General features: G+C 45.3%; 42 protein-coding genes and 3 tRNA genes. 24 read left to right on the forward strand and 21 right to left on the reverse strand.

What is annotated here, in order from left to right:
• Positions 1-138: 138 nt before the first annotated feature.
• The 4 genes from xylE to DXD04_RS12710 form a co-directional block, all read right to left on the reverse strand.
• Positions 139-1620: a D-xylose transporter XylE gene (gene xylE / locus DXD04_RS12695; RefSeq protein WP_117673641.1), complete on the reverse strand. Its 1482-nt coding sequence runs from the start codon at positions 1618-1620 to the stop codon at positions 139-141.
• A gap of 99 nt (positions 1621-1719) precedes the next feature.
• On the reverse strand, positions 1720-3036 hold the full coding sequence (gene xylA, locus DXD04_RS12700) for a xylose isomerase (RefSeq protein ID WP_117673642.1): 1317 nt from the start codon (positions 3034-3036) through the stop codon (positions 1720-1722).
• A gap of 36 nt (positions 3037-3072) precedes the next feature.
• Positions 3073-4560, reverse strand: coding sequence for a xylulokinase (locus tag DXD04_RS12705; protein ID WP_117673643.1), 1488 nt, complete (start codon positions 4558-4560; stop codon positions 3073-3075).
• 20 nt (positions 4561-4580) lie between these two features.
• Positions 4581-5309 carry an NUDIX hydrolase gene (locus tag DXD04_RS12710; protein ID WP_370859895.1) on the reverse strand — a complete coding sequence of 243 codons (729 nt, stop codon included), beginning with the start codon at positions 5307-5309 and terminating at the stop codon, positions 4581-4583.
• A gap of 394 nt (positions 5310-5703) precedes the next feature.
• Here DXD04_RS12710 and DXD04_RS12715 point away from each other — a divergent pair, with 394 nt between their 5' ends.
• Entirely contained in the window at positions 5704-6528 is an 825-nt protein-coding gene (locus DXD04_RS12715; RefSeq protein WP_117673644.1) for an MBL fold metallo-hydrolase, read from the forward strand.
• Positions 6529-6682: 154 nt separating this feature from the next.
• On the opposite strand, the gene DXD04_RS12720 is transcribed toward DXD04_RS12715, so the two are convergent.
• The 8 genes from DXD04_RS12720 to rsmA form a co-directional block, all read right to left on the reverse strand.
• Positions 6683-7732, reverse strand: a complete 1050-nt coding sequence (locus tag DXD04_RS12720) for an endonuclease/exonuclease/phosphatase family protein (protein ID WP_373104118.1) — start codon at positions 7730-7732, stop codon at positions 6683-6685.
• A gap of 15 nt (positions 7733-7747) precedes the next feature.
• Positions 7748-9142, reverse strand: a complete 1395-nt coding sequence (locus tag DXD04_RS16775) for a DUF5689 domain-containing protein (RefSeq protein WP_220444614.1) — start codon at positions 9140-9142, stop codon at positions 7748-7750.
• Positions 9143-9170: 28 nt separating this feature from the next.
• On the reverse strand, positions 9171-11888 hold the full coding sequence (locus tag DXD04_RS12730) for a TonB-dependent receptor (protein ID WP_117673645.1): 2718 nt from the start codon (positions 11886-11888) through the stop codon (positions 9171-9173).
• Between the two features lie 107 nt (positions 11889-11995).
• Positions 11996-13924: a fimbrillin family protein gene (locus DXD04_RS12735; RefSeq protein WP_117673646.1), complete on the reverse strand. Its 1929-nt coding sequence runs from the start codon at positions 13922-13924 to the stop codon at positions 11996-11998.
• A gap of 43 nt (positions 13925-13967) precedes the next feature.
• Positions 13968-15575 (reverse strand): fimbrillin family protein, encoded by a 1608-nt coding sequence (locus DXD04_RS12740; RefSeq protein WP_117673647.1) that lies wholly within the window; start codon positions 15573-15575, stop codon positions 13968-13970.
• Positions 15576-15880: 305 nt separating this feature from the next.
• Positions 15881-17686: a DUF349 domain-containing protein gene (locus tag DXD04_RS12745; protein WP_117673648.1), complete on the reverse strand. Its 1806-nt coding sequence runs from the start codon at positions 17684-17686 to the stop codon at positions 15881-15883.
• Between the two features lie 306 nt (positions 17687-17992).
• Complete coding sequence (gene mgtE, locus DXD04_RS12750) at positions 17993-19333, reverse strand: magnesium transporter (RefSeq protein WP_007563392.1); 1341 nt, start codon at positions 19331-19333, stop codon at positions 17993-17995.
• 55 nt (positions 19334-19388) lie between these two features.
• Positions 19389-20192 carry a 16S rRNA (adenine(1518)-N(6)/adenine(1519)-N(6))-dimethyltransferase RsmA gene (rsmA, locus tag DXD04_RS12755; protein WP_117673649.1) on the reverse strand — a complete coding sequence of 268 codons (804 nt, stop codon included), beginning with the start codon at positions 20190-20192 and terminating at the stop codon, positions 19389-19391.
• Between the two features lie 75 nt (positions 20193-20267).
• Between rsmA and DXD04_RS12760 the strand changes: the two genes are divergently transcribed.
• From DXD04_RS12760 to DXD04_RS12800, 9 genes are all read left to right on the forward strand, one after another.
• On the forward strand, positions 20268-21275 hold the full coding sequence (locus DXD04_RS12760; RefSeq protein WP_117673650.1) for a lysylphosphatidylglycerol synthase transmembrane domain-containing protein: 1008 nt from the start codon (positions 20268-20270) through the stop codon (positions 21273-21275).
• Between the two features lie 35 nt (positions 21276-21310).
• Entirely contained in the window at positions 21311-22768 is a 1458-nt protein-coding gene (locus DXD04_RS12765; RefSeq protein WP_040313324.1) for an aminoacyl-histidine dipeptidase, read from the forward strand.
• Between the two features lie 182 nt (positions 22769-22950).
• On the forward strand, positions 22951-28563 hold the full coding sequence (locus DXD04_RS12770) for an alpha-2-macroglobulin family protein (RefSeq protein ID WP_117673651.1): 5613 nt from the start codon (positions 22951-22953) through the stop codon (positions 28561-28563).
• Between the two features lie 141 nt (positions 28564-28704).
• Positions 28705-29790 (forward strand): DUF1573 domain-containing protein, encoded by a 1086-nt coding sequence (locus tag DXD04_RS12775; protein WP_022054224.1) that lies wholly within the window; start codon positions 28705-28707, stop codon positions 29788-29790.
• Positions 29791-29798: 8 nt separating this feature from the next.
• A complete protein-coding gene (gene meaB / locus DXD04_RS12780; RefSeq protein ID WP_117673652.1) occupies positions 29799-30905 on the forward strand; it encodes a methylmalonyl Co-A mutase-associated GTPase MeaB in 1107 nt (368 codons plus the stop codon).
• Positions 30906-31025: 120 nt separating this feature from the next.
• Entirely contained in the window at positions 31026-32426 is a 1401-nt protein-coding gene (locus DXD04_RS12785; protein WP_117673653.1) for a polyamine ABC transporter ATP-binding protein, read from the forward strand.
• The gene (locus tag DXD04_RS12790; protein ID WP_117673654.1) at positions 32423-33220 is read left to right on the forward strand and encodes an ABC transporter permease; all 798 of its coding nucleotides are present in this window, start codon (positions 32423-32425) and stop codon (positions 33218-33220) included. The genes DXD04_RS12785 and DXD04_RS12790 overlap by 4 nt, the downstream gene beginning before the upstream one ends.
• Complete coding sequence (locus DXD04_RS12795) at positions 33214-34005, forward strand: ABC transporter permease (RefSeq protein WP_117673655.1); 792 nt, start codon at positions 33214-33216, stop codon at positions 34003-34005. Before DXD04_RS12790 ends, DXD04_RS12795 begins: the two co-directional genes overlap by 7 nt.
• Entirely contained in the window at positions 34002-35342 is a 1341-nt protein-coding gene (locus DXD04_RS12800; RefSeq protein WP_409034805.1) for an ABC transporter substrate-binding protein, read from the forward strand. The genes DXD04_RS12795 and DXD04_RS12800 overlap by 4 nt, the downstream gene beginning before the upstream one ends.
• 87 nt (positions 35343-35429) lie before the next feature.
• Here DXD04_RS12800 and pfkA read toward each other — a convergent pair whose 3' ends face one another.
• From pfkA to cmk, 3 genes are all read right to left on the reverse strand, one after another.
• Positions 35430-36410 carry a 6-phosphofructokinase gene (gene pfkA / locus DXD04_RS12805; RefSeq protein ID WP_117673656.1) on the reverse strand — a complete coding sequence of 327 codons (981 nt, stop codon included), beginning with the start codon at positions 36408-36410 and terminating at the stop codon, positions 35430-35432.
• A gap of 78 nt (positions 36411-36488) precedes the next feature.
• Positions 36489-37352, reverse strand: a complete 864-nt coding sequence (locus DXD04_RS12810; RefSeq protein WP_117673657.1) for a 4-hydroxy-3-methylbut-2-enyl diphosphate reductase — start codon at positions 37350-37352, stop codon at positions 36489-36491.
• Positions 37339-38037: a (d)CMP kinase gene (gene cmk / locus DXD04_RS12815; RefSeq protein WP_117673658.1), complete on the reverse strand. Its 699-nt coding sequence runs from the start codon at positions 38035-38037 to the stop codon at positions 37339-37341. The genes DXD04_RS12810 and cmk overlap by 14 nt, the downstream gene beginning before the upstream one ends.
• Positions 38038-38454: 417 nt before the next feature.
• On the opposite strand from cmk, the gene DXD04_RS12820 reads away from it, so the two are divergent.
• The 8 genes from DXD04_RS12820 to DXD04_RS12855 all read left to right on the forward strand — a co-directional run bounded on the left by DXD04_RS12820 (position 38455) and on the right by DXD04_RS12855 (position 43663).
• Positions 38455-39144 carry an energy transducer TonB gene (locus tag DXD04_RS12820; RefSeq protein ID WP_117673659.1) on the forward strand — a complete coding sequence of 230 codons (690 nt, stop codon included), beginning with the start codon at positions 38455-38457 and terminating at the stop codon, positions 39142-39144.
• A gap of 77 nt (positions 39145-39221) precedes the next feature.
• Entirely contained in the window at positions 39222-40205 is a 984-nt protein-coding gene (locus DXD04_RS12825; RefSeq protein ID WP_117673660.1) for a polyprenyl synthetase family protein, read from the forward strand.
• 4 nt (positions 40206-40209) lie between these two features.
• Complete coding sequence (locus tag DXD04_RS12830) at positions 40210-41001, forward strand: TatD family hydrolase (RefSeq protein WP_117673661.1); 792 nt, start codon at positions 40210-40212, stop codon at positions 40999-41001.
• Between the two features lie 136 nt (positions 41002-41137).
• A tRNA-Ser gene (locus DXD04_RS12835) sits at positions 41138-41225 on the forward strand.
• Between the two features lie 66 nt (positions 41226-41291).
• Positions 41292-42092: a MotA/TolQ/ExbB proton channel family protein gene (locus DXD04_RS12840; protein WP_117673662.1), complete on the forward strand. Its 801-nt coding sequence runs from the start codon at positions 41292-41294 to the stop codon at positions 42090-42092.
• Positions 42093-42100: 8 nt separating this feature from the next.
• A complete protein-coding gene (locus tag DXD04_RS12845) occupies positions 42101-42568 on the forward strand; it encodes a hypothetical protein (RefSeq protein ID WP_117673663.1) in 468 nt (155 codons plus the stop codon).
• Positions 42569-42608: 40 nt separating this feature from the next.
• The gene (locus DXD04_RS12850; protein WP_117673664.1) at positions 42609-43196 is read left to right on the forward strand and encodes an ExbD/TolR family protein; all 588 of its coding nucleotides are present in this window, start codon (positions 42609-42611) and stop codon (positions 43194-43196) included.
• A gap of 2 nt (positions 43197-43198) precedes the next feature.
• The gene (locus DXD04_RS12855; protein ID WP_117673665.1) at positions 43199-43663 is read left to right on the forward strand and encodes an ExbD/TolR family protein; all 465 of its coding nucleotides are present in this window, start codon (positions 43199-43201) and stop codon (positions 43661-43663) included.
• A 323-nt stretch (positions 43664-43986) separates the two neighbouring features.
• Here DXD04_RS12855 and rplS read toward each other — a convergent pair whose 3' ends face one another.
• On the reverse strand, positions 43987-44340 hold the full coding sequence (gene rplS / locus DXD04_RS12860; protein ID WP_007557752.1) for a 50S ribosomal protein L19: 354 nt from the start codon (positions 44338-44340) through the stop codon (positions 43987-43989).
• Between the two features lie 227 nt (positions 44341-44567).
• Between rplS and DXD04_RS12865 the strand changes: the two genes are divergently transcribed.
• From DXD04_RS12865 to DXD04_RS12880, 4 genes are all read left to right on the forward strand, one after another.
• Positions 44568-45350, forward strand: coding sequence for a 5'-nucleotidase C-terminal domain-containing protein (locus DXD04_RS12865; RefSeq protein ID WP_117673666.1), 783 nt, complete (start codon positions 44568-44570; stop codon positions 45348-45350).
• 14 nt (positions 45351-45364) lie between these two features.
• Positions 45365-46207 (forward strand): bifunctional metallophosphatase/5'-nucleotidase, encoded by an 843-nt coding sequence (locus DXD04_RS12870; RefSeq protein WP_117673674.1) that lies wholly within the window; start codon positions 45365-45367, stop codon positions 46205-46207.
• A 14-nt stretch (positions 46208-46221) separates the two neighbouring features.
• Positions 46222-49191 carry a serine hydrolase domain-containing protein gene (locus DXD04_RS12875; protein ID WP_117673667.1) on the forward strand — a complete coding sequence of 990 codons (2970 nt, stop codon included), beginning with the start codon at positions 46222-46224 and terminating at the stop codon, positions 49189-49191.
• A gap of 121 nt (positions 49192-49312) precedes the next feature.
• Positions 49313-49480 (forward strand): DUF362 domain-containing protein, encoded by a 168-nt coding sequence (locus tag DXD04_RS12880; protein WP_007557742.1) that lies wholly within the window; start codon positions 49313-49315, stop codon positions 49478-49480.
• Between the two features lie 276 nt (positions 49481-49756).
• On the opposite strand, the gene DXD04_RS12885 is transcribed toward DXD04_RS12880, so the two are convergent.
• The 5 genes from DXD04_RS12885 to DXD04_RS12905 all read right to left on the reverse strand — a co-directional run bounded on the left by DXD04_RS12885 (position 49757) and on the right by DXD04_RS12905 (position 55337).
• Entirely contained in the window at positions 49757-50950 is a 1194-nt protein-coding gene (locus tag DXD04_RS12885) for a pyridoxal phosphate-dependent aminotransferase (protein WP_117673668.1), read from the reverse strand.
• An 84-nt stretch (positions 50951-51034) separates the two neighbouring features.
• Positions 51035-51736, reverse strand: a complete 702-nt coding sequence (locus DXD04_RS12890; RefSeq protein ID WP_117673669.1) for a Bax inhibitor-1/YccA family protein — start codon at positions 51734-51736, stop codon at positions 51035-51037.
• Between the two features lie 16 nt (positions 51737-51752).
• Positions 51753-52967 carry a bifunctional 3,4-dihydroxy-2-butanone-4-phosphate synthase/GTP cyclohydrolase II gene (locus tag DXD04_RS12895; protein WP_117673670.1) on the reverse strand — a complete coding sequence of 405 codons (1215 nt, stop codon included), beginning with the start codon at positions 52965-52967 and terminating at the stop codon, positions 51753-51755.
• Between the two features lie 16 nt (positions 52968-52983).
• Entirely contained in the window at positions 52984-54876 is a 1893-nt protein-coding gene (locus DXD04_RS12900; RefSeq protein WP_117673671.1) for an LptF/LptG family permease, read from the reverse strand.
• Between the two features lie 77 nt (positions 54877-54953).
• The gene (locus DXD04_RS12905) at positions 54954-55337 is read right to left on the reverse strand and encodes an START-like domain-containing protein (RefSeq protein ID WP_022052482.1); all 384 of its coding nucleotides are present in this window, start codon (positions 55335-55337) and stop codon (positions 54954-54956) included.
• 319 nt (positions 55338-55656) lie between these two features.
• On the opposite strand from DXD04_RS12905, the gene DXD04_RS12910 reads away from it, so the two are divergent.
• Positions 55657-55730: transfer RNA gene (locus tag DXD04_RS12910), tRNA-Met, on the forward strand.
• A 58-nt stretch (positions 55731-55788) separates the two neighbouring features.
• Positions 55789-55862, forward strand: a tRNA-Met gene (locus DXD04_RS12915).
• Positions 55863-56010 lie beyond the last annotated feature (148 nt).

Genomic DNA, 56010 nt, shown 5'->3' on the forward strand with positions numbered 1-56010 from the left:
CGGCAAAGATATAAATTTATCGGATTTACCCCTCAGATTATTACGTTGACCCGTGACTGCTTTATGTAGATCATCCTAATGGGAATCAGTATAAAAAAGGCTTGCAGAAATTCTGCAAGCCTTTTTGGGTTATCCTCTTTATTTTTTCCGCTCTTTCCACAAACGTGTCATGTCTTCTAGGGTTTTACCTTTTGTTTCCGGTACTAATTTCCATACAAAGATGGCTGCAATGATGCAGATAGCTCCGTAGAGTCCGTATACAAACATGTGGCCAAACTTGTCGCCCATATCTCCGGCACTCATGTTGTACATGGGCAGGAAGGTAGATGAGACGATGAAATTGAATATCCATTGGAAAGCGACAGCGATGGCTACGGCTGCGCCACGGATGGTATTGGGGAATATTTCGGCGATGAGCACCCAGCAGATGGGACCCCAGCTGAACATGAACGATGCACTGTAGACCATGATGCTGATGACGGGTACCATAGGGCTGATACCGGTTACTGCATTGCTGAGGGCTACTCCGAGTGCGCCGATGGCCATACCAATGGAACCGTAAATGAGCAGAGGCTTGCGTCCCCACTTTTCTACAGTAAAGACAGCTAACAAAGTGAACAGGATGTTGACAATTCCCATGAATACTGTTTGTACCATCGGATTGCCCATGCCCATGCTTTCGAAAATACGCGGTGCAAAATAAAGTACGGCGTTAATACCTACTGCCTGCTGGAATACACTCAGCATGATACCGATAAAAATAACCATCCAGCCGTAAGTGAACAGTTTTTCTGTCTTTTCATGAGCAGTAGCCTTGATTTCCTGTAGAATCTCTTTTCCTTGTGACAGACCGTTGATACGGCTTAATACAAACAGGGCTTTTTCGTCACGACCGGTCATGGCCAGGTAGCGGGGAGTTTCCGGAACGAACAAAACTAAAAGGGTAAACAATCCGGCAGGAACGGCTTCACTGACAAACATCAGTCGCCATCCGGTTTCAGTACTCCAGGCAGCAGCTTCCGGATTCATGATGCGGTTGACGCCATCCACTATCTCTACTACCGGATTCAGATGGTCTCCCAAGATGAGGAAGTTGACAAAATAGACTACCAGCTGACCGAAGATGATGGCAAACTGGTTCCAGGAAACCAATGTACCGCGGATACTGCTCGGGGCGATTTCAGCGATATACATCGGACAGATGGCAGAAGCCAGTCCCACACCTACACCGCCTATGACGCGGTAAAAATTGAACGCTAACAGAAGCGAATAGGAGGGTTCCCCGTACGGAAATATCAAAAATTCCGGATAGTATGAGCCTAATGCAGATAAAAAGAACATGACGCCGGCTATCAGCAAAGAAAGCTTTCTTCCGAAACGGGAAGCAAAAAATCCTGATAAAGCACTACCGATAATACAGCCTAAAAGGGCGCTCGAAGAAGTGATACCGTGCCAGGTATCTGTATAGATGAAATCGTCTGCTCCCATGAAGAAAGCCTGAAGACCCTTTTCCGCTCCTGAAATAACAGCGGTATCGTAGCCGAACAGCAATCCTCCTAAAACGGCTACCAGTACGATGGAAAACAGATAACTTCTGCTTCCTTTTTCTGTGTAATTCATGATAATAGGTTTTTTATGGAAAATAAAAACCGGCATACCCGGTCGGGAAAGAGACTTTCGCCGACGGGCATGCCGGTCGGATACTGATAAATCAGCGTATTAGCAATACATATTTACAATAGCCTCATACAGTTCTTGTTTTCCACTGGTCTGTTTCGGTTCACCTACAGTCTTAGCGTATGCTACTACATCTTCCAGTGTCAGCTTGCCTTCTTCAAATTCTTTACCTTTTCCGTTGTCGAATGAAGCGTAGCGGTCAGCCAGCATTTTCTTGTAAGGAGATTCTTCCAGCAGGCGTGCTGCATTTTCCAAAGCACGTGCCATGGCATCCATACCAGCGATGTGAGCGATGAAGATGTCTTCCAGGTCAGTAGAGTTACGACGAGTCTTCGCATCGAAGTTTGTACCACCGTTGCCCAGACCACCACCACGGATAATCTGCATCATAGCCTGAATCAGTTCATAGTTGTCGATAGGGAACTGGTCAGTATCCCATCCGTTCTGGTAGTCACCACGGTTAGCGTCGATAGAACCCAGCATGTTGTTGTCTACAGCTACTGCCAGTTCGTGTTCAAATGTGTGACCAGCCAAAGTAGCGTGGTTTACTTCGATATTTACTTTGAAGTCTTTGTCCAGACCGTGTGCTTTCAGGAAGCCGATAACAGTTTCAGTATCTACGTCGTACTGATGCTTGCTTGGTTCCATCGGTTTCGGTTCAATCAGGAAAGTACCCTGGAAACCTTTGCTACGTGCATAGTCACGAGCCATTTTCAACATCTGAGCCAAGTGTTCTTTTTCACGTTTCTGGTCAGTGTTCAGCAGTGACATGTAACCTTCACGGCCGCCCCAGAATACGTAGTTTGTACCGCCCAGTTCGATAGTAGCATCGATGGCGTTCTTAATCTGTACGGCAGCACGAGCTACTACATCAAAGTCAGGGTTAGTAGCTGCACCGTTCATATAACGTGCATGACCGAATACGTTGGCAGTACCCCACAACAGTTTGATACCAGTTTCAGCCTGTTTCTGTTTCAGGTAAGCTACTACTTCTTTCAAGTTAGCTTCGTATTCTTCGATAGTAGCAGCTTCGTCGCACAAGTCTACATCGTGGAAGCAGTAGTATTCGATACCGATTTTCTGCATGAATTCAAAACCTGCATCTACTTTATCTTTTGCAGCCTGTACTTTGTCAGGATTTCCTTTCCATGGGAAGCTCTTTGTTCCGCCACCGAACTGGTCGCCACCTTCAGCGCACAATGTGTGCCACCATGCCATAGCGAACTTCAACCATTCTTTCATCGGTTTGCCCAGGATGACTTTTTCTGCGTCATAATAACGGAAAGCCATCGGGTTTTTGCTTTCTACACCTTCAAATTTGATTTTTCCAATACCCGGAAAGTACTCTTTTGTTGCCATAATATCTTTGTTTTATAAGTTAATGAATTGTTATATTTAATTGTTTGTTGATTTTTCGAGACATTCTTTCCAACGTGCGTATGCGTCGTCGTATGCCGCTTCGTCGGCAGCCTTCGGTTCGATGACAGCCAGTTTGTCGAGAGTGGCAAAAGCTTCCACGTTGTCGCGGTAGATGCCTGCACCCATTCCGGCTCCCTTGGCAGCTCCTACCGAACCGTCGGTGTCATAGAGTTCGATGGTAGCACCTGTGACTCCGGCCAGCGTGTCGCGGAACAGCGGACTCAGGAACATGTTGGCATGTCCGGCGTGAATCTTCCGTACATCCATTCCCATGCCCTTCATGATGTCGATACCGTAACGGAAAGAGAATACGATGCCTTCCTGAGCGGCACGAAGCAGGTGACTGCGGTTATGCAAGTTGAAGTTGACACTCTGAACGGAACATCCGGTTTCCTGGTTCTGCAACATACGTTCAGCTCCGTTGCCAAACGGAAGGATACTGATGCCGGCAGCACCGATAGGAGCCTGAGCAGCTACCTCATTCATTTCCGCATAGCTGAGGTCGGAAGCTAATGTGCGTTTCATCCACGAATTGAGGATACCCGTACCGTTGATGCAGAGCAATACGCCCAGACGAGTCTGTGAAGCAGTATGGTTGACGTGTGCAAATGTATTGACGCGTGACTTCGGATCGTAGTTAACACTACCGTTCACTCCGTATACTACTCCGGAAGTTCCAGCTGTAGAAGCAATTTCACCCGGATTGAATACATTCAGCGAAAGAGCGTTGTTCGGTTGGTCACCGGCGCGGTAAGTTACCGGAGTACCGGCTTTCAGTCCTAACTCGGCAGCTACTTTTTCCGTTACTTTACCCTGTTCAGAGAAAGTCGGACGGATGTCAGCCAGCAAGGATGAGTCAATACCGTAATAATCCAGCAAGAAATCAGCTACCTTGTTTTCCTTGAAATCCCAGAACATACCTTCCGATAATCCGGAAACTGTCGTGCAGATTTCTCCTGTCAGTCGCATGGCGATATAGTCACCCGGAAGCATCACCTTATAGATACGTTCATAAACCTCCGGCTCATTTTCCTTTACCCAAGCCAGTTTGGAAGCCGTGAAGTTGCCCGGTGAGTTCAACAAATGTGACAAGCACTGCGCTTCTCCCAATGTCTGAAATGCCTTCTGACCGTATGGTACAGCTCTGGAGTCACACCATATAATAGAAGGACGGAGCACCTGCTGGTTCTTGTCCACGCAGACCAGACCGTGCATCTGATAAGAAATACCGATAGCCTTGATTTCTTCTGCTTTTGCACCAGAAGCAGTGAGAACGGCTTGTGTAGCCAGTTTCAAATTATCCCACCAGCTCTGCGGGTCCTGTTCAGCCCATCCCTGTTTGACAGCGAGGATAGGCGCTTCTGTTTTCGGGAAAAAGGCAGATGCTGCACATTTTCCGCTTTCTACATTGACCAGACTCGCCTTTACTGACGAGCTTCCTATGTCATAACCTAATACATACATCGTTATATAGTCTTTTAAAATTATCTTCTTGTTTTGTTGTAGATTTTCCGGTCAAACCGGTAATACCTTGCGGCCCGGTGAGATACTCCCTGTTCGTATTCTTCCGTCGGCACGATGTATTCCATCATGGAAATCTTCTTATGGAAGTTGCGTACATCCAATGCTTTGCCGTAAATCACCTCATACAGCATTCGCAGTTGCAGAGCGGTAAATTTCCGTGGAAGCAGCTCGAAGATGCACGACGGGTTGAATTCGATGTGCTGCCGGATAAACTTCATGGCTTCTGCAATAATCAGATTGTGGTCGAATGCCAGGTCCTTCACTTCTTCCAGTGCCACCCATTCTGCCTTGTATTCATCCAGGTTCTTGTTGAGAGTCTTGTCTATTTTTACCATGGCAAAGTAGGCGATGGTTACGATTCGTTCCACTTTGGCCTTTTCGGCTCTTTCCAGCCAGTGAACATCTTTGGGATTCTTGGTACGGTCCTTTGAACCGAACGCCTTGAACTGCATCAGGTCTACGTTCTTGAGTCCAGTCAAATCACGAAGCACTCGTTTAGCTGCATCATCCAAGTCCTCATCCATGTAGATAAGGCTTCCGGGGAGTTTCATATCGTGGAAAACTTCTCCACTTTCTTCCCCCATTCTTTTTACGAGCAACACCTTTAGTTTCTCTCCATCGAATCCGATGACCACGCAGTCTACTGAGATGTGATTATTGGCTAATTGTTCAGTGTATTCCATAAGCATTTTTCTGTCTACACCGCAAAGGACGTTTTTTTTATTGATATATGCAATAGGGCTTTTGTGGGTTGTAAAACCTTATTGTTCAATAGGGTAAATATCTTATTTGATACAATATCGTGATGTGATGTTTTTGTAGTTCATACAATATGTATAAAAGGTAATTTCCCGTGCAGGCTTATTGGCAAAAGTACAACAACCCGAAAAATCGAATTTTCAATATCTTACGTGAGGAATAGGAAAAGTCTCCTGCAAGGGGCTTATTGTATTTTATGTTTATGTTGAAATCTCGGTGCCTTATTTTGAGGAAAGAAGGGGATAGTGGTAAGAATCCTTATGTGTTAAAAAAATAAAAGCAGGAAATTTATATCTTTGTCTTGTGTTTTAAAGGATACATTGTATGGAAAATTCGATGAAGCTTATTATGCTGGGTACGGGAAATGCGGCCACCGTAGCCTGCTACAATACCTGTTTTGCCTTGTGCCGGGAGGATAAATACTTTTTAGTGGATGCCGGAGGAGGTAACGGCATTCTGTCGCAGTTGCAGAAGACACATATCCCGTTGTCAGGCATTCATGAGATATTTGTGACGCATGCACATACTGACCATATATTGGGTGTGATATGGATGATTCGTATGGTGGCTCAGGCTATTCAGAAAGGAGAGTACCAGGGCGAACTGCGCATATATGGGCATGACAAGGTGGTACAGGTGCTCGACTGGATTTGCCGGATGACTTTACCCAAGAAGATTGTGGCACGCCTAGGAGAAGAGATACTGTTGTGTGAGGTGAAGAACGGAGAAAAATTTCAGGCCATCGGCCTGGAAGTGGAATGCTTTGACATTGCCTCTACAAAGGAGAAACAGTTTGGTTTCCGTACCTGTCTTCCTGATGGACAATCGCTGGTTTGTCTGGGTGATGAACCTTATAACGCATGCAACCAGATGTATGTGGAAGGAGCCGACTGGCTGCTGTGTGAGGCGTTCTGCTTGTATGAAGACCGGGAACGGTTCAAGCCCTACGAGAAGCATCATAGCACGGCTTTGGATGCTGGCCGGTTAGCAGCTCAGCTTGGAGTGAAGAATCTGCTGCTGTATCACACGGAAGACAAGACACTGGCTACCCGTAAAGAGCGCTATACGGCAGAAGCAGCTTTGCAGTTTAACGGTAAGGTCTATGTACCGGAAGATTTGGAGGAAATTTTACTACGGGGTAATGAATGAATTACTACGTAGTAGTCGGTCTGTTACTACGAGGTAACGGAGGAACTACTACGTAGTAGTTTAAAGGGCATTTGAAGAGGTTTTAAATGAAACAAGAAAGGCGTTCCGATTGTGTTGTCGGAACGCCTTTCTTTATGAAAAGATATATTTTCTCTTACTTCATTACCTTGACAAAATAGGTGAGGGTCGGCAAGTGGTCGCTGAATCCATTCTGGAATGTAGTACCCGAGAATGTACGAAGTGGATACCCTTTGTACTTTCCTTCCTTTTGAAGCAGGAATGGACGGTTGAATACTTCGCTCTTCCAGAATTTCAATGTACTGCGGTCTTTGCCAATCAGGTTACCTGATATAATCTGCTGGTCAAACAAATTCCATTGGTTCTGGTAGCAGAGAGAACCGATACCCTGATCGTACAATTTCCAGGTAGCATTGTAATATCCGTCAGGTTTTACCTCCTTGATGTTCTTTTTAGCGCCCAGTACCTCGCTACAGCTCTTGTTGAACGGGTCATCATTCAAGTCACCCACAATGAGCACTTTTGCTTCCGGGTTCTGTGCATGGATAGAATCGCCAATGTGTTTCACGATGCTGGCAGCAAATTCTCTCAGCGGAGAAGAAGCGGATCCACCGTAGCGTGAAGGCCAGTGATTTACAATCAGGTGAAACGGTTCCCCGGCCAGTATACCACTTACCAGCAGAATGTCGCGGGTTTTATAGTGCGGCATATCCGGCTTGTTGAAAGGATAGATTCTGGCATCAATCAGCTTGAACAGTTTCGGGTTGTACAAGGCTGCTACGTCGATACCTCTGTGGTCGGGCGATTCGAAATGTACGATTTCATATCCCGTTCCACTGATGGGAGCTGTTTTTGTCAGGTCTTCCAATACTTTCCGGTTTTCCACTTCTGAGATACCGATGATAGCAGGGCCTGCCGGACAATAATCTCTTCCCAATTGTGAGATTACCTTGGCAATATTCTGTAACTTTTGTTCATACTTGGTCTGAGTCCATTCATACTTTCCTTCCGGAGTGAAATCATCATCCCCTTCGTTGTTAGGGTCGTCCACCGTGTCCCAAAGGTTTTCTAAATTATAGAATGCGGCTGCATAAACACCCAGTCTGTCTTGTGCAAACAGACTGGTGGTATATACACAAGTAATGAACAAAGTGAAAATAAGCAATCGTTTATTCATAACTTTCATGGTTTGATGTGTGCATTAATTGCTTGGAGTGGGTTCAATGGTTGTACCTCCGTCACCACCGGTGCTGCCACTTCCACTTCCTGGAACATAGAGTTTGACGCTGAATAATCGCAACCCATACGTGTTATCTGCTGCGGTTGTATAAAATTCTAAAGTTGTATTATTTGAAATATTTATGTCTTTAATTTCAAACTCAAAAGGTTTGTTACCTTCTTGATTTTCTCCACTGACCACTTTACTCGATAAGGGGAGTTCTGTACCGTTGCATTTAATTTTCAGTGTATTTAGGTCTTGTGTTTCTCCTGAATTATAAACATTGCATCCTACCTGATATTTTAATGTGGCTTTAGTAGCACCTTGTCCGTTTATGCCTTTTACTTTCAGATTAATGTCAGATCCTTTTGGGAACCACACGTTAGCAGGATAAGCGGAGCCTATGCGTACATCAGCCTTTCCTGATTCATCTTCGAAGAATCCAGGATTATCAAACCCTGTGTATTCGGCGATTTTAGGCCAGTAATTTCCACTCTTTTCAGGAGTTCCAAAAGATTCTTGGAATAAAACCGTTTCACCACTCGGAGTTTCTCCGCCTTCATTCCCACCTTCTTCATTACTTCCAGTAAAGTCGCTGACATCATTAGCTGTACGTAAAGTAAGCTGCCAAGTACCTCTGAATCTTCCTAAGATACCTGTTACATTACCTTTTCCTTCTGGAAGTTTATTACCTGCAAAGCTGGCATAATTGCTGGTACGAATCATGATAGTATTTCCATGACTGTCGGTAATATTTTCTTCACCATAACCATCTTCTGGAGCAAAGATACCCTTACCACCGTTCTGGAAAGTAACTCCGGTAAATTGCACTAATTTGAATTTATAGTTATCGGGAGCAGCGTTGATGGTACTGATGTCATCAATTACAACAGGCTTGGCATTTTCTGGATTAGCCCATCCGTCTTTGCTGACATGTTTTTCGAAATCTTCCCACGGTGTACGATACAAGTATCCTTCCGGATGTCCTAATTGCTGTTCGTCTCCATATACGGAAATGCTCAATCCGTTCAGGTCTACATATACAGTCTGGCCTACCGGATAATAATTGTACACACTGCTTTGGTCTACTTCCATTTCAATGGCACCCGTTTCATCCTGCAAGTAGATTTTCTTGAAGATGTTTCCTGATTCATCGTTACCTGTGATGACGGCTTTGAGTACCTGGTCTTGCGTGATGATGATAGGAACGTCCTGAGTAGCTGCTGCATTCTGTGTACGCAATTCTGAAATCGTGATATTGGCTGCCGGACCTGTGTATTCAGGTTCTGTCAAGAGAGGAGCATCATAGTCTCGTTCACATGCAAAGAGAGCGAGTGAGGCAATGAGTGGCAGACTGATATTTCTTAAAAGTTTCATATATTCTGAGTTTTATGTAGGTTAATGATTAAAAACGGTAGCTCACATTCAGGAAACAGTTGATGCCCTGCATGTAGTAGTATTTTCCTCCAAAGCGTTCCGGATGGTCAAGGTCAAATCGTCCCTGTTCGTATCCTCCGGTACAAATATCTTTCTTGTTCAATACATTGTTCAGAGAAAGATTGAAGTTGATAGATTGTCTTCCAGGCAAGTAGAAAATTTTTCCGATAGACAAGTCTAATGTATAGGCTGCCGGGAAACGTTCTTGTGTGGTCAACTGCTTGAAGGCATCGTAATACTGGTTATACGGAGTTACTTCTGTGTAGCTTGAAGCCAGACGGCGGAGGGGAGCAGCTTCGATGTAGTTGCGTGCAAATCCGTTCAGGTTGGCTCCCAGGAACCAGTATTTGATGAAGTAACGGATTCCGAATGTACCGGCAATCTGTGGAACTCCACCTACGTAAACATCCTTCATGTATACTTGTTCTCTTTCTACTATCTTTCCGTTTTCAGAGTTCTTGATACCGTCAGGGTTGTTGCTGTAATAATATTCACCTACGGTTCCAGCCAGGTCGAAGCTCCAATGGTCATCCAGTTTGTAAGTAGCTCCCAGCTCAATACCTCTGTGAATGCGGTTTACTCCATACAACACGTGGTTGATGAATGTTCCTTCAATGCCGTCATAGTAGCTGCTGCGTTCCATCTGGTCATAGAAATTAGTCTGGAATACTCCGATACGTCCGGCCAGGTGAGGAGTAGAGAAGATGTAGTTGATGTCGGCAGAGAGAACCCGTCCACTCTTCATGTCATCAATGGTACGGTCTGTGATACGCGGTGATACGTATGCTTCGTTGGGCAACGGAGCTTCACTACCATAACTGATGTTGGCGTTAATCATGTGACGTCCGTTGAACTTGTAGGTCAGTCCTCCCTTTACCATTAAGTCTGTGAACTGATGGCGAGCACCTTTGCCGAAAGAACTGTCCGGATAACGTCCGTTACGCATTTTACCATCACGCTGGAAGCTGGTATAAGTCAGCTTCATTCCGTAATAGTAATCCCAATAACGTGAATGATACTGATTCACTACCCAGGCATTCAGTGAATAAATGTTCAGGTTATAGTTGTAACCGAAAATTCCTTCTTCGTATACTTTTCTCTGCGGGCGGTTCAAGTCGTTCTGAATTTTGTCCGGATCACCAGAGAAGTCTTGTTCTGCAAATTTATCAATATCCAGCACATATTCTGCTCCCAGCAGGTCGGCTACGGTCTTGAACTGGCGTGACTGGGTGTAGCGTGCACCGACTCCGGCTGTGATGTCGAAATGACGGCTCATGCGTGCGTTTAAAGTAGAGTTGAATGAAGTTTCCAACAAGTCACTGCGACGTTCTTCCAGCATGTAAACAGCTGCTCCGTTACCATTACGAATGTTGTTGGCATTAGCCAGGTAGAGGTCATCCCAGTTGATTTGTGTAAAGCTGGTCTGGTTAGTACGCCACAACTCTTTGTATCTTAGTTGTACCATTTCATCTTCAAAATACGAAGGAAGGTAGCGATAGTAATCCGGGCGAGGGTCAGGAGCATTGTACCAGTTCAGGGCCGTATTACCGTAGCGGGCATAATGTGCTCCCACACCTGTAGTCAGCGTCATATTATCGTTGATTTTCCAGATGTGCGAAATGATGGCAGTCGGGTCGAATGCCGTTACCACCTTTGCATTTCTTTTTTCTCCGTTCTGGTATCCCCAGTTCGGGTTGTAAAGGTAGTTTCCTGTCAGTTCATACACTTCGCGGTAAGAACTGCCTTGCTGTCCACGCTGTACCGGTGATACGAAAGCCACCATTGACAGGCTATGTTCTCCTCCTTTCCATTGCTTTTCAGCAGAGAAGGCGAAAGAAACGTTCTTGTAGAAAGTTCCGTCGATGTTACCTTCATTCGAATAGCGTCCGCCAATAGAGGTAGTGAATGCCCATCCGTTATCTTTCAGTCCGGTAGAGTAGGTAAACATGCCACGGAGATAATAGTTTCGGTTGGTATAGCTTAAGGTTAACTTTCCTCCAGGAGTATAGCTGCTGGCACGCATATTGATGTTTTCCGTACCTCCCAACTCACCAAAAGTAAAGGACGAAGGAGCTGTGAAGTTGGTGACATCACCGTTACGTGTCATGTCGTTCAGTGCGCCTACCGCTGCATAGTTGAATACACCCCTATTCTGGTCGTTGAATTCCACGCCATTGATGTATTTAACCTCCTGTGTGCTGTTGTATCCACGTGGAGAGAAGCGTGCAGGTGAAAGCTGATAGGCAGCTTTGTTCAGGAAAATATCATTTGACAGAATCACGGTAGAGCTGACATCCTGCCCGGAGGTCTCCACGTCGTCATCCACCATGCCGGCATCGATGATGCCAATCATAGACACGTCTTCGTTTGCGTTAAGTTCAGTTACTCGGATAGGTTTTAGTTCAGTTACGCCTAAGTTTTCTACTTCAATGGAGACACTCTTGGGCGTAATCATTACGGAGTTAAGCTGAATGACGTAAGTTCCCGGCTGAATATTTCGGATGGTGAAGTTTCCGTCCGCGTCGGTTGTGACTTGGCGGTTCAGTTCTGTCACCGTCACAATTACACCTGGAATAGGGTCATTGCTTACTGCTCCGATCACACTTCCTTTCACGCTTACATTTCCTTGTGCAAAGACAAGGCAAGGAAGGAAGAATGCCATGAAGAACAGTAATTTGTGTTTCATAAAAAATAATTGTTAGTTTAGTGTTATTTTATAGGGGGTGAAAGAGAACATGAAAAAGTTTTATAGAGCTTTTTCATGTTCTCTTGTGAGGGGAATGGATCAAATTGTTATTGGATTTCAACTAATTCCATGTCATCATAATAAATGTATCCACCACTCTCATTACTATCCATATTGCGGTAGGTTCTTACTTCGTAGCGCATTTTTACAGTACCAGCAGGAGCGGTAAATTCTATTGTAACTTGTTGCCATTCTGTGTTGTCTGTAGAGTAGTCGTTTTGTTGGATTTGTTTGTTTATGTCATTGATTGTTTTTCCGTCACTACCTACCATGGCAAACCAATAACGACTGCTTGCTTTTGTATCATTGTCAAGGAACCAATAAGAGATTTTGTATTTCTTTCCAGCTGTGATAGCAACTTCTTGTTGAATTTTATTTGTTCCACTGGCTGAAGTTTGTCTTAGTGCATTATTCCCACCATGTTTAATGCTGGTTTCTTTTACAATTTCTCCCGTATTATATGTTTTATTGTCCCATGCAGTAGGTAATTCATTTGTCCAGTCTTCAAATCCAGGGTTAGTTAATAAATTAATTCCCGGTTCAGGTTCTGGATCAACAGTTCCTCCTCCTTCTCCATTGGCAACTACTTTTACATTCTTGATTTCCCAAGTTCCGGCAGCAGCAGTTGTACTTATATATTTGAATGCAAATTTGATTGTTTTTCCAGCATAAGCCGATAAATCAATGGTTGCAGTTGTGAAATTAAATTCACTGCCATATTTATCAATTGTCAATTGTTGCCAGTTATCTGCACTTGTTTCAGTAGCCCAAAGAGTAAATTCTTCTTCAGCTGTTCCAGCATAATTATGGGCATGATCGAATGTTAATGTTGCAGTTGCTGCCTGACTTAAATCTACAGGAGGAGAAACTAACCAAGATTCGGATGCATATCTTGTTCCGCCAATATAAGCACTGGCTTTCATGAATTTATCATCATTAAATGAACCAAGGCTCCATACAAAACTGCCTTCTCCATTTGGAAGTTGCTTATTATCAATAGTAAAACTTCCTTGTCCAGTTGCAAATGATTCATCCAATACCACAGTTTCTCCACCTGGTTGAGTTCCACCATCGAAATCAACATTAATATCTCCACCTGGTTTTTCAGTCCAGTTGCTGATTGTTGCATTTCCTACTGTAACAACCGGTTTCCCATTGTTGATGGATAGTTTTGCATTAAAGCTTACATTTGTTCCTTTTTCAAAAATACTTGCGTCACTAATTGTATGGGTGAATGATTGACCGTTGAGGTTAAAAGTCAGGTTGAGTGACGTCTGGTCGGTGCTTGCAGCTGTTGGGAGAATGATGGCTGTAGCCGTAGCTGTTGTACCTTGTGCATCTATGTACATCGCTACATCTTTATTGTTGGTTCCTGCTGTAGCAGTCAGTGTTCCGTCAGCCAAGTTAAATTCACCTTCTGTGCTGATACCCTTAATGTTTACACCCAATCCGTTAAGAGTTTCAATTGTTTCATCTTTGGTTACATTCAGGGTGACTTTAGTCAGTTGGTGTGTAAATCCCAGACTAATAGTGGTGGCAGTAGTTGCTGCTACTCCTTTAGTACCGTTAGAATAAATCAAGTCGATAGCAGCCGGATTGCTCTGGTCGGATACATTTACCGCAAGCTTATTGCCGCTTACACTTGTGGTATAAGGATAATATGCAATGAAGTCTACATTCCCGCTTTCAGGGAGATAAATACCATTACCTGGAGCAGCCGTCAATGTGCCGTTGGTCTGTGCAATGTACTTTTTGTTTTGTGCGGTTGCAGCCTCAATTCCACTTCCTGCGTTCATCATGTAAATACCTACCTCGTCGTTTGCATTCCAAGTGTTACCTGAAACTCTTGACTGAATAGCTGTGGTAAATACGATGCCTTCACTTCCGTACCATTCGCTGTTGTCGTCATTGTTTGTACAACTCATTAGAGCTAGGGTTGATAATGCCCCCATGTACAGTAGATTCGAGATTTTCATACTAATTTATTTAGAAAGTTTGTAGATTCTGTATCAGATAGATTTAATTCCATTGCGATGTATTTAGCGTCTTTTTTACCTCAGAAGGTAATGATGGAAAGAAAGTGAACCCTGTCATATTCTCAAGTTCTGATACGCTGATAGCATATTTCATATATTGTGTATCGCTATATGCCTTATGGTCAAGTTTAAAAGCGATTGTCTGATAGTTTCCACCTACTTTACGGGCTAATGCTTTGAAGTAATATTTGGGTATTGCTATATTTTTTCCATTATTATCTTTAGCATATTGTATTTGCTTATCAGTTGCCGTAGTAGGCATCGCACCTGTTACTACGTATAGTGTGTCTATCCCACTACTCCAGCCTCTGACAGCGCCTTCTAGTTGAGCCCAAATAGCTCCATTCAATCCATTTTGTAATTGCGGAGTCATATTGGTGTAATAGAAAGTCTGATTATTCATGTCGCAGTCTTTACGCTGTCTATCACCACTCGGAATCTGATGCCCTCTGCTGTAACCGCTGAGAGCTTTTTTGAGATTCGCTTGAAGGTTAGTTGCTATTTTAGGGTCATAACCCCAATCCTCCGTACGGCCTATGTTTCCTTCCAGATACCATCCGCATAATGGATAGGATACCCAGTAAGCAATTTTCAGATTGGTATCGTATAGCATACTATAATTACGGATCTCAATACCGTTGAGTGGAGCTTCGTCATAAGTTATTCCGGTATAATGAGTAACGTATTTTATATTAGATTGATTCAGTTGTGACTCAGTAATTACCGGTGTTTCAAACCATTTCGTATATTTTGCTTCTGGGTCGGTCGTAATCTCTCCCCCCTGATAATTCACATTTACATTATATATATATTTGCTACCTTGCTCAATGTTTCCAGAAATCTCAGTCTCAATTTCTTTGCTCTGTCCGTTCTGTTCCAGTTTGATTTTCAGTTTTCCGCTCAAGTCTTGAGGCAACAGAATGGCTTCTGCTTGTGTGGCTTCCTCATTTATAAATAAGGAAAAGGTTGTAGCTTCACCGGAAGGAGTAATGGTACCGTCAGAAAGATTAGCTGTTCCTTTTACTTGCAGTCCGCTGATAGAAGCTTTGATTCCTTTCAGGGAACTTCCAGAAGTAGATTTCAAATTCAGCACCAATTTAGCCAACAGATGCTTGAATTGCAGATTACCTTGTGGAGACGCCAATTGACGGTTTGTCAGGTTTACTGCAGTCATCAAGTCGATGGCGTTTTGTTTGGTTTGGTTACTTAAATCAATGGGATAGTTTTTATAGTCACTAATAGTTTCACTATAAGGATAATATGCAATGAAGTCGACCGCACTATTGTCTTCCGGATAGTATATGGGACTATTTTTGCTTACGAAATAGCCGTCTCCTTTAGATGTTGCATAAGGAATGTTTGTAGCCAGTACATTTTTATCACTATTGTTGGCTAGCATAAATACACCAATTACGTCATTGGCTTCCCACGACGTATCGTAAGCTCTGGAATTTTGTGCATCATCTATGATAGAAGAGAATGTGATGCCTTTGTTATTCACTTCATTCTGGATGATGTTTGTTTCGTCATTCTGGCAAGATTGCAGAATACTTAGGGAAAGTACAATCCCTAATAGTGATTTCATTTTCATATTAAGAATAGTTTATTTTATGTTTTTAATTCATTCAGAATTATATTTTGCTTATATTTTATTCGGGTTAACAAAATACAAGAAAGTTTGTTTCTTGAATTTTGGCTTTAATTTAAGATATTTTCTTGGAGTAATAAAATATTTATACGATTATTTTTCAAAAAAATATCAAACATGGCTTGGTTGCGTGAAGATTTTACAATCGAGTGAAATTCTTGTGAAAAATTGAAAGAAAAACAAAAAAAGAGGTATCCATGGGAATGGATACCTCTTGTGGTAATAAAATTAGTTTGAGTAAGCTGTTTTTATTCTTTTTCTTTCAAGCTTTCATCAATGTCCTTGATTTTCTTCAGCACCAGTTCCATGTCTTTCTTCAGGCGCTCAATCTTGCGGGTGATGTCGGCCACCAGTGTATTTCCCTTCTTGGAAGAAGAATTCAGGAAGCCAAGGTTGTTTTCGTAGGTCTGGATGTCGTTTTTCAGCCCTTCGTAAGTGCGAACCAGGCGTTCACGGTCGCGGTAGAGATTTCCTTCTTTGTTGCCGTTAGTGCGTACACTGCTCAGGCGTTTTTCAGTAGCCGACAGGTGCAGGCGGTCGAACAGCTTGTCTACCAATGCATGGAATTCTTTATACAGACGGTCTTTTTCCTTGAAAGGAACGAAGCCGATGGCATTCCATTCCTTCATCAGGGCACGTACTTGTTCGGCAGTTGCATCGTCTGCAGTTCCGGCAGCTTCCAGGGCAGCCATACGCTTAATGACATCTTCTTTCTTGGCCAGGTTTTCCACTTCTTCCGAGCGTTGTGAAGAAGTCGCTTTGTTTTTCCGTTCAAAGAAATAATCGCAGGCACCTATAAAACGTTTCCATACGGCATCTGAATGTTTCTTGGCAACCGGACCGATGGTCTTCCATTCTTTCTGGAGCTTGGTCAGGATTTCAGCCGTTTCTTTCCAGTCGGTACTTTCTTTCAGGGCTTCAGCCTTTTCGCAGAACGCTTTTTTCTTTTCCAGGTTGGCTGCCATTGTTTCCTTCACAGATTTGAAGAAAGCAGCTTTCCGGCGGAAGAATTCATCGCAGGCAGCGCGGAAACGTTCGAAAATCTTGACGTTCATCTTTTGCGGAGCATAGCCGATGGTTTTCCATTTGGCCTGGAGGGCAAGGATTTCATTGGTCTTGTCTTCCCAGTCAGCAAAAGTAGTGAAGGTGTCATATTCCATACCTTCCACGATTTCGCAAATCACCGTCTTCTGGTCCAGGTTATTCTGTTCTTTTTCTTTCAGTTCTTCAAAATGCTGCTGGTGGCGTTTGTTGACAACCGTAGAGGCAGCCTTGAAACGGCTCCAGATTTCTTCGCGCAGGTCTTTGGCTACCGGGCCGATGGCACGGAATTCCTGATGAAGCTTCTGCAGCTGGTGGAAAGCAGAAATTACGTCAGGCTCTTCGGCCAGTTTTTCTGCAGCTTCGCACAAGCGGGTCTTCTGTTCCAGGTTTTTCTTGAAGTCATATTCGCGGAATTCATTGTTCAGCTTCACCATGTCATAGAATTTTTCGGTGTAAAGCTGGTAAGTCTTCCACAGTTCATTTACTTTCGCTACCGGAATCTGGCCTATTTCATTCCATTCCTGCTGCAATTTCTTAAATTCGTCGTATATCTTGTTGGTATCTTCCTGCGATTCGGTCAGGAACTTCATTCTTTCCAGGATACCCAGTTTCTTGGTCAGGTTTTCTTCCTTTTCCTGTTCCTGTGCAGCCGCTAAGGCATTTCTCTTCTCCTTGATGGCGTTCATGACAGCTTTGAATTCTTCTTCTGCCGGTTCTGTTTCCGGAGTGAAGTCTTCTGCCTTTCCCCCTTCGTCGATGAAAGCTTTCCGTGCCGCTTCTGATTTGGCTTTTTGTAGTTTGTAGAACGTTTGTTTAAGTGAATCGATTTCCTGCTTGTCGGTCAGGTCGTTTTTTTCGTTGATTTCCTTGAGGCGTTGCACCACTTCTTCCAGTGTTTGTTTGGGAGCGGATGTTTCCTTTTCGGTGTCTTCAACAGTAGGAACCGGTGCTTCAATGGGTTGTTCCATCGGAGTTTCGGTTAATGGGCGGTTGGTTTCATTTACTTCCATCGTATATAGATTTTAAAGAGTATAATATCCTAGTTTTTTCTTTACCCTTAGTAAAGGTTCTTACAAATTAAAGAAAAAAAAATCTGATTTTCATACTTTTTCAGAAAAAAACTATAAGGTAAGAATCATTTTTAGAAATAGAAAGACGAGGAATGTGGCTCAGAAGGGCTTGTAGAGGGGGTGAAAAAAACGTCTTTGCGTTTGAAAGAAAACGCAAAGACGTTTTGATCAAAACGCAAGTGCGTTTGAAGTAAAATGTACTTGCGTTTTACCTCAAACGCACTTGCGTTTTTCTTTAACAAAAATTTAGGATAATAATACGGTAATTCCCATGTACATGAGCATACCGATAATGTCGTTGGTAATGGAGATAAACGGTCCGGTGGCAATGGCCGGATCGATTTTCAGTTTTTCCAGTGTCATGGGCACCAGTGTGCCGAAAATGGAGGCAAACATGACCACGGCAAACAGACTGATGGATACCGAATAGCTGACTGTAGCCGTAGCTCCGAAACGGATGAAGTTGTAGATATACACCAGCATGGAAATGATGGTGGCGTTGATAAGGGCTACAACGGATTCTTTCAGCACCTGCTTGAAGGTGTTTTCGGCGTTCAGTGAGCTGTTGGCCAGACCTTGCACGACCAATGCGGAGGACTGGGTTCCTACGTTTCCTCCCGTTCCACCGATAAGGGGAATGTAAAGCGCCATTTCCGGATGAGCGGCAAAGGTAGAGTCAAAGTTGCCCAGAATCATGGAGTTACCGATTCCACCGAGCATACCGATGAGCAGCCACGGAAGGCGCGCGGTGGTCTGGCGGAACACATTGTCGTCTGTTTCTACGTCCTGTGACAAACCGGATGCCAACTGGTAGTCGCGTTCGGCCTGTTCACGAACCTCGTCCATTACGTCGTCTACGGTGATGCGTCCTACCAGACGGCCGATGCTGTCGACCACGGGAACGGCCACCAAGTCATACTTTTCAATGGTCTGCACCACCTCTTCAATGGGTGTATCCACATGGACGGAAATAGGGTCCTTCTTCATCACGTGTTTCACCTTGGAAACCGACGGACTGGTAATCATCTTTTTCAGCGGGAATACGCCGCGCAGACGTTCATCGTCGTCTACCACATATACATAATATATCTCGTCCATTTCTTCTGCCTGCAGTCGCATTTCGCGCAGGCATTCGGGCATACTCCAGTTCTCGTTCACAATCACCATTTCCGTACCCATCAAACCACCGGCGGTGTCTTCGTCGTATTTCAGCAAGTCGACGATGTCGCCTGCCTGTTCGATGTCTTCAATGTGTGAAAGCACCTCTTCCTGCTTGTCCTCGTCCATTTCACGGATGATGTCTACGGCATCGTCCGAATCCATGTAGTCGACAAAGCGCTTGGCGATGGTTTCAGGGGGAAGTATTTCGAGGAATTTCTTTCGTGCATCCTCGTCCATTTCAATCAGTACGTCGGCTGCCGTTTCGTTGTCCAGCAGCAGGTAGATGAAGCGGGCATCTTCTGCGTCCAGCTCGTTGCACAGCTCGGCGATGTCGGCCGGATGCAGGTCCTTGATGACTTCTTTTAACTGGTCGGAATCTTTCTTCTCAATCAGTTCGGTGACTAATTTAATATCTTCGCTATTCATCTTGTAAACTCCTGATGAGGGTTGTTATCGTAGTCTGTAAGTCTCGTGTGCAGGGTCACTCAGCCTTTGCGGCTGAGGAATTCAAGGCTTCTTCCACCCGGTTGGTCAGGTCGATGAAGTCTTGTACGGAAAGCTGTTCAGGCCGTTTGTTGAAGATAGGGTCGGCACTGAGCGGATTTCCTTTCTCCAGAATCAGAGATATGGAGTTGCGGAGCGTCTTGCGGCGCTGGTTGAATGTCGTCTTGACAATCTGCTTGAACAACTGCTCGTTGCATCCCAACTCCTTGGTCTCGTTGCGGGTCATGCGGATGACGGCGCTCTTTACCTTGGGAGGAGGATTGAATACATGTTCGTGTACGGTGAACAGGTATTCCACGCTGTACCAGGCTTGAATCAGTACGCTCAGAATGCCGTAGGTCTTGTTGCCCGGACGAGCCGCGATGCGTTCGGCCACTTCCTTCTGAATCATGCCCGTGCAGCAGGGAATCAAGTCCTTGTAGTCGAGCATCTTGAAGAATATCTGGCTGGAAATGTTGTAGGGATAGTTGCCGGTCAGCACAAAAGGCTGTCCGTCGAAAAGTTGCCGGAGGTCCATTTTCAGGAAATCCTGCTCGATGATATGGTCTCCTAATTGCGGAAAATTCTCACGCAGGTAAGCCACCGATTCAAAATCCAGCTCCACCACTTTGAGCGGGCGGTCTTTTTTCAGCAGGTATTGGGTGAGAACTCCCATTCCGGGACCTACCTCGAGAACGGGAAGGGCCGGGCAGGCGTCTACCGTGTCGGCTATGTCTTGTGCCACTTGCAGGTCTTTCAGGAAGTGTTGTCCTAAAAACTTTTTAGGTTTAACTAATTTCATACCTCAGGTTTTAAATGTTCGTATTATCTTTGTGACTTGCAAAGTTAAACATAAATCTTTATATACAGACTGATTTTGGAACGAACAGGTTTAAAAAAAGTACTAAATAAGGTCTTCCAGATAGCGCTTCCGTTGGTACTCGGAGCGGCTATTCTGCTTTGGACATACCACGATTTTGATTTCCGGCGTGTGTGGAGCGTGCTGGATGGCGGCATGAATTATGGCTGGATGGCCTTTTCGCTGGTGTTTGGTGTGCTGGGGCATCTGTTCCGCGGCTGGCGCTGGAATCTGACGTTAGCTCCGTTAGGTGAATACCCCAAGGTGTCGAACAGTGTGTATGCGGTTTTTGTGTCGTACGCGGCCAATCTGGTCGTACCGCGTGTGGGGGAGGTTTCCCGCTGCGGTATCCTGTCGAAGTACGACGGGGTTTCTTTCTCCAAATCGCTGGGTACGGTGGTGACGGAGCGTCTCATCGATACCATCTGTGTGCTGCTGATTACCGTAGTGACGCTGTTGCTCCAGTCGCGTGTGTTTGCGGCATTCTTTGAAAAGACCGGTACGAACATGGGCTTCTTTACGGGCTTGTTTACTTCCACCAACTTTTATATCACTCTCATCTGTCTGTTTGCCTTGGGCGTGCTGGCGTTTTTCCTGATTCGCAATTTGACGGTATTTGCGAAGGTGCGCGGCATATTGAACGATGTGTGGGCCGGATGTTTGTCGCTTCGGCATGTAAAACATCCGTGGCTGTTCGCTTTTTACACCGTGAGCATATGGGCATGCTATTTCCTGCAATTCTATGTGAGTTTCTATTGCTTTGACTTTTCTGCCTCACTGGGCTGGATGCCCGGACTGGTGATGTTTGTGGTGGGCAGTATTGCAGTGGCCGTTCCTACTCCTAACGGAGCAGGTCCGTGGCACTTTGCAGTCATTACCATGATGATGATGTATGGGGTGGGAAAGGAAGATGCCGGAATATTTGCCCTGCTGGTGCACGGTATTCAAACCTTTTTATTAATTTTGCTAGGTGTTTACGGGCTTGTAGCCTTACCACTTGTAAATAAGAAACGGACCGGGAAGTGAAATTGCTTTTCCGGAATAAAATCAAAAAATATAATATGAACGAAATTCTTTCTTTGGCTCCGCAGAATGTGTGGAAGCATTTCTATTCGTTGACGCAAATTCCTCGTCCGTCTGGACATTTGGAAAAAATTCAGGCTTTCTTGCTGGAATTCGGCAAGCAGGTAGGTGTGGAATCATTTCAGGATGAGGCTGGAAACATAATCTATCGCAAACCGGCCACTCCGGGTATGGAAGACCGGAAGTCTGTCATCCTTCAGGCTCACATGGACATGGTTCCTCAGAAAGACAAACATACACAGCATGATTTTGAAAAAGATCCTATTCCGGTTTATGTAGACGGCGAATGGGTGAAGGCTAAAGGTACCACATTGGGCTCAGACAACGGTATGGGTGTGGCAGCCATCATGGCCATTATGGAAGACAAGACCTTGAAACACGGTCCGCTGACAGCGCTGATTACTGCCGATGAAGAAACCGGTATGTATGGGGCGTTCGGCTTGAAACAGGGCACAGTGGAAGGAGAAATCCTGCTGAACCTGGATTCAGAAGAAGAAGGTGAACTTTATATTGGCTGTGCAGGTGGAGAAGACCTGACAGCTACTTTGGAATACAAGGAAGAAGAAACAGATCCGGAAGACGTGGCGCTGAAGGTAACACTGAAAGGATTGCGTGGTGGTCACTCTGGTATTCAGATTGGCTGGGGACATGCCAATGCCAACAAGTTGATGGCTCGCTTCATGAACCAGGTGATTGCTTACGATGAGGCTTGTCTGGTGTCATGGGAAGGTGGAAACATGCGCAACGCCATTCCGCGTGAATGTGAAGTAGTGATTACCGTACCGGCTTCGGAGGTAGAAGATGTGCTGGCGTTCGTGGGTGAATGCGAACAGGTATGGCGTGATGAATTCGCGACCATTGAAGACAACATCAGCTTTACGGCAGAGCGTGTGGACTTGCCGAAGATGATGGTGCCGGAAGAAATCCGTGACAACCTGGTGGACGCGATTTATGCATGTCCGAATGGAGTAGAACGTTTCATCCCGACTATCCCGGATACAGTGGAAACTTCTTCTAACCTGGCTATCGTAGAAATCGGCAATGGAAAGGCTGCCATTAAGGTTTTGACACGCAGCTCTCGCGAATCAATGAAGGATTATCGCAATACGGCTATCGAGAGCTGTTTCTCTATGGCAGGTATGCATGTAGAACGTTCTGGTAGCTACTCTGGATGGGAACCGGATGTTAACTCTCCGATTCTGCATGCCATGAAGGAATCTTATAAGGCACAGTTTGGTGAAACACCGGAAGTGAAAGTGATTCATGCCGGACTGGAATGTGGTATCATCGGTGCGGTTGTACCTGGACTGGATATGATTTCATTTGGTCCTACTTTGCAGTGCCCGCATACACCGGAAGAACGCTGTCATGTGCCGTCAGTGAAGAAGTTCTATGATTTCTTGCTGGCTACACTGGAGAATACACCGAAAAAGTAATATCCGTTAGTAGATAATAGATTGCGGAGGTTGTCCGATTCCCGTAAAAGGGAAAGGGGCAGCCTCCGTTTTTTTTGTTTCGATTTTCTGTGGTTTTACTTCTTTTAATGAAAATCTGTGCAGTAAATCAGGGTTTTGGTTTTATCTTTATAAAGACAACCTTGTAAAACTTAAAATTGGAAATGATGAACAGACTATTCTTGATATGTGCCACGGGATTGTTGGCTTTTATGTTCCCTTTGGCGGGGATAGCTCAGAGTTACGACCGTCTTTGGAAGGAGGTAGAGGAAACCCGGAAGAAGGATTTGCCGCAGACCTTGATTTCACAGGTGAACCAGATTTATGAAAAGGCAAGGAAGGAGAAGAATGCTCCGCAAATGCTGAAAGCGTATCTTTCGCGGGTGGAATGTCAGGTAGGGCTGACACCGGACAGTTTGCAGCGTGAACTTTGTCGACTGAATGCATGGGCTGCAGAGGAGAATGATCCTTTGCAGAAAGCCGTGTTGTCGTTTTTGTCAGGATACTATAAGTTGGAATCCGCTCCTCAGGAAGTGGACAGCGCATTGTATGAGTTTGACCAGGCAGTAAAGGATAAGGAGGTTTTGCTGGGCGTAGCTACGACCGATTTTCGTCCGATGGCTGAACAGGGCAAATGGAGCCAGCGCTATTTCGGTGACAATATGTACGATTTGCTGTTACGTCAGTCTATCTTTCAGCTTCTATGGAATGGAGGAGGAAGCAAGGCCGTACAGTTGGCAGTGTTCGACAAGTATGAAAAGCTGATTGCACAATACGAGGCGGCAGGAAATCGTGACGCGGAATTATTGACACGTCTGGAGCGATTGATGTACTGGCAGCGTAATGGATGGAGGTATCCGCAACAGCTGTCGGACGAGCAGGTGCTGGAGCAGTTGCAGGCGTGGGCAAAAGCCTATGACGGAGTGGATGCCTGTGCGGCGTTGTATGTGTCATGGGCCGATTTCTATCATCAGAAACAAGACTTCGTGTCCGAAATGAAGGTGATAGAAGAAGGAATAAAACGGTATCCTTCTTCAGAATTCACGGCCGATTTGAAGGATAAGCAGCGCATAGTGTGCATGCCGTCGCTCTCGGTGCAGGTAACTCATCCTTATCCGCAGACGGAAGCGGAACTTCGTGTTACCAGCAAGAACCTGAAAGGGGCGACACTGGAATGGTATAGACTGAACCTGAAGGCTTCTTCTTCTGTGTTTGCACAGAATCTGGAGCATGCGGACCTGATAAAGAAGTATGGTACACTGGTGGATAAAGTGCGGTTGGACTTGCCGGATACTCCTACGTACAAGGATACGGTTTCTGTGCTGACCAGCCGGATGCCCGAGGCGGGGATTTATATATTGAAATCAATCCCCGACGGCTATCAGGATAAAACGGGATACGATGTAGTGCATCTGTCTGCACTGCAGGTGGTTTCTTTCCCGATGGAAGGAAGGCAGACGGAGTGTCATGTGGTGGATTGTAAGACCGGAAAGCCGGTCGCAGGGGCAGAATTGGTGTTCTATTCCATTCCTGTGCCAGGCAATTATACCTTATATAAGACGTTTAAAACTGATAAGCAAGGCAAGGTAGTAGTGCCGGACATGAAAGAATCATTGTGGATGCATGCGTGTGCAGGTAAGGATGAGTTTATGCAGGTGGCTTACTGGTCCAGAAGGGTGTTGCCGACGGTCAATGACAGCAAGAAGAAGGTGGATCGCATGGATTTGTTTACCGACCGTGCGCTGTACCGCAAGGGACAGACGGTGTACGTGTCCGGTGTGGCTTATGCGCAGGAAGGTGATAGTGTAGAGGTACGCAAAGATGCGGCCATCTGGCTGGCTTTGCGGGATGCTAATAACCGGGAGATAGCCCGGAAAGAACTGACTACGGATGACTTTGGCGCATTTTCAGCAGAGTTCCAATTACCTTCGGAAACATTGGCCGGCATGTTCCGTATAGAATCGGACAAGGCTTCCTGCTATATCCGAGTGGAAGAATACAAGCGTCCGACGTTTGAAGTCACCTGGAAGGAAGTGCAGGAAGCTTACACGATGGGGGATTCCTTGCAACTGGAAGGTACGGCGAAAAAGTTTTCCAGTGCACCGGTACAGGGCGGTAAGGTGCGTTATACCTTGACTCGTTCAAAGGCCTGGTTCTGGCGAAGCATGGCAGGAGAACAACAGTTGGCAGAAGGTGAACTGATAACTTCAGCCGACGGAACGTTTGCGGTGAAGGTTTGTCTGGAACGTCCGGATGCGGAAGTCTCTTTAGGCTGGGACGGATTCTATCGTTATCAGGTGAAGGTGGAAGTGACAGATGCGGCCGGTGAAACGCAGGAAGGTGTACTGGTGCTTCCGGTGGGTGAACATGCCATCGGATTACAGATAAAGGGATTGGCCGGAAAAGTGGCTCGTGAGAAACTGGATAAGATGCAGGTACAGGCATTGAACATGCAGCAACAGCCTGTGGCATTGGATGTGGTCTGCTCACTTTATACATTGGATGAGGCCGGAAAGAAGCAGCAAACAGTATGGGGGGATACGGTGAAATCCGGACAGCCTTTCCTGCCGGAAGCATGGAAGAAGTTGGCTTCCGGAAAATACTTGCTGGAGGTAACCGCCAGTGATGAGCACGGGCGTCCTTGTCGTGCAGAGCAGGAGCTTGTACTCTTTTCGTTAAAAGACCGGGTTCCTCCGGTAAAGACTGTGGAATGGTTCTATCAGGACGGTACACAGTTGGAGGAAACGCAGCCGGTGACCTTGTATGTGGGTAGCAGTGAAAAGAATGTACATTTGTTCTATCATGTGTACAGTGGCAACCGGATGCTGGTGTCTGACTCGTTTGTGCTGAACGAGGAAATCCGTTCGTTTGATTATACGTGGCGGCCGGAATACGGCGATGGAATCACCGTCAGCTTTGGATTTATGAAAGACGGTATCTGGTATTCCAAGCAAGTCGCTTTGAAACGTCCGGTACCGGAGAAAAAACTGACATTGAAGTGGGAAGTTTTCCGTGACCGTTTGCGTCCGGGCACAGAAGAAACCTGGACCATGCAGATTCTGGATGCGGCAGGCAAACCGGCGGATGCCCGTTTGCTGGCTACCTTGTATGATGCTTCGCTCGACCGTTTGTGGGATAACCCGTGGAATTTCCAGGTGGGCTTCAGCCGATATACTCCTTCCGTCATGCCGTTTATTCAGTCAGTGAATAGTATCGCGATGGCTTATTCGCCTTTCTATACTTATTCATTGTCTTCTGTATATACTCCTGACAACTGGCAGTTGTATAGCCGGTTGTGGATTCCTTCTTTGCGTCAGTATAGAACCTTCTCTCGAAACGGTCTGATGGTACGCGGGGCAGGAATCATGATGAAGGCTGTGGCTGCAGCACCAGATGCCATGAGGGCGGATGAGGCTTTGAATGCGCAGGCGGGATTCACGCAGGACGATGGAGTGGTAGAAGTAGAACTTCAGTCTGAAACGATTCCTTTGGAAACGGAACAGACGATGACTTTACGCGAGAATTTTGCAGAAACGGCTTTCTTCTATCCTGATTTGCGTACAGATTCAACCGGAACCGTGCGATTGGTATTTACCGTACCGGACGCGTTGACGCAGTGGAAGTTCAGAGGGCTGGCACATACCCGCCACATGGATTACGGACTCCTGCAGGCAGAAACCCGGACCGAAAAACCGTTTATGATTCAGCCTAATTTGCCTCGTTTCCTTCGTAGAGGAGATGAAACTTCACTGGCAGCTTCTTTGATAAATCTGTCAACGGAAGAGGTGAAAGGGGCGGTACGTCTGGAATTGGTGAATCCGATGGATGAAAGTGTGGTGTATCAGGCAGTACAGGATTTTCAGGTGAAGGCAGGAGAAACGGGCAGTGTACGTTTTACTTTCCCGGTAAATATGGATGGCGAGGTTTTGATTTGCCGGATGAAGGCGGAAGCTGGCGAGTTTAGTGATGGAGAACAGCATTATCTTCCTGTGCTTACTGACAAGCAATGGATGACGGAAACCTTGTCCTTGCAGGTGAAAGGCGGGGAGTCTCAGGAAGTGAGCCTGAAGGATTTGTTTAACGGACAGAGCAAGACGGCCCAGAACCGGCAGCTGACCATCGAACTGACTTCTACTCCGATATGGTATGCCGTACAGGCACTTCCGGTAGTAGGAAATCCGCAGCAGGACGATGCGTTCTCCTGGGCTTCGGCTTACTACGCCAATGCGGTGGCACGGAAAATTGTGGAACTGAATCCGCAGATTCAGCCTGTGTTTGAAGCTTGGAAAAAGCAGGGAGTAAAGAAAGAAACGTTGTGGAGTGAACTGGAGAAGAACCAGGAACTGAAAAGCGTGTTGCTGGCCGAAACGCCTTGGCTGGCTCAGGCGGCAGATGAACAGGAACAGAGACAACGGATTGGATTGTTGTTCGACCTGAATACGATGAATTATCGCATGGGGCAGACCGTAGAGAAATTGAAGGCCTTGCAAAAAGCGGATGGAAGCTGGAGCTGGTTCAACGGCATGCAGGGAAGCCGGTTGGTTACTACGCAGGTGGTGGAACTGCTGGCCCGACTGAAATCCATGCATATCATGGCGGATGCGCAAGTGGCTGGCATGTACTTGAAAGGTCTGAATTACCTGGAAAAAGCTTTCTGTCAGGAATATGAGAACCTGAAGAAAAACGAGGCTCGTAACAAAAGCCCGCAATGGCCAAGTGAGCTGGCGGTGAGGTATCTGTATATTGCATCACTGGATGCGGTGGCAGGAGGAAAGGTAAACAAGGCAGCAAAGGAATACATGACCTCCAAACTGGAAAACCGTTCTGCTACTTATTCCATTTATGAGAAGGCATTGATTGCCCGGATTCTGCAGGCACAGGGAAAACGTACGCAGGCAGAAATACTGGTACGCTCGATTAAGGAATATACGGTAGTAACACCGGAAATGGGACGTTATTTTGATACGCCGAAAGCCGGATACGCATGGAACGGTTACCGTATTCCGACGCAGGTGGCTGCCATGGAGGCTATTCAGCACGTGGAGAAGGATGAAAAGATGCTGGAGGAAATGAAACGCTGGTTGCTGAAACAAAAGCAGGTGCAGTGCTGGAATACACCATTGGCTACGGCGGATGCGGTGTATGCCTTGCTGTCAGATGGCATGGCATCGACGGAGTCCGGACAGATGCAGGCGGTGGCAGGCAATGTTACACTGGAAACTCCGAAAGACGGACTGGGCTGTATCAGTCATACATTAAGTGGAGCGGAGGCAGAGGTGAAGACGCTGACCGTAAGTCATACGGGAAAAGCTGCCGGATGGGGTGCCGTGTATGCACAATATCTGGAAGATATGGACCGTGTGAAGGCATTTGAAGGAAAGGGTCTGCAAGTTTCACGTGAGTATATATATAAAGGTAAGACCTTGTCTGCCAAAGAAAAGTTGCAGGTTGGCGATAAGCTGACGGTGCGCCTGACTCTCCGTGCCGACCGGGATATGGATTTTGTATGTCTGAAAGACGAACGTGCGGCTTGTATGGAACCAGTGCGGCAAATCTCAGGCTACGAATGGTCCGATGGCTTGGGACGGTATCGGGTAAGTGGTGATGCGGCGACGACCTTCTTTATGGATCACTTGCGGAAAGGAACCTACGTCATTGAATATGAAGTGCATGTAGACCGTTCGGGAGTATATCAGGCAGGTACATCGGAAATACGGTCGGTATACGATCCTGAGTTTGGCAGTCATACGGAAGGATATACATTATATATCGAATAAAATCACGTCCGGGCCGGGATTCCGGTTCGGACATTTTTACAAATTTCTGAGGTTATGGAGAAAATAAATTTTCAGACTTGATTTTGCTTGTTTCCGTTTTCTCCCTATCTTTGTTTCCGTAATTTAGAAAGAATAAAATCAATGAAACGAATATATACCCTTCTTTTTTTGTGTGTTGTCGCTTGCATGTCCTTATGGGCTCAGCCTAAAATATCCTTTGATATGACTACTAAGGACTTGGGCTACGTGTTGTGGCGCACTCCGGCAACCGTGACTTATCAGTTTACCAATACGGGAGACAAGCCGCTGGTTATATCCAATGTGACGACTTCCTGTGGATGTGCCAAGGCACAATGGACAGAAGAACCTGTACCTGCCGGAGGAAAAGGAAAGATTACGGTAGTGTTCGATGCAGAAGCTATCGGGCATTTCTATAAAGATGTGGGTGTGTATTGCAATGCAGCTTCTCTGCCTATTTACCTGGACTTTAACGGAGAGGTGACAGCCGATGCCAAGAACTATTCCTTTACGCATCCTTATGCTATCGGTGCCATCCGGTTGACACAGGATGAACTTGATTTTAAATCCGTCAATAAGGGAGACCGCCCGGTCATTGAATTGTTGGTGGCCAATACTTCCAACAAGGCTTATTCACCTGTGCTGATGCATCTTCCTCCTTATCTGGAGGCAAAAGCGGAACCTGAAAAACTGGGACGTGGAAAGACCGGAAAGATTCTGGTAACACTGGATTCTGAGAAATTGCCAAAATTAGGTATTACACGTGCTTCTGTCTATCTGTCCCGCTTCCCAGGTGATAAAGTCGGCAGTGAGAATGAAATACCTGTATCTGTGGCTCTGTTGCCTGACTTCTCCAAGTTGACCGAACAGCAGAAAAACAATCCTCCTCAGATCACGTTGTCGGCTAAGGAACTGGAATTTGTGGATTTGAAACCCAACCAAAAGAAGTCGCAGACGATTGTCATTTCAAATACAGGTCGCTCTGACCTGAATATTCAGGATATGCAGGTATTCAGCATGGCTTTGGCCGTGAAACTGAAAAAGAGAGTGCTGAAACCGGGTGAATCGACTAAGATGAAGATTACTGTGTTGGCACAGAATCTTCACCGTGTGAAAGGTACACCCCGTGTCCTGATGATTACCGATGATCCTAACCAACCGATGATTACCATCCGTGTGAAAGCCCGGCTGAAATCGTCCGAAAAATAAAAACTTTTATGGAACACCCCGAAAACAACGAAGCTTATAAGGGGTTAACTGTGAACCAGGGAGTGGAACAACCCTCCATTGTTAATCCTTATCTGAATCTGAGAAAGAAACCCAAACGTCGTCAGTATTCTGCTGCCGAGTATGTGGAAGGTATTGTGAAAGGCGATGTGACCATGCTGAGCCAGGCGGTCACGCTGGTAGAAAGTGTCAAGCCGGAACATCAGGTGCTGGCACAGGAGGTCATTGAAAAATGCCTTCCTTATTCGGGTAATTCTATCCGTATCGGTATCAGCGGAGTGCCCGGTGCCGGAAAAAGTACGTCGATTGATGTATTCGGACTGCATGTGCTCGAAGAAAAAGGAGGAAAGTTGGCCGTGTTAGCCATAGACCCCAGCAGTGAACGTTCCAAAGGAAGTATTTTGGGTGACAAGACCCGAATGGAAAAATTGTCGGTACATCCTAAATCCTTTATCCGTCCCAGTCCTTCGGCGGGCTCATTGGGCGGTGTGGCCCGTAAGACCCGTGAAACCATCATCTTGTGTGAAGCTGCCGGATTTGATAAAATCTTTGTCGAAACTGTGGGAGTAGGCCAGAGTGAAACTGCCGTGCATTCCATGGTAGACTTCTTCCTGCTGATTCAGCTGGCCGGTACGGGCGATGAGTTGCAGGGCATCAAGCGCGGTATCATGGAGATGGCCGATGGTATCATTATCAACAAGGCCGATGGAAATAATGTAGAGAAGGCACAGTTGGCGGCTACGCATTTCCGTAATGCGCTCCATCTTTTCCCTACTCCCGAATCCGGATGGACTCCTCAGGTGCTGACGTATTCCGGATTTTATAATATCGGTGTCAAGGGAATCTGGGATATGGTGTATGCCTACATCGACTTTGTCCGCAAGAACGGTTATTTTGAACACCGTCGGAACGAGCAGGCCAAATACTGGATGTATGAAACCATCAATGAGCATTTGCGCGACAGCTTCTATCAGAATCCGGAAATTGCTTCCTTGCTTCCCTTGCAGGAAAAGGATGTGCTGGAAGGACGAGCCACGTCTTTCTCGGCAGCCAGAAAACTATTGGAAATGTATTTCTCCGGGTTGAAACAGGAGTGATGAATAAATATTCAAAATGGCTTGTTTCTATTGGAGTAATTAAAAATAAGGAAGAAAAATAAGGGTGATATGCCTTGTGAAATGAATTAATATGTAACTTTGCGAACTAATTTTCAAGAAATGATGCAAAGTGAAATTAAACCTATTATAGAGGTAAAGGGTGTATCAAAGTTTTTTGGTGAAAAAACAGCCTTGGATAATATCAATTTATCCATCAAAAAGGGAGAGTTTGTAACCATCTTGGGCCCTTCGGGATGCGGTAAGACGACCTTGCTGCGCCTGATAGCGGGATTTCAGACCGCTTCGGAAGGGGTGATTCGTATTGCAGGGGAGGAGATTACCCAGACTCCTCCTCACAAGCGTCCTGTTAATACAGTTTTCCAGAAATATGCCTTGTTCCCTCATCTGAATGTGTATGACAATATTGCTTTTGGCTTGAAACTGAAAAAGAAGCCAAAGGATACGGTACTTAAAAAAGTAAAGGCTGCCTTGAAAATGGTGGGTATGACCGACTATGAGTACCGCGATGTCAACTCGCTTTCGGGTGGACAGCAGCAGCGTGTGGCCATTGCCCGAGCCATTGTGAACGAGCCGGAAGTGTTGTTGCTGGACGAGCCGCTGGCTGCGCTTGACCTGAAGATGCGTAAGGACATGCAGATGGAGTTGAAGGAAATGCACAAGACGCTGGGCATTACCTTTGTGTACGTGACGCACGACCAGGAAGAAGCCCTGACATTGAGTGATACCATCGTGGTGATGAGTGAGGGACGTATCCAGCAGATTGGTACCCCTACCGACATCTACAATGAGCCGATTAACTCGTTCGTGGCCGACTTTATCGGAGAAAGTAATATCCTGAACGGAGTCATGGTGAAGGATAAGTTGGTACATTTCTGTGACCGTGACTTTGAATGTGTGGACGAAGGCTTCGGCGAAAACACACCGGTGGATGTGGTGATTCGTCCGGAGGATTTGTATATATTCCCGGTGTCGGATATGGCACAGCTTCGTGGTACCGTACAGTCCTGTATTTTTAAAGGAGTACACTATGAAATGGTGGTGTTGTGCCACGGCTATGAGTTTGTGGTGCAGGATTATCATGCTTTCAAGGCCGGAACCGAAGTGGGTATGCTGGTCAAGCCGTTTGATATTCACATCATGAAGAAAGAGCGTATCTGTAATACCTTTGAAGGCAAGCTTATCGATGAAACTCATGTGGAATTCTTAGGATGTGAGTTTGAGTGTGCACCGGTAGACCTTCAGAAAGTGCCGTTGGGCGATGTGCTGGTAGACGTGGATTTTGGAAAAATCAATTTGCTGGACAACGCAGAAGACGGCATGCTGACCGGAGAAGTCAAGTTTATTTTGTACAAAGGAAACCATTACCACCTGACGGTATGGTCAGACTGGGATGAGAATGTGTTTGTCGATACGAATGATGTGTGGGATGATGGAGACCGTGTGGGCATTTCCATTGCTCCTGAAGATATTCGGGTACGTGTAAAACAGGAGGAACGATGAATAAACTGCGTTTGTTTTTTCTTTCACGCCGAAGCTGGACACTTCCTTATCTCATTTTCTCTATCATTTTTGTGATTGTTCCGCTTCTGCTAATTGTGGTATATGCATTTACCGATGATGCAGGTCGTATGACGCTTGAAAACTTCCGGAAATTCCTGGCCCATCCGGAAGCAGTCAATACCTTTATTTATTCCATCGGTATAGCTATACTGACTACGATAGGTTGTATCGTACTGGGATATCCGGCAGCCTGGATTCTGAGCCGCAGTAATTCAAGCTATTCGCGTACGCTGATTCTGCTGTTTATCCTGCCGATGTGGGTCAACATCCTGATACGTACGCTGGCTACCGTAGCTTTGTTCGACTTTGCCAGTCTGCCTTTAGGAGAAGGAGCGTTGATATTCGGAATGATTTACAACTTTATTCCTTTCATGATATATCCGATTTACAATACCCTTCAGAAGATGGACCCGAGTTATGTGGAAGCAGCACAGGATTTAGGAGCCAACTCTTTCCAGGTGTTCTGGAAGGTGGTGTTCCCTCTGTCCATGCCCGGAGTGGTGAGCGGCATCATGATGGTGTTTATGCCGACCATCTCTACCTTTGCCATTGCAGAATTGCTGACCATGAACAACATTAAGTTGTTTGGTACGACTATTCAGGAGAATATCAACAACAGTATGTGGAACTATGGAGCAGCCCTTTCCTTGATTATGCTGTTCTTGATTGCGGCCACTTCACTCTTTAGTTCTGATGAAAAGAGTGATTCAGAGAAAGGAGGACAGGTATGGTAAAGAAAGTGCTGATGCAGACCTATCTTTGGGTCTTGCTGTTGTTGCTGTATGCTCCGATATTGATTATTGTGATTTATTCCTTTACCGATGCAAAGGTATTGGGCAACTGGACCGGCTTTTCGCTCAATCTGTACCGCTCCTTGTGTAACACCGGAGCACATCATTCCCTGATGAATGCGCTGATAAATACAATAGCCATCGCCTTTATTGCTGCGACGGTATCGACTTTGTTGGGAAGTGTGGCTGCCATCGGAATCTACAATCTGAAGGCCCGCAGCCGGAAAGCCATGGGATTCATCAATACCATTCCTATATTGAACGGAGATATTATTACCGGTATTTCCTTGTTCCTGCTGTTTGTGTCATTAGGCATTACCCAAGGATTTACCACCGTAGTGCTGGCACACATCACCTTCTGTACTCCGTACGTGGTGCTGAGTGTGTTGCCGCGCCTGAAACAGATGAATCCGAACCTGTATGAGGCCGCGCTCGATTTGGGAGCTACTCCGATGCAGGCTTTGTGGAAAGTGATTGTTCCGGAAATCCGTCCGGGAATGGTAAGCGGATTCCTGCTGGCACTGACCATTTCCATCGACGATTTTGCGGTAACGGTGTTTACCATTGGAAATCAGGGATTGGAAACGCTTTCTACCTATATTTATGCCGATGCCCGCAAGGGTGGTCTGACGCCGGAGCTTCGTCCGCTGTCGGCCGTGATTTTTGTGGTGATACTGGTACTGCTGATTATTATTAACCGTAGAGCTGACAAAGCAAAGAATAAATGAAACAGAAGATGAAAAGGTGGAACTGGTGGGTGGCTTTGTGTGTGTGCTGTCTGTTGACAGGATGCTACAACGCTAATGAATCGCGCGAAAACGTGCTCAAGGTGTACAATTGGGCAGACTACATAGGTGAAGGCGTACTGGAAGATTTTCAGGAATATTATAAGGAAAAGACGGGAGAAGATATCCGCATCGTGTATCAGACATTTGACATCAACGAAATCATGCTGACAAAAATTGAGAAAGGGCATGAAGACTTTGATGTGGTGTGTCCTTCCGAGTATATCATCGAACGAATGCTGCACAAAGGCTTGTTGCAGCCTATTGATACGGCTTTTGCTCATTCACCCAATTACATGAACGGAGTGGCGCCCTATATCCGTCAGCAGATAGATAAACTGACGGTGAAGGGCGATCTGCCGGCCAGCCGTTATGCCGTGTGCTATATGTGGGGTACGGCCGGCCTGCTGTATAACAAGCAGTTTGTTTCCGAAAAAGACCTGAAGTCATGGGGGTGCCTGTGGGAGAAACGTTTTTCCGGCAAGATTCTGATGAAGGATGCCTATCGCGATTCGTACGGTATGGCTTTGCTGTATGCGCATCGTGAGGATTTGAAAGACAGTACCCGCAGTGTGGCTGACCTGATGAACGACTATTCACCGGCTTCCATGGACTCGGTGGGAAAATATCTGAAACTGTTGAAGCCGAATGTGGCCGGATGGGAAGCAGACTTTGGTAAGGAAATGATGACCAAAGGCAAGGCCTGGATGAACATGACCTGGAGCGGAGACGCACAGTGGGCTATGGAAGAAGCGGCAACGGTAGGAGTGGACCTTGCCTATACCATTCCGGAAGAAGGTAGCAATGTGTGGTACGACGGATGGGTAATTCCTAAGTATGCCAAGAATCCTAAGGCAGCCAGCTATTTTATCAACTTCCTTTGTAGGCCGGACATCGCTTTGCGTAACATGGAAGAGAACGGGTATGTGAGTGCCATTGCTGCCCCGGAAATTCTGGAAGCTTGTATTGATTCTACCCTGGATAAGGAAGTCGATGCCAGCTATTTCTTCGGTCCGGAGGCACAGAAGGTGAAGCTGCGTAACACACAGTATCCCGATAAGTCTGTGATAGCCCGTTGTGCCATGATACGTGACTTTGGAGACAAGACGGTAGATGTATTGGAAATCTGGTCGCGTGTAAAAGGCGACAACCTGAATAGCGGGATTGTGATTCTGATTCTTTTGGTGGTAGTAGGACTGAGCGCCTGGCAGATTCGCCGCCGCTGGATACGTTATAAACGTCATGCACGTACGCACCGCAGAAATCGCCGGAGAAAATAAAAGAAGAAAATACAGTATACAAAAATCCCCCTTCAAAAGACGTTTAAATGCTTTTTGAAGGGGGATTCTTTATATGGAATTGTTTTGTTAGATTGACAATTCGTTCAATACGCTAACCAGTTCGCGGTCGATAGGCTTGTCGTTCTTGATAGCCTTGGCAAACGGAACGTACACAATCTGGTCGTTTTCGATACCAATCATGACGTTGCGCTGACCTTCCATCAGGGCCTGGATGCTGGCTACTCCCATACGGCTGGCAATGATACGGTCGTGTGCGGTCGGGCGTCCACCACGCTGCAAGTGTCCTAAAATAGTCACACGTACGTCGTACTGCGGATATTCGTTCTTTACACGTTCTGCATAGTGCATGGCTCCACCGGTGATTTCACTTTCAGCTACCAGCACGATAGAGCTGCTCTTTGATTTGCGGAAACCGTTGTTGATGAACTCTTCCAACTGGTCTACTTCCGTATTGAATTCCGGAATGATGGCAGCTTCGGCACCCGCAGCAATGGCACCGTTCAATGCCAGGAAGCCGGCGTCGCGTCCCATTACTTCCACAAAGAACAAACGTTCGTGTGAAGTAGCGGTATCACGTATTTTATCTACTGCATCCAAAATTGTGTTCAGGGCAGTGTCATATCCGATGGTTGTGTCCGTACCATACAAGTCGTTGTCGATGGTACCGGGCAATCCGATACAAGGTACATCAAATTCCTGAGCCAGCAGGCGGGCACCGGTCAACGAACCGTCACCACCAATGACTACCAGTGCATCGATACCTTCGCGTTTCATAGTTTCATAAGCTACCTGACGGCCTTCCGGTGTACGGAACTCCTGGCAGCGAGCTGTTTTCAGGATGGTACCTCCTAATTGTATGATATTGCTGACGTTTTCAGTCTTGAATTCCTTGATTTCTCCTGTAATCAATCCTTTATACCCACGGTAGATACCTTTAACTTGTAATCCGTTGTAGATGGCAGAGCGGGTGACTGCACGGATTGCGGCGTTCATGCCGGGAGCATCTCCTCCGGATGTAAGAATACCAATACATTTAATAGTTCCCATAATTGTTAGTTGTTAGTTTGATTTTTATGAAGCAAAAGTACAAATATGAATTTATATTGTAACTGATTTTCTTCTTTATTATTCGTCCATTATAACTTTTTTACACGCTTCCATCAACCATTTAGGGGTAGAGGTGGCTCCACAGATTCCAATGGAATGTGCATGTGACAATAAGGCCTTGTCAATTTCCTCCGGTTTGTCTATCTGGTAAGAGTTGGGATTGACCTTTTTACATTCCTGAAAGAGGATTTTCCCGTTGGAACTTTTATGTCCGCAAACGAAGAAAACCAGGTCGTGACTGGCGGCAAATTCCCGGATATGCGGCATGCGGTTGGCTACCTGACGGCAGATGGTATCGAAGTACTGGAAGGAGGCTTCCGGTGAAATGTGGGTCTCGATGTAGGACACTATCTGGCGGAATTCGTCGAGCGACTTGGTTGTCTGCGAATACAGGCGGATGTCTTTGTTCATGTCCAGTTTGCTGACTTCTTCCAGCTTCTCGATGACGATGGCTTTGCCTTCGGTCTGGCCCACCAGTCCCAACACTTCGGCATGGCCGTTTTTCCCGTAAATAACAATCTGTCTGTCTTTGTCGTGGGGAGTGGTGTCATACTCCTGCTTGATTCTTTTTTGCAGGCGCAGCACTACCGGACAGGTGGCATCGATGATTTCGATGTGGTTTTTCCGGGCTAGTTCATAAGTCTCAGGAGGCTCTCCATGTGCTCTCAACAAGACTTTTACATTCTTCAGTCGGGCAAAATCTTCGTGGTTGATGGTAATCAATCCCATTTCCTTCAGTCGCTCACACTCCTGCCCGTTGTGTACAATATCCCCCAGGCAATACAGAGGTGCGCCCTTTGCCAGTTCTTCTTCTGCTTTTGAGATGGCGGTCGTCACTCCAAAGCAGAATCCTGAGTCCTTATCTATTTCAATGTGATGCATGTGCAGCTTTTTCAAATTGTTCTTTCAGCCATTGTTTTTGTTCGGCAATGGTCAGGTGACTGTTGTCCAGTAAAATCGCGTCGTCAGCCTTGCGCAGGGGACTTACTGCCCGGTTCTGGTCGATGCGGTCGCGTTCTTCTACGTTGTGAAGAATTTCTTCGAACGAAGCATCCTGACCTTTGGCTTTCAGTTCCTCGTAACGGCGCTGTGCACGGATCTCGGCAGAGGCTGTCACGAAAATCTTCAGTTCCGCATTCGGGAATACGGCTGTTCCGATGTCTCTTCCGTCCATCACGATTCCTTTTTCCTTGCCCATTTCCTGCTGTTGCTGAACTAAGGCCTTGCGCACAAAGTCGAGTGCTGCCACCGGACTGACATGTGAGGAGACTTCCATGGTGCGGATACGTTCTTCCACGTTCTTCCCGTTGAGGAAGGTCATGGGGCGCTGGGTTTCCGGGTTGAGCTGGAAGGAAATCTGGATTTGTCTCATCTGCTGGCGGAGCGCTTCTTCCTGAATGCTTCCGTCGGTATTGAACAATCCGTTTTCCAGACAATACAATGTAACGGCCCGGTACATGGCGCCGCTGTCTATATAGATGTATCCGATTTCTTTGGCTAAGTCTTTAGCCATGGTACTTTTCCCGCAGGAAGAGAATCCGTCGATGGCAATAATAATTTTTTTCATGTTTCGGCTTCGATAAAATAGATTTCGCATTGACAAAGATAGTGTAAATCCTTTGTATATCGGATGTTTTGGATAAAGTTTTTGGCGTCTCTTCCTTATAATATAAGGTAGAAATTCGTTTGGGACTTCAGAGATGAAAAAACGTTGTAGCAATGATTCAGATACCTGTTTGTGTTTTTTACGTTTCCTTTCCGGAAAACCTATGTTTTTCATGGCGGAAACGTAGGTTTTCCCTGCGTGAACCCTACGTTTCCGCACAGGGAAACATAGAGCACGTAAGGCGATATGCTGATTATTTCCAGTGCGGAATAAAAAATATGCATTGTTTTACATTATTTTCATGTTGGGGTGTCGGAGTTTCGGGGAATTATGCTACCTTTGCCACGTATAGAGTATTAACCTTTAATAAACACATTTATGGAAGTCAAGAAATCGCCGAAAGCGGACCTCGAGGGCAAAAAGACCACGTGGTTATTGGTAGGTTTCGTACTGATCTTGGCAGCGATGTTTGTAGCGTTCGAATGGACAGAACGTGACAAGCAGGTCACTGCCGATACAGGTATCACCGAACCAATCTTTGAAGAGGAAATGATTCCTATCACTGAACAACAGGAAGAACAGAAGCAGGCACCTCCTCCTCCTGAAGCTCCGAAAGTAGAAGAAGTTCTTCAGATTGCAGAAAATGATGCAAACGTAGAAGAATCTACTATCCAGTCAAGTGAAGAAAACAACCAGGCTGTGGAAATCAAGTATGTACCGGTTGAAGTGGAAGAAGAAGAACCGGAAGAACAGCAGATTTTCCAGGTGGTAGAAGAAATGCCGGAATTCCCGGGTGGTATGGCTGAATGTTTGAAGTTTATCGGTAAGAACATCAAGTATCCGACTATCGCACAGGAAAACGGTGTACAGGGACGTGTAATCATCCAGTTCGTCGTAAATCAGGATGGTTCTATCGTTGACCCGGTGGTTATGCGTAGTGTAGACCCGTACTTGGATAAGGAAGCACTCCGTGTGATCAAGATGATGCCGAAATGGAAACCAGGTAAGCAGCGTGGTAAAGCTGTACGTGTAAAATATACCGTGCCTGTAACCTTTAAGTTGCAGTAATCTATTGACCGTTATAATAAAGTGAAGGCTGCATTTTTGCAGCCTTTCTTTTTTCTCTTATCTTAAATTACATTTCCATGAAACAACAGACAGGCGAACAATTGTTACAGCAGATTCACGAATATATCGGAAACCTTTCTTATATGCGGGAGCCGATGGGACTTTATGATCCGATTGAGTATGTATTGGGGTTGGGCGGAAAGCGTTTGCGCCCGGTGCTGATGCTATTGGCTTATAATTTATATAAGGAAGATGTGACCCGTATCTTTTCACAGGCAGCAGGCATTGAAACCTATCATAACTTTACTTTGCTGCACGATGACCTGATGGATAAGGCGGATATGCGCCGCAACAAGCCTACGGTACATAAAAAATGGGATGAGAATACGGCGATTCTTTCGGGAGACGCCATGCTGATTCTTGCCTATCAGTTTATGATGAAGAAATGTCCGCTTGAATGTGTGGAACGCGTGATGGAAGTGTTTGGCCGTACCGCCCTTGAGGTATGCGAAGGACAGCAGTGGGACATGGAGTTCGAGCATCGTCTGGATGTGACGGTCGACGAGTATATCGAAATGATTCGTCTGAAGACTTCCGTGTTGCTTGCGGCAGCCTTGAAAATTGGTGCCATCTTGGGAGGTGCTCCCGAAAAGGATGCGCAGTTGCTCTATGATTTTGGCATTAAGATGGGACTGGCTTTCCAGTTGCAGGATGATTACCTGGATGTGTATGGTGATCCGGCTGTCTTTGGAAAGAAGATTGGAGGAGATATTCTTTGCAATAAGAAGACCTTTATGCTGATTACCGCCTTGAGCCTGGCTGAAGGAGAAGATAAGGAAACGTTACTGAACTGGCTTCGTGCTACGGACTACGTGGCTGAAGAAAAAATCCAGTCGGTTACAGCTCTATATAATAAGGTAGGAGTTCCTGAACTTTGTCAGGCTCGCATTGATGCCTATTATAAGGAAGGACTGGAGTTGCTGGATAAAGTAAACGTGGAATCCTCTCTTAAAGAAGAACTGAAGAAGTTTGTTTGTCATTTAATGGACCGTAAATTGTAAAGATATGAACGCCCTGATTGATACTCATACCCATCTTTATACTGAAGAGTTTGATGCCGACCGTGAACTGGCGGTGATTCGTGCAGTCGAGGCAGGAGTGACCCGCTTGCTTATGCCTAACATTGATGATACGACGGTCGAGGCTATGCTTAAACTGTGTGAGGCGCACGATTGCTGCTACCCGATGATTGGTTTTCATCCCACATCGGTAGATGCCGGTTGGAAGGAACGTCTGGAAAAAGTGAAAGGGTATCTGACTTCTTCTTCTCATTGCTTTTATGGTATCGGTGAGGTGGGTGTTGACTTGTATTGGGACAAGACCTTCCGTGAGGAGCAGATGATTGTCTTTGAAGAACAGGTGAAGTGGGCACTGGAATACGATCTGCCTCTTATTATACATTGCCGGGAAGCTTATCCGGAACTGCTGGAGGTTTTGTCGGGTTACAAGCATACAGCCTTGCGGGGAATCTTCCACAGTTTCACGGGCACTAGTGAAGATGCAGAACGGCTGTTGGAATACGAATCTTTTATGTTAGGTATAAACGGAGTGGTTACTTTCAAAAAAAGTACCCTTCCCGAAGTGTTGAAGAATGTGCCTTTGAAGCGCGTCGTGCTCGAAACCGACTCACCTTATTTGGCTCCTGTGCCTTATCGTGGCAAACGGAATGAAAGTGCAAATCTGGTGAAGGTGGCAGAATGTCTTTCGGTAATCTATGGAGTACCTTTGTCGGAAATCGCCTCCCGGACCACGGAAAATGCTTTAAAAGTCTTCACAAATGCGGAGAAAAGTTTTTAAAGTTTATTAATTTCGACTTCAAAAGTAAACTTTTGCAGGCTTGATGTTATGTAAGACGAAAAAAAAGAATACATTTGTGACTGAAATCAGCGCGGGGTACAAAAATGGCTGAAATGAGGCTCCGGCTGATTAAAAAGGAGAGGTGCTCGAGTGGTTGAAGAGGCACGCCTGGAAAGCGTGTATACGCCAAAAGCGTATCACGGGTTCGAATCCCGTTCTCTCCGCGAAAAAAGAGAAAAACAATTAACAAACTATTAATTAATTAATTAATCTTAAAAATTAGACACACAATGAAAAAGTTATTTGCAATTCTTGCAGTGATGGGAGTCCTCTCATTTGGAATGACTCAGACAGCTATGGCTCAGGATTCTACAGCTACAGCAGCTCCGGCTCAGACAGAACAAGTAGCAGCAGCTGATGAAGCAGCAGCACCTGCAGTTGTTGAAGAAGGTGGTTTGCACAAAGAATTAAAGACTAAGTTTATCGAAGGTGACGCAGGCTTCATGTCTTTGGTTGCTATCGCATTGGTACTTGGTTTGGCTTTCTGTATTGAACGTATTATTTACTTGAGCTTGGCTGAAGTTGACGTGAAGAAAATGATGGCTAAAATTGAAGCTGCTTTGGAAAAAGGTGATGTAGAAGGTGCTAAGACAATCTGCCGTAACACTCGTGGTCCTGTTGCTTCTATCTGCTATCAGGGCTTGATGAGAATCGACGAAGGTTTGGACGTAGTTGAACGTTCAGTTGTTTCTTACGGTGGTGTTCAGGCTGGTTACCTTGAAAAAGGATGCTCTTGGATTACATTGTTCATCGCTATGGCTCCGTCTTTGGGATTCTTGGGTACTGTAATCGGTATGGTTATGGCGTTCGACCAAATCCAGCAGGCTGGTGATATTTCTCCGACAGTTGTAGCAGGTGGTATGAAAGTTGCCTTGATTACTACTATCTTCGGTTTGATTGTTGCTTTGATTCTTCAGGTATTCTATAACTACATCTTGTCTAAGATTGAAGCTATCACAAGCCAGATGGAAGATTCTTCTATCACATTGCTTGATATGATCATGAAGTACAACTTGAAATACAAAAAATAATAAGAACAATGGCTAAATTATCATACAAAGTATCATACTACGTATTCTATGTATGCATCGCACTGATTTTGGTAGTGCTGGGCATGTTCTACGGAGTAGGATACAGCGAAACAAATGCAGCTGGTTTGGTTGAACCGGCTAATACTCCAGCCCTGATGTACCTGATGTACGGTATGTTTGCTGTCTGTGTCGCTGTTACAGTTATTGCAGCAGTACTTCAGTTTGGTGCTGCATTGAAAGATAATCCGAAAGGCGCTATCAAGTCTTTGTTTGGTCTGATCCTTTTGGTCGTATTATTAATTATAACATATAATATCGGTTCTAACGTACCTGTATTGTTGGGTGGTGGTACTGCTTACGAAAATGCAACAATGTTGAAAGTTACAGATATGTTCCTGTATTCAACTTATGCATTGCTTGTTGTTGCAGCAATTGGTACATTGCTGAACCTGACAGGTATTTTCAAACAGAGATAATATCATTCATTGAGTTTAATAATTTAATAAAGTAAGTAAAATGGCAAAAAAGAAAAGAGATGTGCCGCAGATTAATGCAACCTCTACGGCCGATATTGCCTTCATGTTGCTTATTTTCTTCCTTATTACAACATCAATGGATACTGACCGAGGTCTGGCAAGACGTTTACCGCCTCCGCCTGAAAACAAGGAGCAGAAAGATGATATTATTGTAAAGGAAAGAAACGTTCTTCAGGTTCGTTTGAACAAAGACGACCAGTTGATGGTTGGTGGAGAATGGTCTGATATCAGACAGTTGAGACAAAAGGCAAAAGAATTCATTGCCAATCCGAATAACGATGAGAACTTGCCTGAAAAGCATGCAAAACATCTTCCGTTCTTCGGTGACGTAATGATTACAGAAAAGCATGTAATCTCTGTACAGAATGACGTGGGTACTAGCTACGATGCTTATATTCAGGTTCAGAACGAATTGGTAGCAGCTTACAATGAGTTGCGTAACGAATTGGCTCAGTCTCAGTTCGGCAAAGCATTCGCTGAATGTTCTGAAGATGAACAGAAAGCTATCACAGACTATTATCCGCAGAAGATTTCTGAAGCAGAACCTAAAAAATATGGAGGAAAATAATCATGGGAAAATTTAATAAGACTGGTAAGCGTGGCATGCCGGAGTTGAATACCTCTTCTTTGCCTGACCTTATCTTTACCATGTTGTTCTTCTTCATGATTGTAACAACCATGCGTGAAGTTACATTGAAGGTTCAGTTCAAGGTTCCTCAGGCTACAGAGTTGGAAAAATTGGAAAAGAAATCTTTGGTGTCTTTCATCTACATCGGTAAACCGATGCCGGAGTTCCAGAAAAAGATGGGTACTACCGACCGTATTCAGTTGAACGATAAATTCTCTGAATCTTCAGAAGTTCAGGACTACATCTATCAGGAACGTGAAAACATGAAAGAGGAAGACAAACCGTTTATGACTGTTTCCCTGAAGGTGGATGCAAAAACCAAGATGGGTATCGTAACAGAAGTAAAACAGGCTCTTCGTCAGGCATACGCACTGAAGATTAACTATTCAGCTACTCAGCGTCAGTAATAGTTTTATAAATATGAAAAAAGGCTGTCTCTTATGAGGCGGCCTTTTTTGTTGTATTATGGGATAGAGGGAATGATTTCAAATCAGAAGACCGTATTTCTAAATGGGTGATTAACCTTTGAGTACAATGATTTGAAGGGAGTATTTCAATAGAAATAACCTACCAGTGTAGTGTATAAGAAATTTTTCTATACAGAGGATTACAGGACTTTTAGCGTGATTTTGTTAGTCCGGTTTGCAGATGATATTTAACGTATCCACAAAATAAAAGGAGACACCCAATGGTGTCTCCTTTTATTTTGTCTTTTTCAGGGAATACTGAATTACACGTTTGCACGTTTTTCCTGAATTCTGGCTTTCTTACCGGTAAGTGCACGCAAGTAGTACAATTTAGCGCGACGAACTTTACCAACTTTGTTGACAGTGATGCTGTCAATAGCCGGAGATTCCAATGGGAAGATACGTTCAACACCCACTGTTCCTGACATTTTACGTACAGTGAAACGTTTCTTTTCACCGTGACCTGAAATTTTGATAACAACACCGCGATACAACTGTACACGTTCCTTGCTACCTTCAACGATACGGTATGCTACTGTGATTGTGTCACCAGCTTTGAATGAAGGATGCTGTTTGCCAGTAGCAAATGCTTCTTCTGCAATTTTAATTAAATCCATGTTTTGTAATAAATTAAATTGTTTGATCGTTACAACGCAACATATCAAGTAACTCTTCTTTGACAGCGATTGCGCGAAAGCGGGGCAAAGTTAGTGTTTTTCTGCGAGCTAGCCAAATGTTTTCTACCTATTTTATTAAAAAATGAGAAGTCTTTTGGATAGCTTTTATCATTCTTTTGAGCATGTTCCTTTTTTCCGTATTTTTGACTGCAAATAAACCTTGTTTTATGAATTATCTCAATGTTAGACTTGTAAAAAGTGCAGTTGCCGGTGTGTTGGCCGGGTGGCTGCTGGCCAGCTGTAGCTCAGGTTATTCGCTGGCAGGTGTGGAAGGCGGAAGGGTGGCCATTACTGATGTGTACGACCGTAAACCGGATGCCGAAGCGTTGAATATCTTGAAACCTTATCAGCAGAAAGTAGATAGTATTATGTCGCCGATTATCGGACATTCGGCAAAGAACCTGACTGCATACCGTCCGGAGTCTCCGCTGTCTAATCTGATGGCCGATGTACTTCGTCAGGCAGCAGTGCGGGCGATTGGTAAGCCGGCTGATGTAGCTGTCATGAATATGGGGGGTATCCGGAATGCAATGCCTGAAGGTGAAATTACCTTTGGAACGGTGTATGAGATTGCTCCGTTTGAGAATGCCTTGTGTGTGCTGACAATGGACGGGGCCACATTGAAGGAGTTGTTCGGACAAATAGCTTCTGTACATGGCGAGGGAATTAGTGGCGCCGCTTTAAAAATAGATGGAGAGGGAAACCTCTTGGAAGCAAAGGTGAATGGCCAGCAGATTGATGCAAAGAAAACCTATACGGTAGCTACCATAGATTATCTGGCCGAGGGAAATGATAAGATGGAAGCGTTCCGTCGGGCTTCTTCCAAAATATTCCCGAAAGATGCGTTGTTGCGTAATTTGTTGCTTGACTATGTAAAGCAGTGTGAGCAGAAAGGACAATTTGTAACTTCGCAGGTAGAAGGAAGAATAAAAGTAAGTGCGTCCAATTGAAAAATAGAAAAGAGATGAAAAAGATATATTGTTTATGTCTGGCGTGCCTGCTGGTGAGTGTGATGGCCGCGCAGTCGGTAAAAGAATTGTATATATTTCATACGAACGACATGCATAGTCGTATCGAACCCTTTGCCTCTTATTTCCCTGATACGGTACTGGCCGGAAAGGCGGGTGTGTTGCGCCGGGCGGCTTTTGTGAAAGAACAGCGTCGTGAGCACAAAGATATGTTGCTGTTCGATTCCGGGGATTTTTCTCAAGGAAGTCCCTATTATAATTTGTTTAAAGGAGAGGTGGAAATCAAGATGATGAATGAGATGGGGTATGATGCAGGTACGATTGGAAATCATGAGTTCGATTTTGGCCTGGACAATATGGCCCGCTTGTTCAAGATGGCCAACTTCCCGATTGTATGTGCCAATTATGACGTGACAGGTACCGTGCTGGAAGGTTTGGTAAAGGAGTATACCGTCATTGAACGCGATGGAATACGTATTGGTGTGTTTGGACTGGGACCGGAACTTGACGGTCTGGTGGCGCATGCCAATTACGGGAATGTAAAATTTGAAGACCCTGTGTCTGAAGGCCAGCGTGTAGCCGACTTGCTGAAGAACCAGGAACATTGTGACTTGGTGATTTGCCTGTCGCATTTGGGATGGAAAGGTGAACCTTATTCGGATATAGAACTGATAGAGAATACCCGTAACATTGACATTGTATTAGGCGGACATTCTCATTCCTTCTTTGAAGTTCCAGAGTTTTATAAGAATCTTGACGGAATAGAGGTGCCTGTGCAGCAGATGGGAAAAAGTGCGGCATTTGTCGGGCGTATGGTTGTCAAGATGCAGAAAAATTAAACAGATAGGATAGAATGAAAAGACGGATTTTGTGGTGTATATTGTGTGTTTGTCTGGCCTCGACTAGTCTCTTTGCACAAGAACCTGCGCTCTTGAGCCGGGTACACGACACGGAAGCCTGCCGGAAATGGGTAGACGGGCAGATGGAGAAAATGACGCTGAAACAGAAAGTGGGTCAGTTGTTCATTTATACTCTCCAGCCGGTGACAAACCAATACAGCAAGAATGTTTTGCGAAAGATGGTCGATGATTATGGAGTAGGAGGGCTGTTATTTACCGGTGGAGAACTTCGGAAGCAGGTGCAGATGACCAACTATGCCCAGGCTCATGCGTCGGTGCCTTTGATGGTGACTTTTGATGGTGAGTGGGGATTGGGAATGCGCTTGAAAGATACCCCTTCTTTTCCCTACAATCGTGTGTTAGGATGTATACAGAATGATTCACTGCTTTATGAATATGGTAAAGAAGTGGCTCGCCAGTGTCGTCTGATAGGTGTGCAGATTAATTTTGCACCGGTAGCCGATGTGGATAACAATCCCAATAATCCGGTAATCAATTTCCGCTCTTTTGGCAGTGACCCGAAGAGGGTGGCCGAAAAAGTGGCAGCTTATGTAAAAGGATTGGAGGACAATGGCGTAATGGCGGTGTGTAAGCATTTTCCCGGGCATGGAGATACAGAAATTGATTCACACAATGCGTTGCCTGAATTAAACTTTGATCGCGCTCGTCTGGATAGTATCGAGTTGTATCCTTTTAAGAAAGCCGTTGAGGCGGGAATTGGCGGTGTGATGGTAGGTCATTTGCATGCTCCGAGTTTAGGTGAAGGACCTGCTTCCATTTCGCAGGAAGTAATTATGCGTACGCTGATTGATGAATTGCGCTTTCATGGACTGGTGGTGACGGATGCTCTGGAGATGAAAGGCATTGCCGGGCATGATGATGTGTGTGCCCGTGCCTTGATAGCAGGAAACGATGTGGTTTTATCTCCCCGTAATTTGAAAAAAGAAATTGACGGTGTGATGTCGGCGCTTAAAAAAGGTCGTCTGTCGGAAACTGATATTGACCGGAAATGCCGGAAAGTACTATCATTTAAATATGCGCTGGGACTTTCTTCCTGGAAAAAAGTGGAAGAAGAAGGACTTGCAGAAAAACTGGTAACGCCGGAGCTTCTGTCGCTTCAGCAGGAATTGTCAAAAGCGGCAGTGACGGTACTGAAGGATTCTTCGTCATTGGTTCCGCTTGATTTATCTGTATCGGGTACGGTGCTGTTGAGTGTCTCTCCTTCCTTGTCGGAAGCTTATCCGTTTTATCATCAGTTGAAGCAGACTTTTCCGGTTGGCTGGCTGCATGCGAATGTAGATTCATTGGATGCCGTGGAGGCACGTTTGCGCCCGACACAGCGAGTATTGGTGGCCTTACATACCGATAAGGTGGAACCGTATGCAGCTTTGCTGGAAAAGCTGGCCAAAGACAAGCCTTTGGCTTTGATTTGCTTTGGCGATATGAAGATGCTGGAAAAGATTCCGGAAGTGGTTCGTCATGCTTCTACTGTAATACTGGCACATTCTGATGAGAAGTTTGTGCAGCGTCATGTGGCCGATTTGTTCTTAGACAATGCGTATGCTGACGGACGTTTGTCTATTCCGTTGTCGGGACTGTTTAAGGCTGGGGATGGACTGACTGTCGACCCCGAAACTCCTCGTCAATATAGTCCGGAGGATGTGGGGATGAACGCTTCGATATTGTCGCAGATAGACAGTATTGCAGAAGAAGGTATCCGGCTGAAGGCTTATCCAGGATGTCATGTAATGATCTTGCGGGAAGGTCTTCCGGTCTACAACAAGTGTTTCGGTAGTTATACCTATGAGGGTAAGGAACAGGTCAAGGAAAATAGCTTGTATGACCTGGCCTCTTTGACGAAAGTCACGGCTACGCTGCTGGCAGTGATGAAGCTTTATGATGAGGGAAAATTCGGACTGACCGACTGGGTAGCAGATTATGTGCCTATACTGAAAAAAACGGATAAGGCGCGTATTACGGTCCAGGATTTACTTTTCCATGAATCCGGGTTACCTGCCTACTGGCCTTTCTATGAGGAAGCTGTGGATATGAAGTCCTGCAAAGGAGGGCTGTTCCGTAAGAAGCCCGATAAAAATCACACGTTGAAACTGGCCGAGAATGTGTATGCCTGCAATGATTTCCGTTATAATCCGGAGTGGGTATCGCATGTTCCTTCTGCTGAATATCCGCTTCAGGTAGCAGACAGTTTGTTCTTGAGAAGTGATTTCAGTAAGAATATAGTGGAGCAGATTGTAAAACTTCCTTTGAAGGGGAAGTCCTATCGTTACAGTTGCCTGAACTTTATGCTGCTGAAAGAAATGGTGGAAAAGATAGCGGGTATGCCAATGGATATGTATTTGGATAGCGTATTCTATGCCCCGATGGGACTGCGTCATACAGCCTTTTTGCCCTTACGTAAATTCCCGAAGGAGCAGATTGTACCTTCTGTAGAGACTGATTTCCTCCGTGGGGGCAAATTGCAGGGATTTGTGCAGGATGAGGCGGCCGCTTTCATGGGTGGCGTATCCGGAAATGCCGGTTTGTTTTCTACTACGCAGGATGTGGCAAGAATAGCACAGATGTGGCTGGACAAAGGAATCTGCGGTGACCGGAGATACCTTAGCCGGGCAACTTGTGAGCTTTTCACTACATTGAAGTCGCGTGACAGTCGGCGGGGCTTAGGTTTTGATAAACCCGATACGGAACATACGGACAACAGTCCTTGTAGTCCAGAAGCGCCAGCTTCGGTGTTTGGACATACAGGTTTCACGGGAACTTGCGTGTGGATAGACCCGGATAACGAGTTGATTTTTGTGTTTTTGAGCAACCGAACCTATCCTTCTGTCTATGAACAGAATAACCTGGTTCGTTATAACATACGTACGCGAATGCAGCAGGTGATGTATCAGTCCATTTTGCATTGATACTATTTAGACATGATATAAATTGGGTAGAAAATGCAAAGTGGATGTGACAACTGATTGGAAAAAGATTAACTTTGCACTATCAATTTAGGACTAATAATAACTTAACTTTTTTACTACAATGGCTTACGTAATTAGTGACGATTGTATCGCTTGCGGTACTTGTATCGATGAATGCCCGGTTGGAGCAATCTCAGAAGGTGATAAATATTCAATCAATCCGGACGCTTGCACAGAATGTGGAACTTGTGCTGACGTTTGTCCTTCTGAAGCAATTCACTTGGGATAATCGAATCGTCTGTATGACACACAATAAGGGAATTCTTTTTGGAGAATTCCCTTATTTTTTTGTTCTTGAGGAGGCTTGGAAAAACACACTTGTGTTTGAACTGAAATGCAAGTACGTTTTGATTAAAACGCAAAGGCGTTTGACATGAAATGTACTTGCGTTTAATTGAAAACGTCCTTGCGTTTTGTGGAAAATGCTAAAGTGATTGGAAGGACATAAAAAAAGCAGCCTCAGAGTTATCCGAGACTGCTTTGTCTGTATGTAATTTGTAGCTTATTATTTCAAGCGAGCCAATGTTTCCTTGATACGACGCATAGCTTCTACGATGTTTTCGTCAGAAGTAGCATAGCTCATACGGATGCATTCAGGCGCACCGAAAGAAGTTCCGCCTACGCAAGCCACGTGACCTACTTCCAACAAGTACATAGCCAGATCGTCTGCATTATTGATTATGCGGTCGCCGTCTTTCTTGCCGAAGAAAGAATCACATTTCGGGAAGAGGTAGAAAGCTCCCTGCGGGAAGTTTACTTCGAATCCCGGAATTTCTTTTGCCAGTTTCACAATCAGGTCGCGGCGGCGTTCGAATGCCTTACGCATTTCTTCTACCGGAGCTTGAGTACCAGTGTAAGCTGCTTCAGCAGCTTTCTGTGATACAGAGCATGGACCTGAAGTATATTGTCCCTGCAGTTTGTTTACACCTTTTACAATCCATTCCGGTCCGGCTATGAAACCGATTCTCCATCCGGTCATGGCGTATGCTTTAGACACACCGTTTACAATCACTACGCGGTCTTTGATTTCTGCAAACTGAGCAATGCTCTGGTGCCTGCCAATGTAGTTGATGTGTTCGTAAATTTCATCAGCGATAACGATTACGCGTTCGTGTTTAGCCAATACTTCAGCCAGTCCCTGTAATTCTTCTTTGGTGTATACTGAACCAGTCGGGTTAGACGGAGAGCAAAGAATTAGGGCACGAGTGTTCGGAGTGATGGCTGCTTTCAGCTGAGCAGGAGTAATCTTGAAATCCTGTTCAATACCGGCACGTACAATGACAGGAGTACCTTCTGCCAGTTTCACCATTTCCGGATAGCTCACCCAGTAAGGAGCCGGAACGATTACTTCGTCACCTTTGTTAATTAAAGCCATGATGGTGTTGCAGACAGACTGCTTGGCACCGTTTGCACAGCTGATTTGAGCGGCTGTATATTCCAGACCGTTTTCATTTTTCAATTTTGCCACGATGGCATTGCGCAAAGCCGGGTATCCGGCAACTGGAGAATAACGAGAGTAGTTTTCGTCAATAGCTTTTTTAGCGGCTTCCTTAATGTGATCCGGTGTATTGAAATCCGGTTCTCCCACGCTCAGATTGATTACGTCAACCCCCTGAGCTTTAAGTTCACTACTTTTCTGTGACATAGCCAATGTAGCTGAAGGCGACAGGCTATTCAAACGATCTGAAAGTTGGTTCATGTTATTGTGTTATTAAAATTGGAATTTTTTTGCAAAAGAAGCTAATTTCTTCCACATATAAAAGAAATTAGCTTCTAAAAAGGTTTATTTTCTGTCTCCAAGTATCCGGAGAAGGTAAATGAACAGGTTGATAAAGTCAAGATACAGTGTCAAGGCTCCCATCAGGGCAATCTTCTGTGTGGTTTCGTTGACTTCAATGTCATCGTGCGACAGGAGTTGCTTGATTTTTTGTGAGTCGTAGGCCGTCAGCCCCACAAAGAGCAGTACGCCGATATAGGAAATAATCATGTCCATCATCGAGTTGTGCAGGAACATATTGACCAGCGAAGCGATAATCAGTCCGATGACTCCCATCAGGCAGAGACTGCCGATACGGGTAAGGTCTTTCTTGGTGATGTACCCGTAGAGGGCGGTTACTCCGAATGTACCGGCTGTCACGAAGAAAGTGGTAGCGATGGAACTTAACGTATAAATCAGGAACAATACGGACATGGTAACACCGTTCAATACCGAATAGGCGATGAACAGAAGGGTAGCCGTGGTGAAACTGATTTTGTGTATACGGGCAGAAAGATACATCACAAGTCCTACTTCAGCAATCAGTAATCCCCAGAACATGATGGAGTTCTGCATGATGGTTTCAATCAGGGTGTACGACTTGGCTATGTACATGGCTACAAAGCCCGTGATGACAAGTGCCAGTGTCATCCACAGATATACGCTGCGGAACAAAGCAGTCTGGGCTGCCTTGCTGGCATAGCTTTTTACTAAATTATTTGTTTCCATAATTCTTCTTAATTATTTATTTATTGAAATGTAGGGTATGTCCCATTCTTTCTTTTTTGGTGTGCAGGTAACGCTCGTTGTATGGGTTGGGAGTGACTTCGATAGGTACGTTTTCTACAATCTCCAGTCCGTAAGCTTCCAGTCCCACGCGTTTCACTGGGTTGTTGGTCAGCAGGCGCATTTTGTGGATACCGATTTCACGCAGAATCTGAGCACCTACTCCGTAGTCGCGTTCGTCGGCCTGATGGCCCAGGCAGATGTTGGCGTCTACCGTATCCATTCCTTCTTCCTGCAACTTGTAGGCTTTCATTTTTTCCATGAGTCCGATGCCACGTCCTTCCTGGTTCAGGTAAATAATGGCTCCCTTTCCTTCTTTTTCAATCTGTTCCATGGCTTTGTGCAACTGGTCGCCGCAATCACAGCGCATAGAGCCGAAGATGTCGCCGGTAGCACATGAAGAATGTACACGTACCAGTACTGGTTCGTCTTCCGAGAATGTACCTTTAATTAAAGCTACATGTTCCAGACCGTTGCTTTTCTGACGGAACGGAATCAGACGGAAATGACCGTGTTCGGTAGGCATGTCTACTTCCACTCCTTTTTCTACCAGTGATTCCTGTTTTAGACGGTAAGCAATAAGGTCGGCAATGGAAATCAGTTTGAAACCGTATTCGTCGGCCATCTTCTTCAGTTCCGGCAGACGGGCCATGGTGCCGTCTTCATTCATAACCTCCATCAGGGCAGCAGCAGGATATAAACCGGCCAGGCGTGCCATGTCTACGCAGGCTTCTGTATGTCCGGCGCGGCGTAATACACCTTTTTCTTGTGCATACAAGGGGTTGACATGTCCCGGGCGACCGAATGTTTCCGGTTTGGAAGTCGGATCAGCCAAGGCACGGATTGTAGCAGCACGGTCGGCAGCCGATACACCTGTAGTACATCCCTCCAGTTTATCGATGGTAACGGTAAACGGAGTTCCTAATACAGACGTATTGTTGGATACCTGATGTGGTAAATCCAGTTCCTCGCAACGTGATATAGTGATAGGGGCGCAAAGTACACCTCTTGCATGTTTCAGCATGAAATTTACTTTTTCCGGGGTAATCAGTCCTGCAGCCACTACCAGGTCGCCTTCATTCTCGCGGTCTTCGTCGTCTACGATGATGACGAATTCTCCTTTGCGGAAATCTTCGATTGCCTCTTCAATTGTATTCAGTTTGATTTTCTCCATAATGATATTGATAGTTTTAGAATGTTGTTTTGATTCTTTCTTGTATGTCGCGGTTATTCTTGACAATGGTTTTCAAATCTTTGTCCAGGCGCACGCGATAGCGCCAGATGTTCAGCCAGATAAGCAGTCCGGCCGGAACAATGATTCCAATCAGTAGATTCAGCCAGCGGTTGTCTGATACGCTCTTGTGAGCTTTTACAGATAAGAACGGATAATTGTTCAATAAATTCAGCAATACTCCGTCCTTCGTATTGGACATTTCTTCTACGAGTCCTTCCATTTGCAGACTGATTTCCTTGATGGCATCATCATGCTTGTTGTTGGTAAACACCTGATAATAATTCGGTGGTCCTAATAACTTATGATTTTCTCCGTAAGTTTCACATTCCAGACAAAGTTTGTCCAAATCCTGACAGATGCGAGTATAGTCTGGTGTGTGGATAATAACTTCTTTCTTGAAAACGTGGCGTGATACTCTTATTCCGAACAGCTTGCGGAAGAAGTTTACATACACGTCGATGTTAAAAACCACAGAGTCTTTGTTTGATTTGTAAGTAAGGAAACCGCCTAACGGAGCCAGTATGATGGTACTCATCCATGTACCTAACACGATGTTCATCTCTCCACTTTTGGCCACACGCGTAGCTCCGGAGTCGATAATGTAGTAAAGCACGAAAATCAACACGGAAATGACGACTGGCATACCCAGTCCTCCTTTACGGATGATGGCTCCCAAGGGGGCTCCGATAAAGAAGAAAATGATACAAGCCAGTGAAAGAGTTATCTTTTTATGCCAGTCCGACTGATGACGACGGATGTTGCTGTCAGCATCTCGGGTCATATAACTCTTCATGTTCCAGTCCGACATGAGCGAAGAAAGTCGCATTTCTGTTGTATTCAGCGTTTTCAGCTTTTGGGCAGAAGTCATACCGTTCAGAATACTGTCTGTATTGATAACGGCAAGATGTTCTTTCTCCATTTTTGTAGAGTCTGTTTTGGAAAGAACAGGCTTCCGGTAAGTCGTTTTCATGGCATCCGAATACATGGCGCGTCCCACACTGTCGGCATACATGTTGAGTGAGTCGATAGCCAGGGAAATTTCGTTCATGTTCTTGATGTCCGAACGCTGGTTCAGGAAGTTACCGTCCACCATTTCAAAGTTCGTATCAAAAGCAATCAGGGTATGCTTTTCCTTGAACGTTTCTCGGCGGTAGGGAACGTTGCGGGAAATGACGGACTGTGATTTCAGATTCTCAAATTGCTCTCCGTTGTACAAGTGCAGATACAAATGTTTTTTGTCTGCTGTCAGTTCCAGCTTACCTTCTTCTGCCCAGATGATATGGGCGTTTTCAAATCCGTCAGAGAAGTTGTAAATTAGAATGTCTTTCAGAATGCCTGTATCACGGTCTTTTTTCTTTACGTAGATGTTGTATCCCTCAATATCACTGTAAAACACCCCTTCCGGAATATCCACTTCCGGCGATTTTTGCTTCATGGATACCAGCAGTGTCCAAAGCTCTTTCTGTGCCTTGGGGCCGATGACATTCTGAAAGAAGAATGACATGACACCTAAAAACATGCAAAACAATACAACCGGACGAATAATGCGAAACAAAGGAATTCCTGCTGCCTTCATGGACAGAAGTTCGTAGCGTTCTCCAAAGTTACCGAAAGTCATCAGAGCGGCCAGCAGAATGGCCAGCGGAAGAGACAACGGAATCAATGTCAGTGCCGATAAAAAGAAAAACTGGGCAAGAACATTGATTTCCAAACCTTTTCCGACCAATTCATCGACATATCTCCATAGAAACTGCATCATGAAAATGAAAAGGCAGATAAAGAATGTCCCGGAAAAGAGCAGCAGAAAACTCTTTAAAACGAATATATCAAGTTTTTTTATGCGTAGCATTCCTGTCTTATATTATCAGTATGCAAAAGTAGCACAAAAAACGGACAGCAAAATAAAGTTTTGTATATTTTATAGATTTATACTCCGAAAACTCTCTTTAAGGTTTCGATTTGTGAATCCCAAAGGTTGCGTACATCCTCTTCTTCTCCCGGTTCTGCAAAATCTGTAACTTCCAGTGTGTGGTCAGTTGTCAATTCATTGTAATGGATTTTCAGTTCAAAATAGCTTTTGGCTTCTTCATCGTCCAGCCAGTGGAAGCGGATAAAAAATTCAGGTCGGCTGTTTACCACAATAGCTTGACGTGTTTCTGTTTTTCCCCAGCGAAAAGTGTAGGTTTTTCCTTCTTTGGTTACGCGGTCGGCAAACCAGCGCTCCAAACCAGCCGTACTGCTGATGGCATTCCATATAATGACGCTTGAAGACGGATTGAGCGGATATTCGATTTGTGTTTTTCTTTTCATGATGTTTCTTGTGTTTTTATTTGTATTTTTTAGCAACGGCGGCAAATTAAAGTATTTTTTTGTTTACTCCATAATGATTGAAGAGTTTTTTTTCAGCTTTTTTCTTCGCTTTTAAGAACTTGTGAGGCGGAAAGACTGTTGGCAAAAACTATTTGATATTATTTTTTCAAATAAATAATATGCTTGTATTTCAGGTAGTTATTGTTATGCTGGAGAAGGAATTGTCGGGAATTTCTTAGAAAAAAGAGTAAAAAAGAGAGGATAAATTTGCGTAATTCAAAAACTTGCTCTATCTTTGCACCCGCAATCACGAAATGATGGCGGGATAGCTCAGCTGGTTAGAGCGCATGATTCATAATCATGAGGTCCCCGGTTCAATCCCGGGTCCCGCTACAAAGAATGATTTAGCCGTTGGGTGGCTTCCACGCCTGGCGGTTTTTTTAATGAAAATGGCGGGATAGCTCAGCTGGTTAGAGCGCATGATTCATAATCATGAGGTCCCCGGTTCAATCCCGGGTCCCGCTACAAAGAAGACATTTAAGAGTAACATCTTAGATGTCTTTTTTTGTGTTGGGTTCGGAGATAATCTGGCTCAATGCAAAATTTCTTGGGGGTCAACGTAATACCGGGTCAACGTAAAAACCTGAGGGATTTATTGTTTAGGCATAAATTT

The sequence above is a fragment of the Phocaeicola plebeius genome, assembly GCF_003437535.1.
GTDB classification, from domain to species: domain Bacteria; phylum Bacteroidota; class Bacteroidia; order Bacteroidales; family Bacteroidaceae; genus Phocaeicola; species Phocaeicola plebeius_A.

Coding starts and splice junctions, on each gene's coding strand:
- xylE (WP_117673641.1), bottom strand. CDS start 1,620: ATGAATTACACAGAAAAAGGAAGCAGAAGTTATCTGTTTTCCATCGTA.
- xylA (WP_117673642.1), bottom strand. CDS start 3,036: ATGGCAACAAAAGAGTACTTTCCGGGTATTGGAAAAATCAAATTTGAA.
- DXD04_RS12705 (WP_117673643.1), bottom strand. CDS start 4,560: ATGTATGTATTAGGTTATGACATAGGAAGCTCGTCAGTAAAGGCGAGT.
- DXD04_RS12710 (WP_370859895.1), bottom strand. CDS start 5,309: ATGCTTATGGAATACACTGAACAATTAGCCAATAATCACATCTCAGTA.
- DXD04_RS12715 (WP_117673644.1), top strand. CDS start 5,704: ATGGAAAATTCGATGAAGCTTATTATGCTGGGTACGGGAAATGCGGCC.
- DXD04_RS12720 (WP_373104118.1), bottom strand. CDS start 7,732: ATGAAAGTTATGAATAAACGATTGCTTATTTTCACTTTGTTCATTACT.
- DXD04_RS16775 (WP_220444614.1), bottom strand. CDS start 9,142: ATGAAACTTTTAAGAAATATCAGTCTGCCACTCATTGCCTCACTCGCT.
- DXD04_RS12730 (WP_117673645.1), bottom strand. CDS start 11,888: ATGAAACACAAATTACTGTTCTTCATGGCATTCTTCCTTCCTTGCCTT.
- DXD04_RS12735 (WP_117673646.1), bottom strand. CDS start 13,924: ATGAAAATCTCGAATCTACTGTACATGGGGGCATTATCAACCCTAGCT.
- DXD04_RS12740 (WP_117673647.1), bottom strand. CDS start 15,575: ATGAAAATGAAATCACTATTAGGGATTGTACTTTCCCTAAGTATTCTG.
- DXD04_RS12745 (WP_117673648.1), bottom strand. CDS start 17,686: ATGGAAGTAAATGAAACCAACCGCCCATTAACCGAAACTCCGATGGAA.
- mgtE (WP_007563392.1), bottom strand. CDS start 19,333: ATGAATAGCGAAGATATTAAATTAGTCACCGAACTGATTGAGAAGAAA.
- rsmA (WP_117673649.1), bottom strand. CDS start 20,192: ATGAAATTAGTTAAACCTAAAAAGTTTTTAGGACAACACTTCCTGAAA.
- DXD04_RS12765 (WP_040313324.1), top strand. CDS start 21,311: ATGAACGAAATTCTTTCTTTGGCTCCGCAGAATGTGTGGAAGCATTTC.
- DXD04_RS12770 (WP_117673651.1), top strand. CDS start 22,951: ATGATGAACAGACTATTCTTGATATGTGCCACGGGATTGTTGGCTTTT.
- DXD04_RS12775 (WP_022054224.1), top strand. CDS start 28,705: ATGAAACGAATATATACCCTTCTTTTTTTGTGTGTTGTCGCTTGCATG.
- meaB (WP_117673652.1), top strand. CDS start 29,799: ATGGAACACCCCGAAAACAACGAAGCTTATAAGGGGTTAACTGTGAAC.
- DXD04_RS12785 (WP_117673653.1), top strand. CDS start 31,026: ATGATGCAAAGTGAAATTAAACCTATTATAGAGGTAAAGGGTGTATCA.
- DXD04_RS12790 (WP_117673654.1), top strand. CDS start 32,423: ATGAATAAACTGCGTTTGTTTTTTCTTTCACGCCGAAGCTGGACACTT.
- DXD04_RS12795 (WP_117673655.1), top strand. CDS start 33,214: ATGGTAAAGAAAGTGCTGATGCAGACCTATCTTTGGGTCTTGCTGTTG.
- DXD04_RS12800 (WP_409034805.1), top strand. CDS start 34,002: ATGAAACAGAAGATGAAAAGGTGGAACTGGTGGGTGGCTTTGTGTGTG.
- pfkA (WP_117673656.1), bottom strand. CDS start 36,410: ATGGGAACTATTAAATGTATTGGTATTCTTACATCCGGAGGAGATGCT.
- DXD04_RS12810 (WP_117673657.1), bottom strand. CDS start 37,352: ATGCATCACATTGAAATAGATAAGGACTCAGGATTCTGCTTTGGAGTG.
- cmk (WP_117673658.1), bottom strand. CDS start 38,037: ATGAAAAAAATTATTATTGCCATCGACGGATTCTCTTCCTGCGGGAAA.
- DXD04_RS12820 (WP_117673659.1), top strand. CDS start 38,455: ATGGAAGTCAAGAAATCGCCGAAAGCGGACCTCGAGGGCAAAAAGACC.
- DXD04_RS12825 (WP_117673660.1), top strand. CDS start 39,222: ATGAAACAACAGACAGGCGAACAATTGTTACAGCAGATTCACGAATAT.
- DXD04_RS12830 (WP_117673661.1), top strand. CDS start 40,210: ATGAACGCCCTGATTGATACTCATACCCATCTTTATACTGAAGAGTTT.
- DXD04_RS12840 (WP_117673662.1), top strand. CDS start 41,292: ATGAAAAAGTTATTTGCAATTCTTGCAGTGATGGGAGTCCTCTCATTT.
- DXD04_RS12845 (WP_117673663.1), top strand. CDS start 42,101: ATGGCTAAATTATCATACAAAGTATCATACTACGTATTCTATGTATGC.
- DXD04_RS12850 (WP_117673664.1), top strand. CDS start 42,609: ATGGCAAAAAAGAAAAGAGATGTGCCGCAGATTAATGCAACCTCTACG.
- DXD04_RS12855 (WP_117673665.1), top strand. CDS start 43,199: ATGGGAAAATTTAATAAGACTGGTAAGCGTGGCATGCCGGAGTTGAAT.
- rplS (WP_007557752.1), bottom strand. CDS start 44,340: ATGGATTTAATTAAAATTGCAGAAGAAGCATTTGCTACTGGCAAACAG.
- DXD04_RS12865 (WP_117673666.1), top strand. CDS start 44,568: ATGAATTATCTCAATGTTAGACTTGTAAAAAGTGCAGTTGCCGGTGTG.
- DXD04_RS12870 (WP_117673674.1), top strand. CDS start 45,365: ATGAAAAAGATATATTGTTTATGTCTGGCGTGCCTGCTGGTGAGTGTG.
- DXD04_RS12875 (WP_117673667.1), top strand. CDS start 46,222: ATGAAAAGACGGATTTTGTGGTGTATATTGTGTGTTTGTCTGGCCTCG.
- DXD04_RS12880 (WP_007557742.1), top strand. CDS start 49,313: ATGGCTTACGTAATTAGTGACGATTGTATCGCTTGCGGTACTTGTATC.
- DXD04_RS12885 (WP_117673668.1), bottom strand. CDS start 50,950: ATGAACCAACTTTCAGATCGTTTGAATAGCCTGTCGCCTTCAGCTACA.
- DXD04_RS12890 (WP_117673669.1), bottom strand. CDS start 51,736: ATGGAAACAAATAATTTAGTAAAAAGCTATGCCAGCAAGGCAGCCCAG.
- DXD04_RS12895 (WP_117673670.1), bottom strand. CDS start 52,967: ATGGAGAAAATCAAACTGAATACAATTGAAGAGGCAATCGAAGATTTC.
- DXD04_RS12900 (WP_117673671.1), bottom strand. CDS start 54,876: ATGCTACGCATAAAAAAACTTGATATATTCGTTTTAAAGAGTTTTCTG.
- DXD04_RS12905 (WP_022052482.1), bottom strand. CDS start 55,337: ATGAAAAGAAAAACACAAATCGAATATCCGCTCAATCCGTCTTCAAGC.